The organism is Streptomyces sp. NPDC059989, assembly GCF_042736975.1.
GTDB lineage: Bacteria > Actinomycetota > Actinomycetes > Streptomycetales > Streptomycetaceae > Streptomyces.
The window spans coordinates 1-44,663 of the sequence record NZ_JBHWUO010000054.1 but is presented as its reverse complement, the minus strand read 5'-3'; the positions used below and the strand labels follow the sequence as shown (position 1 = coordinate 44,663).

The following is a 44,663-nucleotide window of genomic DNA, read 5'->3' as shown; positions in this document are numbered from 1 at the left end:
GGCGGGGCTATCCATAGCCCCGCCGGCGTTTGAGGCGCGGGGTCTGGGGCGGAGCCCCAGGGCCGCCCGGTAGGGCGGTTCAGCCCGCCGCGCGCGGGAGGCGGCGTTCCCACGTGCGGTGGAAGACCACCTCGCGCCCCTCCCGGCAGATCACCTCGTTCGACGTCACGAAGCCGCCCTCGTCGCACGAGATCTCGGAGCGGGTTTCGACGCGCGCGTCCCAGCCCAGTTCGGGCCGGTGGAGCCGGATCCGCCACTCCGAGCGGGTCCGGGCCGACAGCGGGTCCGCGTCCTGGATCTCGTACGACTCGGTGGCGTCCTCGCCGTACTCCAGGCCGTCCGGGTACACCCGCGTGCCCCCGTACCGCGGGTCCACCTCCAGCCGCCACGTCCCGCGCGCGACGTCCCGTACGACCACCCGCTCCGGACGCGGCTCGTCCAGCGTCTCCGGGAAGACCACCCCCAGCGGCTCCGACTGCTCCGGCGCCTCGAAGACGATCCCCTCGTCCGCGCGGGACGACGCCCGCACCGGCAGGGTCAGTTCGCTGCCCGCCGGGTCCAGGGTCCAGCCCGCCTCCGAGCCGGCCCGCGGCCAGATCCACGGCCAGTACGCGGAGGACAGGGCCAGCCGGATGCGGTGGCCCGGCGCGAAGGCGTGGCCGATGCCGTTCAGCTCGAAGGTGACGTCCTCGTACGCGCCCATTGGCCACGGCACCGCCCGGTCCCGCCCCTGCCGGGCGGAGAGGTTCAGTGCGCCCCGCGTCACCAGCGTCGACGACCCGTCCGGGGCGACATCGCACAGCCGGGCCACGACCTGCCCGTACGGCACGTCCATGCGCAGACGCACGGTCACCGAGGGGCGGCCCAGGATCTCCACCGGCTCCCCCTCCGCCACCGGGAATTCGAAGCAGGCCGACTTCGCGTCCTCCTCCCGCTGGTCCGGCGGCAGGTCGGCGTCGTTGCCGAAGGGGAAGAACCGGCCCGCGTCGAGCCCGGTGTGCTGCGGGGAGGCGACGGCCACCGGCGCGCCCTGGAGCCCGTACACGACCGGGATGACCGCCGGCGAGGGCCAGGCCTTGTCCCCGACCCACCGGCCCGGCAGTTCCTCGTACACCGTCGCCGGCGGGTGCGAGTCGCTGATCCAGGAGCGCAGCAGCGGCTCGTCCATCACGCCGTTGTCCACGCCCTTGAGCCAGTGGTCCCACCAGCGCAGGGTCTCCTGGAGGAAGCCGATCGCCGGCCCCGGCGGCAGTCCGCGGTCCGGGTACTGGTGGGACCACGGTCCGATCAGCCCCCGGACGCGGGAGGGCGCCAGGTGTTCCACCAGGCGGAGCACGGTGTCCCGGTAGGGGTCGTGCCAGCCGCCCACCGCGAGCACCGCCGCGCCGATCGCCGAGTAGTCCTCGCAGACGCTGCCGTGGCGCCAGTAGCCGTCGCGGGTCTGGTGCGAGAGCCAGGTGTGGATCAGGGGCTCCACGGCCTCCAGCCGGTCCAGCCACTGCCGGCGCCAGCCCTCGCCCGCGTACAGCGGGTCCGGCGGGCGCGAGGCGAAGGCCAGCATGGTCGCCGCCCACGCGTGCATGTCGACGGCCAGCACCGAGCCGCCCATGTAGTGCACGTCGTTGTCGTACCGGTCGTCGGTCGAGCAGACGGTGACGACCGCCTTCAGCGGCTCGGGGGTCAGCGCGGCGATCTGGAGGCTGTTGAAGCCGCCCCAGGAGATCCCGAACATGCCGACCGACCCCGTGCACCAGGGCTGGGCCGCCAGCCACTCCACCACCGCGACCCCGTCGGCGAGCTCGCGGGCGTCGTACTCGTCGCCGGGACGGCCCCCGCTGCACCCGTGGCCGCGCACGTCCACCCGTACGGAGGCGTAGCCGTGCCCCGCGTACCAGGGATGGCGCTGCCAGTCGCGGGGCGCGGTCCAGTCGGTGAGCCGGTACGGGAGGTACTCCAGCAGCGCCGGCACGGGCTCGTCGGTCACCGGGCGCCAGACGCGGGCGTACAGCTCCACCCCTCCCCCAGACTCCGTCCGGGAGGTACCCCCAGGCAGCGGGATCCGGACATCCTCGCGGGTGGTCTCGTACGGGAAATCGGTGCGGATGATCATTCGGCAACCACCTCAGGGAACCTCAGTGGACGGGGTGCATCGTGCGCCGCAGCCACGGCGCGAGGGCGATCACGGCCAGGCCCACCGCCACCGCGATGCCGCCGTTGACGCCGAAGTACACGGGGTTGGACACCTCTCCGTAGAGCTTCACCACTTGCGCCTGGATGCCGTTGGCCAGCGCCAGGGAGAGGAACCACAGGGCCATGGTCTGGCTGCTGAAGGCCTTGGGGGCGAGCTTGGTGGTGGCCGACATGCCGGAGGTCTCCAGGAGGATGTCGCCGAGGCCGAGCAGCAGGTAGGAGCCGACGATCCACCAGGCGGCCATGCGGTAGGCGTCCCCGCCGTGCCCCGAGGTCGGGATGATCATCAGCAGGAAGGACAGGCCGCCCAGGATCACGCCGATGGCGATCTTGTTCGAGGCGTGCGGCTGGCGGCGGCCCATGCGGACCCACAGCGCGGCGACGACCGGGGCCAGCGCCACCTCGAAGGCGCCGAGCGCGGAGGCGTACCAGCTCGCCGGGAAGTGGAAGCCGAGGATCTCGGTCCGGGCGTTGGTCGACGCGAGCAGCATCATCGTCGAGTAGGCCTGGAAGAGGATGAAGTTGAAGGCGACCGAGGCCAGGAACAGGACGACGTACGGGCGCAGCCGCCCGCGCTCCTCGGACGTCACCCGGGGGCTGCGGAACATGATCGCGAAGTAGACGACCGGGGCGATCACCGAGACGAGGGTGAGGAGGTCGACGAAGCGGGCCATGGTCAGCCAGCCGGCGGCCGCCAGGGCGGTGGCGAGCACCCCGAAGGCGAGGCAGCCGATGATGATCTTCGTCACGGCCGAGCGCATCGCGTCGGGGGCAAGGGCGAATTCGGCGGAATGCTTGCGTCCGGCCAGATGGCGGCGGCCCAGGACGTACTGGATCAGGCCGGCCGTCATGCCGATGGCGGCGGCCGAGAACCCCCAGTGCCAGCCCTGGTGCTCGCCGAGCCAGCCGGTGATCAGCGGTCCGGCGAAGGCGCCGATGTTGATGCCCATGTAGTAGAGGGCGAAGCCGGCGTCGCGGCGGTCGTCGTCCGTCCGGTAGAGCTTGCCGACCATGCTGGCCACGTTCGGCTTGAGCAGGCCGGTGCCCGCGCTGATCAGGCCGAGGCCGACCCACGTCATGGCGGCGGTCGGCACGGCCATGGCGTAGTGACCGCAGGCGATGAGGATGCCGCCCCAGAGCACGGCGCGGTACGAACCGAGGATGCGGTCGGCGAGCCATCCGCCGGCGACGGAGACGAGGTAGACCATGGTCCCGTAGGCCGCCGAGACGGAGGCCGCGGTGCCCGGGTTCATCCCGAGGCCGCCGTTGGCCACCGCGTCCGCGAAGTAGAGGACGAGGATGGCCTGCATGCCCAGGAACGAGAAGCGCTCCCAGACCTCCAGTCCCGACAGGGTGGCGAGGCCCCGGGGGTGGCCGAGGAAGGCGTGGTCGTCGCGGGGTGGCGGCTGGTCCGCCTCGGGATCCGCGGGTTCCTCTATATCGGTCGCAGTTCTGGACAAAACGTATTCTCCGGTTGTTTCGGCTCCTCAAGAACATACCGGTGCGCTTCGGACGCTGCGCGGGTGGCGACCGGACAGGCGCTCTCGGTGATCGAAAACAGACCCGATACGCTGGCTTGAGTGATGGCAGCGACACATCGACAATCCAGGTGATCGTCAGCGTGATCGTCAGCAGACAGGAGTACCCCTCGTGACCGTCGTCGGGCCGTTCGGACTGAGCGTGCGGGACCAGGCTCTTGAGACCGATGTCCAGGCCGGACTGGCCGCCGTCGAGGCGGGTCTGCTGGAGGCCACCAAGAGCGAAGTCCCCTTCATCACCGAGGCCGCACAGCATCTGGTGCGTGCCGGAGGCAAGCGTTTCCGCCCGCTGCTGGTGATGCTGGCGTCCCGGTTCGGCGATCCCTACGCGCCCGGAATCGTGCCGTCGGCGGTGGTCGTGGAGCTCACGCACCTGGCGACCCTCTACCACGACGACGTCATGGACGAGGCGGACGTACGCCGTGGGGTGGAGAGCGCCAACGCCCGCTGGGGCAACTCGGTGGCCGTCCTGACGGGTGACTTCCTGTTCGCCCGCGCCTCGCACATCCTGGCCGACCTCGGGCCGGAAGCCGTCCGCATCCAGGCCGAGGCCTTCGAGCGGCTGGTGACGGGTCAGATCCTGGAGACGGCCGGCCCGCGCGACGGCCGCGACCCGGTCGAGCACTACCTCGACGTCATCGCCGGCAAGACCGGCTCGCTGATCGCCGTCTCCGGCCGCTTCGGCGCGCTGATGTCCGGCGCCGACGAGTCGGTCGTCGACATCCTGACCCAGTACGGCGAGCGGCTCGGCACCGCCTTCCAGCTCGCCGACGACGTCCTGGACATCGCCTCCGACGCGCACGAGTCCGGCAAGACCCCGGGCACCGACCTGCGCGAGGGCATCCCGACCCTGCCCGTGCTGCGGCTGCGCGAGATGGCCGCCCGCGACGGCCGGGCGGAGGACCTGGAGCTCGTGGAGCTCTTGGACGGCGACCTGACGGACGACGCCCGCCACGCCGAGGTGCTGACCCGGCTGCGGGCGCACCCCGCCCTGGAGCAGGCCCGCCGCGACACCATCCGCTACGCCGAGGAGGCGCGGGCCACGCTCGCGCCGCTGCCGGAGTGCTTCGCGAAGTCGGCTCTGGAGGAGCTGTGCGACGCGGTGGTGCACCGGGCCGGCTGACGCCGCGTCCGGCACGGCCGCCCGCGACGACCTGCGCGGCGGCCTCTGCCACATGAGAGAGGAACGGGCCCTTCCGCCCCGCGACCCCTACGGGTCGGGGGAGGAGGGCCCGTTCCGTGTCATCCCACGGTCGTACGCGCAGTTGCTTCCGGGGGCTGACGCCCCGGCGCCGCCGATTTGGTCAGATGGAGTCATCAACCCCACCAGATCGGGTGAGCGCGGCGACACGGGGGTCGCCGCCGTCGACACAGAGGGCAGGGCACTGACATGGCAGCGAACACGAAGACTTCTCGCAAGGTCGCCCGGTACGCCGTACCGGTTGCGGTGGCAGGTGTGGCCGCGGCGACCGTCGCGATGGTCCCGGCCTTCGCCAACGCCGGCGGACCCGACCTGCCGAAGGTGACGGCGCAGCAGCTGATCGCGAAGATCGCGGCCTCGGACGTACAGGAGCTGTCCGGCACGGCCAGGATCAGCACCGACCTGGGCCTGCCGAAGATCGCGAGCGGCCTGCTGGGCGGCGGTGGCGTCGCGACCGGCTCCGCCAACCCGGAGGAGAAGGTGGCGCAGCTGGCGAACGGTACGCACACCGTCCGCGTCGCCGCCGACGGCCCGGACCGGCAGAAGCTCACCTTCCTGGACGGCAAGGACGAGTACAGCCTCATCCACAACGGCGACGACGTGTGGGGCTACGCCTCCAAGTCGAACGAGGTCTTCCACGAGAAGAACGCGGGACAGGGCGGGCACAAGGCGGACGAGCGGCTCGCCGCCTCGCCCCAGCAGCTGGCCCAGGACGTCCTGAAGGCCGCCGGCACGACCACGGACGTCAGCGTCGGCGACACCGCGCAGGTGGCCGGGCGGGACGCCTACCAGCTGGTGCTCAAGCCCAAGCAGAGCGGTTCCACGGTCGGTTCGGTCCAGATCGCGGTGGACGCCAAGAACGGCGTGCCGCTGCGCGTGCAGCTGCTGTCCTCCCAGGGCGGCAAGCCGATCGTGGACGCGGGCTTCACCAAGGTCGACTTCGCCAAGCCGTCCGCCGACACCTTCGCCTTCACCCCGCCCAAGGGCGCGAAGGTGAGCGAGGGCACGGACGGCCCCGGCGAGAAGGGCAAGGAGCACGGCAAGGCCAAGGAGGACGAGCACCTGAAGGCGCTGGAGTCCTTCCCGGGCCTCGGCGGCCTGACCGGCGGAGCCGACGGCAAGGGCGATGTGAAGGTGCTCGGCGAGGGCTGGGCGACGGTCGCGCAGATCGAGACCGGCGCGGGCAAGAGCCTCAAGGACCTGGAGAACGACAAGAACGCCCCGAAGCCCGCCAAGGACTTCCTGAACTCCCTCGGGGACAAGGTCACCGGTAAGTTCGGCGAGGGCCGGGTCCTGTCGACCCGCCTGGTCAACGCCCTGATCACGGACGACGGCAAGGTCTACGTCGGCGCGGTCACCAAGGACCAGCTGGTGAAGACGGCGGACGCCGCGAAGTAGCCGCGAAGTAGCCGCGAGGCGGCCGCAATCGGCGGAAGGGTGGCCCGGGACCTGTGTCCCGGGCCACCCTTCCGCCGTTCCGCTCCTGCGTACAGCACCGCCGCTGTACGGTGGATGCCATGTCGAGACACGTCACCATCCGCCTGGACGAAGAGTTCCACGAACGCCTGAAGGCGCGCGCGGCGGCGTTGGGGACGACGGTCACCGCGCTGATCACCGAGGTCACGGAACGCGAACTGGACGACGACCGGAAGAACTTCCTGTCCGGCATCGAGGAGTTCGCCGACCACTGGAGCTACTTCCAGGAGCGGTTCGGCAATTGAAGATCACCATGGAGTGGGCCTGGACCGCTCTGGCCCACCATCTCCCGTCCGATCCCGCCGTATGGGACCCCTCCGGGGTGGCCGCCGCGGTCGCCCGGCACCAGAACGACCTCGTCCTGGTGCCCGAACAGCCCGCCCCGGACACCGCGTGGCGGGCCGCCGCGTTTCTGCACACCCTCGCGGTGTGCCCGGCGCTGGAATCGCCGATGAACGAGTTCTACGCGGCCGCCGCGACCCGCTCGTACCTGCGCGTGGCCGGGGCCAAGCAGCTGCCCTCGCCGGAGGTGCTCGGCGATCTGGTCGAGGCGGCGAAGCTGGGCCGCGCGGACGTCGCGGCGGTGGCCGAGGAGCTGCGGGCCCGTATCCAGGACCCGCAGCCCGACGCGTCACTCAGAAAGTGATCTTCCAGCTGTTGATGTAGCCGACGTCCTGCGCCGCCGTGTCCTTGACCTGGAGCTTCCAGACGCCGTTCGCGACCTCGCTGGAGGCGTTGACGGTGTACGACTGCACGAGGTTGTCGGCGCTGCCGCCGGTCTTGTTGTGCAGGTTGTAGACCGTGCCGTCCGGGGCGACCAGGTCGACCACCAGGTCACCGCGGTAGGTGTGGACGATGTTCACGTCGACCTTGGTGGTGGCGGGCGCGTTGCCCGTGACCCCGGAGACCGTGATCGGCGAGTTCACCGCGGCGGCCGGGGAGTCCGGGATGTTCACGTCCGAGGTGTTCTCGAAGGACGGGCCGGGCGGGACCGGGGTGGCCGCGCCGAGGTTCCAGATCGCGTAGGCGATGGCGTCGGCGTTGCGGTCCAGGGCGGTGTCGTTGATGTTCGACAGGTTGTCGCAGGAGGAGTGGTAGCAGCGGTCGAAGGCCTGACCGGAGGTGCCGCCCCACTTCTGCGCCTGGGCCGCCGTCTTGGTGTAGTCGGCGCCCGAGAACAGGCCGCCGACCGGTATGCCGGCGTTCTTGAAGGGGGCGTGGTCGGAGCGGCCGTCGCCTTCCGTCTCGATCTCGGTCGGGATGCCGAGGCCCGCGTAGTAGTTCTTGAAGGTCTGCTCGATCGTCGGGTCGTCGTCGTAGACGAAGTAGCCCGGGTTCGGCGAGCCGATCATGTCGAAGTTCAGGTAGCCGGAGATCTTCGCCTTCTCGGCGGCCGGCAGGTTGTTGACGTAGTACTTCGAGCCGATCAGGCCCAGCTCCTCCGCGCCCCACCAGCCGAAGCGCAGGTGCTTCGTCGGCTGGAGGCCCGCCCGGGACACGGCGAGCGCGGCCTCCAGGACCGCGGCGCTGCCGGAGCCGTTGTCGTTGATGCCGGCGCCCGCGGACACCGAGTCCAGGTGCGAGCCGGACATCAGGACCGAGTTGGGGTCTCCGCCGGGCCAGTCGGCGATCAGGTTGTAGCCGGTGGCGCCGCTGGAGGTGAAGGTCTGGAGGGTGGTGGTGAAGCCCGCCGCGTCCAGCTTGGCCTTCACGTAGTCGATCGAGGCCTTGTAGCCGGCCTTGCCGTGGGCTCGGTTGCCGCCGTTGTTGGCGGCGATCGTCGAGAGCTGCGACAGGTGGGCCTTGACGTTGGCCAGCGGAATGTCGGGCGGCGTGGGCGCCGCGTTGGCCGCCGTGGGGGCGGCGAGCGCGGCGGGAGTGGTGGCGGCGAACAGGCCCGCGACCGCGAGGGCGGTCACGGCAGCGAGGCGCCGGGAGACGGACAGGCTCATGTGGGGGCTCCGGGATTCCGCGGGGATTTGACGGAACGAGTGGGGATAGAGCAGGTGAGCGATCGTGCGTCTGTGCGAGCCTGATGTTCAGCGAGAGTATGACTGTCCGTCAAGACCAGAATTCGGTCAGGGCAGTTCGAAAAACGGACGATCCCCGCCACGGGAGTTCCGTGGCGGGGATCGTGTGGGTCGAGTGGGCGCTGAGGCGCCGTCCTTTACGCGGGCTCGCGGGCCGGGGCCCCGACCGCCGGGGCCGGCACGTCGAGCCGGGCCCGGGACTGCCGCGCCGTACGCAGCGCGTCCCAGGTCAGGAGGGCGAGCGCGGCCCACACCAGGGAGAAGCCGGCCCAGCGCTCGGGCGGCATGGCCTCGTGGAAGTAGAGGACTCCGAGCCCGAACTGGAAGACCGGGGCCATGTACTGGAGCAGCCCGAGGGTGGACAGCGGGACCCGGATCGCCGCCGCCCCGAAGAACACCAGCGGGATCGCGGTGACCAGCCCGGTCGCGGCCAGCAGCAGGGAGTGGCCGACGCCGTGAGCGGCGAAGCTGGACTCGCCCTGCGCGCCCAGCCAGAGCAGGTAGCCGAGGGCGGGCAGGAAGAGCACGGCGGTCTCGGCGGTCAGCGACTCCAGGCCGCCCATGTTCAGCTTCTTCTTGATCAGCCCGTACGTGGCGAAGGAGCAGGCCAGGATCAGCGAGATCCACGGCGGCCGCCCGTAGCCGATGGCGAGCACGAGCACGGCGATGAAGCTGATGCCGACCGCCGCCCACTGCACGCGGCGCAGCCGCTCACCCAGCACCAGCACGCCGATCGCGATGCTGACCAGCGGGTTGATGAAGTAGCCCAGGCTCGCCTCGACGACGTGGCCGTTGTTGACGGACCAGATGTACAGGCCCCAGTTCACGCTGATCACCGAGGCGGCCAGCGTGGTCAGCCCGAGCTTGCGGGGCTGGCGCACCAGCTCCCGTATCCAGCCCCAGCGGCGCAGCGCGAGCAGCGCCAGCCCGACCACGGCCAGGGACCACACCATGCGGTGGGCGAGGATCTCGACGGCCCCGGACGGCCTCAGCAGCGGCCAGAAGAGCGGAACGAGCCCCCACAGTCCGTATGCGCCGAATCCGTAGAGCAAACCCGTGCGCTGCTCGTTCTCCGCCTTCACGGGGCCTCCTGTACGACATCCAGCCAACTTCATGACGGTAGCGCCGCACGGGCCGGATGTCATGCCCGTCAGGTGGAGATACTCATGACATCTTCAGGGGCTTGCGTGGCGGGGCTCAGGCGAGGGCGGCGGTGATCGCCTCGGACACCGGGGTCGTGGGCCGGCCGATGAGGCGGGCCAGGTCCCCGCTGGTCCCCGCCAGCCGGCCGCGCGCGATCGCCGCGTCCACGTCGACGAGGATCGCCGCGAAGCCCTCGGGGACCCCGGCGCCGGTCAGGATCGCCCGGTGCTCGTCCGCCGGCACCTCGGCGTGCGCGATCTCCTTGCCGCTCTGCGCCGACAGCTCCGCCGCGTACTCCTTCAGGCTCCAGGCGGTGTCGCCGGAGAGCTCGTAGACCCGGTTCAGGTGGCCCTCGCCGGTGAGCACCACGGCCGCGGCGGCCGCGTAGTCGGCCCGCGCGGCGCTCGCGACCCGGCCCTCGCCCGAGCTGGCCACGATCGCGCCGTGCTCCAGGTGGGTGGCCAGGTCGCGGGTGTAGTTCTCGTGGTACCAGCCGTTGCGCAGGAAGGTGTACGGGATTCCGGAGTCGAGGACGGCCTGCTCGGTGGCCGTGTGCTCGGCGGCCAGGTCGAAGTCCGCCTCGGGGCCGCCGAGGATGCCGGTGTAGGCGAGCTGCGCCACGCCCGCGGCCTGTGCGGCCTCCAGTACGGCGGTGTGCTGGGCGACGCGGCGCCCGATCTCGTTGCCGGAGATCAGCAGGACCCGGTCCCCGGCCCGGAAGGCGGCGGCCAGGGCCGCCGGGTCGCCGTAGTCGGCGACGCGGACCTCGACGCCGCGCTCGGCCAGGTCGGCGGCCTTGTCCTTGTCGCGGACGACGACGGCGAGGCGGTCGGCGGGGACCCGGTCCAGCAGCTCGTCGACGACGAGACGGCCGAGGGCTCCGGTGGCTGCGGTGACGACGATGCTCATGATTGCTCTCCTCGTGCGGCGGCGCTGTGCGGTAACACCACCCTACGGTAAGCGCTAACTTTTAGAAAGTGCTTCGAGGTGTTCGAGGGGTGTGCATGAGAGACGCGCCGAAGCCCGGATCCGCTGGGGATCCGGGCTTCGGGGGAGGGACGTCGGGGCGATCGGTCAGCCGACGACGGTCCAGGTGTCGTTGCCGCTCAGCAGGGCGCCGAGGTCGCCCTTGCCCTTCTGGTCGATGGCGGCGTCGAGCTGGTCGGCCATGAGCGTGTCGTACACCGGCCGCTCCACGCTGCGGAAGACCCCGATGGGGGTCTGGTGCAGGGTGTCGGGGTCGGCCAGGCGGGACAGCGCGAAGGCCGTGGTGGGGCCGGCGCTGTGCGCGTCGTGGACCAGGATCCGCGACTCGTTCTCCGGCGTGACCTCGACGACCTCCAGGTCACCGGTGGCGGGGTCGCGGACGACGCCCTTGTGGAGACCGGCCCCGAAGCGGATCGGCTGCCCGTGCTCCAGCCGGATCACGGCCTCCTGGGCCTGGTCGTTGTCCTTGAGGACCTCGAAGGCGCCGTCGTTGAAGATGTTGCAGTTCTGGTAGATCTCCACCAGCGCCGTGCCCTGGTGGTCGGCGGCCTGGCGCAGCACCTCGGTGAGGTGCTTGCGGTCCGAGTCGACGGTGCGGGCCACGAACGAGGCCTCGGCCCCGATCGCGAGCGAGACCGGGTTGAAGGGCGCGTCCAGCGAGCCCATCGGGGTCGACTTGGTGATCTTGCCGAGCTCGGAGGTGGGGGAGTACTGGCCCTTGGTCAGCCCGTAGATCCGGTTGTTGAACAGCAGGATCTTGAGGTTGACGTTGCGCCGCAGGGCGTGGATGAGGTGGTTGCCGCCGATGGACAGCGCGTCGCCGTCACCCGTCACGACCCAGACCGACAGATCGCGGCGCGAAGTGGCCAGCCCGGTCGCGATGGCCGGGGCGCGGCCGTGGATGGAGTGCATCCCGTAGGTGTTCATGTAGTACGGGAAGCGGCTGGAGCAGCCGATTCCGGAGACGAAGACGATGTTCTCCTTCGCCAGCCCCAGCTCGGGCATGAAGCCCTGCACGGCCGCCAGCACGGCGTAGTCGCCACAGCCGGGGCACCATCGGACCTCCTGGTCCGACTTGAAGTCCTTCATCGACTGCTTGGCCTCGGCCTTGGGCACCAGGGACAGCAGGTGCGGGGAGTCGGTCACCTCAGTCATTGATGGCCTCCTTGAGGACCTTCGCGAGCTGCTCCGCCTTGAAGGGCATTCCGTTGACCTGGTTGTACGACTGGGCGTCGACCAAGTACCTCGCCCGGATCAGGGTGGCCAGCTGCCCGAGGTTCATCTCCGGCACCACTACCTTGTCGTAACGCTTCAGGACCTCTCCGAGATTCCTCGGGAAGGGGTTCAGGTGGCGCAGGTGGGCCTGCGCGATGGGGCTGCCGACGAGGCGCAGCCGGCGCACGGCGGCGGTGATCGGGCCGTACGTGGAGCCCCAGCCCAGGACGAGCGTGCGGGCCCCGTCCGGGTCGTCGACCTCCAGGTCCGGCACCACGATGCCGTCGATCTTGGCCTGCCGGGTGCGGACCATCAGGTCGTGGTTGGCCGGGTCGTACGAGATGTTGCCGGTGCCGTCCTGCTTCTCGATGCCGCCGATGCGGTGTTCGAGGCCGGGGGTGCCGGGGACGGCCCACGGGCGGGCCAGGGTCTCCGGGTCCCGCTTGTAGGGCCAGAACACCTCGGTGCCGTCGGCGAGGGCGTGGTTCGGGCCGGTGGCGAACTGCGTCTTCAGGTCGGGCAGGTCCGCCACCTCGGGGATCTTCCAGGGCTCCGATCCGTTGGCGAGGTAGCCGTCGGAGAGCAGGAAGACCGGCGTCCGGTAGGTCAGCGCGATCCGGGCCGCGTCGAGGGCCGCCTCGAAGCAGTCCGCCGGGGTGCGGGGCGCGACGATCGGGACGGGGGCCTCGCCGTTGCGGCCGAACATGGCCTGCAGCAGGTCGGCCTGCTCGGTCTTGGTCGGCAGGCCGGTGGAGGGGCCGCCGCGCTGGATGTCCACGATCAGCAGCGGCAGCTCCAGCGAGACCGCCAGGCCGATCGTCTCGGACTTCAGCGCCACGCCGGGCCCGGAGGTGGTGGTGACGCCGAGCGCGCCGCCGAAGGCCGCCCCCAGCGCCGCGCCGATGCCGGCGATCTCGTCCTCGGCCTGGAAGGTCCGTACGCCGAAGTTCTTGTGCTTGGACAGCTCGTGCAGGATGTCCGAGGCCGGGGTGATCGGGTAGGAGCCCAGGTAGAGCGGCAGATCCGCCTGCTGGGCGGCCGCGACCAGCCCGTAGGCGAGGGCCAGGTTCCCGGAGATGTTGCGGTAGGTGCCGGTGGGGAAGGCCTTGCTGGCCGGGGCGACCTCGTAGGAGACCGCGAAGTCCTCGGTGGTCTCGCCGAAGTTCCAGCCGGCCCGGAAGGCGACGATGTTCGCCTCGGCGATGTCCGGCTTCTTCGCGAACTTCTGCCGCAGGAACGCCTCCGTGCCCTCCGTGGGCCGGTGGTACATCCAGCTCAGCAGGCCCAGCGCGAACATGTTCTTGCTGCGCTCGGCCTCCTTGCGGGTCAGCCCGAAGTCCTTCAGCGCCTCGACCGTCAGCGTCGTGAGCGGCACCGGATGCAGGTTGTAGGCGTCCAGCGAGCCGTCTTCGAGCGGCGAGGTCTCGTAGCCGACCTTGGCCATGGGGCGCTTGGTGAACTCATCGGTATTGATGATGATCTCCGCGCCGCGCGGCACGTCGGCGATGTTCGCCTTCAGGGCGGCCGGATTCATCGCGACCAGCACGTTCGGCGCGTCGCCGGGGGTCAGGATGTCGTGGTCGGCGAAGTGGAGCTGGAAGGAAGACACGCCGGGGAGGGTTCCGGCGGGTGCCCGGATCTCGGCGGGGAAGTTCGGCAGCGTCGAGAGGTCGTTGCCGAAGGATGCCGTTTCCGAGGTGAACCGGTCACCGGTGAGTTGCATACCGTCACCCGAGTCACCCGCGAATCGGATGATCACACGATCGAGGCGACGTACTTCCTTGCCGCCCGGGCTCGCCGGAGTGCGCTGTCCACCGACAACCGCACCCCCAGCCCCGTCGGCCTGCTCGGCTGGGCTACTGACCTGGCTGGTCACTGAACTGGACCTCCTTCGAGGCGTGGGCACCCCCACAGGACCCACCCTACGTCCGCAGGGTGCTCGTCCCAGGGGGCGACCACATTCTGGACCGTCGGACCGCCCCTTGAGACGGCCGACCGGTTTGCCGTAACTGCCGTATCTGACAGAGTGTCAGTCGATCAAGATTTCAGGTAGGTGAGAACGGCCAGAACACGCCGGTGATCCCCATCACTCGGCGACAGCCCCAGTTTCATGAAGATGTTGCTGACGTGCTTCTCCACCGCGCCGTCGCTGACGACCAGCTGCTTGGCCACGGCCGAATTCGTGCGGCCCTCGGCCATCAGCCCGAGCACCTCGCGCTCCCGAGGCGTCAGCCCCGCCAGCACGTCCTGCTTCCGGCTCCGGCCGAGGAGCTGGGCGACGACCTCCGGGTCCAGGGCGGTACCGCCCCTGGCCACCCGTACCACCGCGTCCAGGAATTCCCGTACCTCGGCCACCCGGTCCTTGAGCAGGTACCCCACCCCGGTGCTGGAACCGGCCAGGAGTTCGGTGGCGTACTGCTCCTCGACGTACTGCGACAGCACGAGCACCCCGATCCCGGGGTAGTCGCGCCGCAGCCGTACGGCGGCCCGCACGCCCTCGTCGGTGTGCGTCGGCGGCATCCGCACATCGGCCACCACCACGTCCGGCAGCGCGTCCTCCGCCGCCAGCTCCGCCACCGTCTTGATCAGGGCTTCCGCGTCCCCGACGCCCGCAACGACGTCATGCCCCCGGTCGGTCAGCAGCCGGGTCAGGCCCTCACGCAGCAGCACTGAATCCTCGGCGATGACCACCCGCACCCTGTCTTCCACGTCTCTGCAGCTCCCGCGTCCACTCGTTCCCGCACTCCCTGACTCAGCCAAGCATCCCAGCCTCAAAGCACGATCAAGGCAGAGCCGGGGCAACGAGTGGGCGCACGGCGGGAGTTTTCCCTCGCGGGGGTCGTGCGGGTGGTCCAGTGGAAGGCTTTGTGCGTGTATCCGGGTGGGGGCCTACGCCCGCCACGGGAGCTCGGCGGTGACGGTGGTTCCGCCGCCCGCGGGGGAGTCGACGACCAGCACCCCGTCCACCGAGTCCAGCCGCTCCGCCAGCCCCGCCAGCCCCGAACCGGACCGGGTGCTCGCCCCGCCCCGCCCGTCGTCGGCGACCTGGATCAGCAGCCGCTCCCCGGACTTCCACACGTCCACCGAGGCCGAGCGGGCCATGGCGTGCTTGCTGATGTTCTGGAGCAGCTCCGAGACCGTGAAGTACGCGATCCCCTCGATCGCCGCCGCCGGCCGCCCCGGGAGATCCACGGCCACCCGTACCGGCACGGCGCAGCGCGAGGACACCGCGGACAGCGCCGCGTCCAGACCCCGGTCGGTCAGGACCGCCGGGTGGATCCCGCGCGCGAGGTCCCGCAGCTCCTGGAGGGCGATCTTCACCTCTCCGTGGGCCTCGTCCACCATGCGGGCCGCGGCCTGCGGGTCCTCCGCCAGCTTCTCCTTGGCCAGCCCCAGGTCCATGGCGAGCGCGACCAGGCGGGCCTGCGCCCCGTCGTGCAGATCCCGTTCGATGCGCCGCAGGTCGGCCGCCGCGGTGTCGACCACCACGCCCCGGTCGGACTCCAGCTCGGTGACGCGGGTCGCCAGGCGGGACGGCCCGAGCAGCCCGCCGACCATGACCCGGTCGACGGTGGTCAGGGCCCGGAACACCCAGGGAGCGGCGAGGGTGAGCGCGAGACCGACGAGGGACGTGAGCAGGATTTCCACGGGGGAGTCGAGGGTGAGGGCGTAGTCGCCGTTGTTGAAGACCATGAGCCCGGACTGGTCGGTGTAGGCCGGGAAGACCCAGAACCAGAGCGGGTACAGCAGGAAGCCCCACCCGTACGCCCAGAACGTCAGTGCCACGCAGAAGCCGAACACCGCCCACGGGAAGTGGATCACGGAGTACAGCACGTGCCGCCAGGCGCTCCCGCTCTTGAGCAGCGCCCCCATGGCGGAGAGGGCCCCGCTCTTCTTGGCGCGGACGGGCGCGGGGTCGGGGATGTCGGTCCCGAGGAGGGTACGGACCCGGGCCCGCTCCAGGTGGCCGAACCCGCGGCACATGGCGAGCATGCCGGCGAGGACCGGAACGCCGAGGAAGGTGACGAGCAGCCCGGCGCCGAGGCTCAGGCCGGTGATCGCGAGCGAGAAGTACAGGGTGCTCAGCGGCAGCCCGATCAGCAGGTACCCGAACTCGCGCCAGGTCCGCCCCTCGACGGGCGCCCGCAACACCGCGCCGATCCCCCCGCCGGTGCCCGTGCCGGTGCCCGCGCCCATGCCGTTGTCCATGATCCCGACCCGCCCTTCCGTCTACCCGTACCCCTCAACCCTGCCGCCCCCACCCACCCCGAACCATGCGGCGAGTCGGCCTGTCCACCGGGGGGTTAACCCCACCCCGGGGCGCGTTCAGCCTCGCCGGCGTTTGAGGCGCGGGGTCTGGGGCGGAGCCCTGGGATGTGGCCGGCAGGGCACGGATCACCCGCGCCAATTCCAGCCTCGCCGGCGTTTGAGGCGCGGGGTCCGGGGCGGAGCCCCGGGAGGCGGCCCGCAGGGCACCGACCACCCGCACCCCCACCCCACGCCAAGGGACCCCCGCCCAACCCCGGACGGGAGTCCCGATCAGCAAATACAGGGGGCCCGGGGCTTAGCCCCGCCCAACCCCCGCCCCCGCGCGGTCGCGCCACGGCAGCTCCGCCGTCACCACCGTCCCCTCCCCCTCCGGAGAGACCACCACGAGCACCCCGTCCACGGCACCCAGCCGCTCGGCCAGCCCCGCCAGCCCGCTGCCCCCGGCGGCAGAGGCCCCGCCCCGACCGTCGTCCGACACCCGGATCAGCAGCCGCGCCCCCGCCCGCCACACCTCCACGCTCGCGCCCCGCGCCTCCGCGTGCTTGCTCACGTTCTGCAGCAGCTCCGACACCACGAAGTACGCGATCCCCTCGATCGCCTCCGCCGGCCGCGCCGGCAGGTCCACCGCCACCTTCACCGGCACCACGCACCGCGAAGCCACCGACGACAGCGCCGCGTCCAGGCCCCGGTCGGTCAGCACCGCCGGATGGATTCCGCGCGCGAGGTCCCGCAGCTCCTGCAGCGCCAGCTTCACCTCCCCGTGGGCCTCGTCGACCATCGCCGCCGCGCCCTCCGGGTCCTCCAGCAGCTTCTCCTTCGCCAGGCCCAGCCCCATGGCCAGCGCCACCAGCCGCGCCTGCGCCCCGTCGTGCAGATCCCGTTCGATGCGCCGCAGGTCGGCCGCCGCGGTGTCGACCACCACGCCCCGGTCGGACTCCAGCTCGGCGATCCGCCGCTCCAGCTCGTCGACGGGCGACAGCAGCCCCCGTACCATCGCGCGGTCCGCGTTCGCCAGCATCCGCACCACGTACGGCAGCACCGGCCACAGCACGAACAGGCCGGTCAGGACTACCGTGAAGGTGAAGACTCCCCACGGCAGCCGGACCAGCTCGTACAGCACCGTCCGCCAGCCGACCGGATCCTTGATGCTCGTCCACAGCCAGGGGAAGAACCCGCCGGCCCGCTTCGGGCCGGGAATCGGACTGGGCTCCTCCACCCGCACGCCCAGCAGCACCCGGGCGCGTGCCCGCTCCAGCCGTCCCAACTGCCGAGACAAATAGAGACCACATGCGAGCAAGGGAAGTCCCACCGCGGTCACGGACAGACCGCCCGCGACCGAAACCATGACAACCGTGTAAACGAATCCGACGATCGCCACGGGCATGTTGCTCACCAGATGGGCGATCTCCTTCCACGTCAGGGCGCTGAAGACGGCTCGGACGGGGGGCGGACGGTCGCTGTCGGGGATGCCCTGGCTCATGGTCATGCGGCACAGCCTGCCAAGCCCGGGCCGCCGATGCCATGGGGTGGCCGGGGTGCTGTGAACGGGGGATAACCCCACCCCGTGTGAGCAGGCCCTAGACTCCCGCGTGAACAGATCGTCGACACTGACCGAGGAGCGAGGAACGGACGTGCCCGAACCAACGGTATCGACCGTAACCGTGCTCGCGGCGGACTACTTCCGGAGTTATTCGGTCGTGGGCCTGCTGGCCGCGATCGGCGTGCTCTTCGTGGCCGTGGCCTTCGGCGCCGGCCGCCTGCTGCGGCCCGTGGTCCCGACCCACGAGAAGCTCCTGACGTACGAATGCGGCGTCGACCCCGTGGGCGAGGGCTGGGCGCACACCCAGGTCCGCTACTACGTCTACGCGTTCCTCTACGTCATCTTCGCCGTCGACTCGATCTTCCTCTTCCCGTGGGCGACGGTGTTCGCCGCCGCCGGTTACGGCGCCACGACCCTGGTGGAGATGTTCATCTTCCTGGGCTTCCTGGCCGTCGGCCTGCTCTATGCGTACAAGAAGGGCGTCCTCGAATGGACGTGACACCTCAGCCGGAGCTGCTCCCGGAGCCCAAGCGCCTGGGAGTCCTCTCCCGCCTGGCCCCGGAACCGATGAAGGTGGTCCTGAACTGGGGCCGCCGGTACAGCCTGTGGGTCTTCAACTTCGGACTCGCCTGCTGCGCGATCGAGTTCATCGCCGCGTCGATGGCCCGGCACGACTTCATCCGCCTCGGCGTCATCCCCTTCGCGCCGGGGCCGCGCCAGGCCGACCTGATGATCGTCTCGGGTACGGTCACGGACAAGATGGCCCCCGCCGTGAAGCGGCTCTACGAGCAGATGCCGGAGCCGAAGTACGTCATCTCCTTCGGCGCCTGCTCCAACTGCGGCGGCCCGTACTGGGACTCGTACTCGGTGACCAAGGGCGTCGACCAGATCATCCCCGTCGACGTCTACGTGCCCGGCTGCCCGCCGCGTCCGGAGGCGCTGCTCCAGGGCATCCTCAAGCTCCAGGAGAAGATCGCCCGCGAGTCGCTGGCGGACCGCTACGCGTCGGGTCCGTCCGTGGCCCAGCTGACGAGCGGCCTGGTCACACCCCCAGGGGCCGGCGCATGAACCTCTACGACTCCCTCCCCGACGCGGCGGCGACGGTCTTCGGCGAAGAGGCCCTGGCCGAGGTCTCGTACGACCTGCTGACGGTGGACGTGCCCGTCGGCTCGTGGATCTCCTCCCTGGAGATCGCCCGCGACAAGCTGGGCTGCACGTACTTCGACTGGCTGAGCGCCGTCGACGAGCCGGGCACCGGCTTCCGGATCTGCGCGCACGTGGTCTCGCTGGAGAACCACCGCGTACGCCGCCTCCTGCTGCGCACGACCGTCCCGCACTCCGCTCCCTCGCTGCCCTCGGCGGTCGCCGTGTACGCGGGTGCGGAGTGGCACGAGCGCGAGACGTTCGAGATGTTCGGGGTGGTCTTCACGGACCACCCGAACCTCGTCCACCTCCTCCTCCCGGAGAACTTCGAGGGCAACCCGCTGCGCAAGGACTTCGTCCTGGCCGCGCGCGTCGCCAAGGCCTGGCCCGGCGCCAAGGAGCCGGGCGAGGCCCACGACCCGGACGCGCCGAAGCGCCGCCAGATGCTTCCGCCGGGCGTCCCGGACCCCAACGACTGGGGCCCGATGAAGGGCCAGCTCCCGCCGGCCCCCGCCCGCCCGGCCCGCACCCCGCGCGCCGCAGGCGCGGCGGGCGCCGCCGCCCGCACCCCGCGCGAGGGCGCCCCGGTCCGCCGCACCCGCTCGGTCGCGGAGGGCTCGGCCACCCAGCCGGCCCCGGACGCCGAGTCCCCGACCCGCCCGCCGCGCCGCACCCGCTCGGTGGCCGACGGCTCGGCGAGCCAGGCGGCCGTCCCGGACACGGAGGGCTCGGCGACCCCGCCGACCCCGGATGCCGAGTCCCCGGCCCGCCCGCCGCGCCGCACCCGCTCGGTGGCGGACGGCTCGGCAAGCCAGGCGGCCGTCCCGGACGCCGCGCCGGCAGCCGACGAGGCGGCCCCGCCGCGCCGCCCCGCCCCCCGCAGCACGGACGCGCCCTGGCACGACCCGAAGCCGGCCTTCGACGCCGCCACGCCTCCGGCTCCGGCCCCGGCTCCGGCCCCGGCTCCGGCCCCGGATCCGGCCCCCGCGCCGGAGGCGGAGCGGCAGCCGGACCCCGAGGCAGAACCCAAGACAGACCACCCCACCCCTGACAACGGAGGCGACGCGTGAACGACGTCCTCGACGTCGCCCTGCGGCTGATCGTCGTCTTCGCCGTCTTCCTCGTGCTCCCGCTCGTCGTCGGGCAGACCGAGCACAAGGTGATGGCCCACATGCAGGGCCGCCTCGGCCCCATGTACGCCGGCGGCTTCCACGGCTGGGCCCAGCTCGTCGCCGACGGCGTGAAGTTCGCGCAGAAGGAAGACATCGTCCCGGCCAACGCCGATCGCCGGATCTTCCAGCTCGCCCCCGCCGTCGCCCTGCTCCCGTACCTCCTCGTCCTCCTCGCCATCCCGATCGGCCCGGGCGAGGGCGCGGTCGGCCAGGTCATCGACGCCGGGCTGTTCTTCGTGCTCGCCGTCATGGGCGTCGGAGTCCTCGGCTCCCTCATGGCCGGCTGGGCCTCCGCGAACAAGTTCTCCCTGCTCGGCGGCCTCCGTACGGCCGCCCAGCTGCTCGCCTACGAGCTCCCCATGCTGCTCGCCGCCGCCTCCGTGGCCATGGCGGCGGGGACGGTCTCCCTCCCCGGCATCGTCGAGTCCTTCCAGTGGTGGTGGCTGCCCTGGCAGATCGTCGGCGCCCTGGTCTTCTTCACCGCGGGCCTCGCCGAACTCCAGCGGCCCCCCTTCGACATGCCCGTCGCCGACTCCGAGATCATCTTCGGCGCGTACACCGAGTACACAGGACTCCGCTTCGCGCTGTTCCTGCTCGCCGAGTACGCCGGCATCGTCGTCCTCTGCGCCCTCACCACCGTCCTCTTCCTCGGCGGCTGGCAGGGCCCCTTCGGCGGCGACGGCCTCGGCTGGGTCTGGACCCTGCTCAAGACCGCGATCCTCGCCTTCGTCGTGATCTGGCTCCGCGTGAGCTACCCGCGGCTGCGCGAGGACCAGCTCCAGAAGCTCGCCTGGACCACACTCATCCCGCTCGCGCTCGCCCAGATCGCGCTCACCGGCATCGTGAAGGTGGCGATCAACTGATGCCCATCCCCGGATCCGGCCTCGCCAAGGGCCTGGCCGTGACGCTGCGCACGATGACGAAGCGCTCGCACACCGCCCAGTACCCCGAGGTCCAGCCCTCCCTCCCGCCGCGCTCCCGCGGGGTCATCGGCCTGTTCGAGGAGAACTGCACGGTCTGCATGCTGTGCGCCCGTGAGTGCCCCGACTGGTGCATCTACATCGACTCCCACAAGGAGACGGTCCCGGCCTCCACCCCCGGTGGCCGCGAGCGCAGCCGCAACGTCCTCGACCGCTTCGCCATCGACTTCTCCCTCTGCATGTACTGCGGTATCTGCATCGAGGTGTGCCCCTTCGACGCCCTCTTCTGGTCGCCGGAGTTCGAGTACGCGGAGACCGACATCCACGAGCTGACCCACGAGCGGGACAAGCTCCGCGAGTGGATGTGGACCGTCCCGGCCCCGCCCGCCCTGGACCCGGCCGCCGAGGAGCCCAAGGAAGTCGCCGCCGCCCGCAAGGCGGTCGAAAAGGCCGAAGCCGCCGCGGCCGCCGCCGCAGCCGAGACCGAGGCCGAGGCCGAGTCGGCAGAGCCCACCAAGCCCGCCACCCCGGGCACCGCCACCCCGGGCACCGCCACCCCGGGCACCGCCACCCCCGGCCAGGGCACCGGCACGGGCTCCGAGCCCGGCACCGGCATCGCCCCCGGCACGGGATCCGGCACGCCCGCCGACCCCGGTCCCGGCCAAGCCCCCGGCACGGGATCCGGCACCGACCCGGCGGGAGGCGCCGCCTGATGCTCACCGCCCACCTTGCCGCCGCCGCCCAAGGCGCCGGCTTCCTGTCGCCGACCGGCGTCGAGATCGCCTTCGTCCTCGTCGGCCTCGCCACCCTCGGCGCGGCCCTCGTCACGGTCCGCACCAAGCAGCTCGTGCACGCCGCCCTCTGGCTGGTCGTCACGCTCGGCGGCATCGCCGTCGAGTACCTGCTGCTCACCGCGGAGTTCATCGCCTGGGTCCAGGTCCTGATCTACCTCGGTTCCGTGGTCGTCCTCCTCCTCTTCGGGCTGATGCTCACCAAGGCGCCCATCGGCCGCTCCCCGGACGCCGACTCCGGCAACCGCTGGGTCGCGGCCGGGGTCGCCGGCGTCGCGGCCGTCGCGCTCGTCTGGGTCGTCGTCGATGCCTTCCGCGCCACCTGGATCGACCTCGACGGCCCGGTCCAGGGCTCCACGAAGGTCTCCGGCGAGATCCTCTTCCAGCACTGGGTGCTGCCCTTCGAGGCGCTCTCCGTCCTCCTCCTCGCGGCCCTGATCGGCGCCATCGTCTTGTCCCGCAGGAACACCCCCGCCGAAGACGAAGCCGCCGGCGAGAAGAAGGGCCAGCGCTGATGCACCTCGCCTACCCCGCCGTGCTGGCGGCGCTCCTCTTCTGCACGGGCCTGTACGGAGTACTCGCCCGCCGCAACGCCATCCTGGTCCTGATGTCCGTCGAGCTGATGCTCAACGCCGTCAACCTCAACCTGGTGGCCTTCGACGTCTGGCTGCGCGACACCCTGCACGCCGGCCAGGCCCTCACCCTCTTCACCATCGCCATCGCCGCCGCCGAGATCGGCATCGGCCTCGCGATCGTGCTGATGGTGTACCGGAACCGCGGCACCTCGGACGTCGACCGCCTGCGCGACACCGCCGAGGGCCACGAGCCCGACCGGAACCCCACCGCCAACGACAGCAACAGCACCGCCCGGCCGGAGGTCGCCGCGTGAGCACCACGACCCTCGCCGTCCTCGTCCCCCTCCTCCCCTTCCTGGGCGCGGTCGCGGGACTTCTCTTCGGCCGCAGCGCCCCCGGATTCGTCCGGCCGCTCGCCATCCTGCCGACGCTGGCCGCCGCCGTACTGGCCGTGCTCGTCGCCGTCCGCCATGGCGGCGGCAAGGCGATCGACACCGCGACCGAACTGACCCCGACCGGCTCCGTCCCGATCGAGCTCTCGCTCCACCTGGACGGCTTCGCCGTGCTGGTCGCCGTCCTGGTCGGGGTCGTCGCCACCTGCGTACAGCTCTACTCGACGGCGTACCTCCGCGAAGACCCGCGCTACCCGTCGTATGCCGCTCTGGTCTCACTGTTCACCTCCGCCATGCTGCTCGTCGTCTACTCCGGCGACCTGATGGTGCTGCTGGTCGGCTGGGAGATCATGGGCATCTGCTCGTACTTCCTGGTGGGCCACTACTGGGAGACCGAGGCGGCCCGCTCCGCCTCCCTGAAGGCCTTCCTCGTCACCAAGCTCGGTGACGTCCCCTTCCTGATCGGGCTGTTCGCACTCGCCGCCGACGCCGGCTCCTTCCGGATCACCAAGATCCTGGGCACCGTCGCCGCGGGCGGGCTCGACCACCCGACGCTGATCGCGCTCCTCCTGCTCGCCGGAGTCGCGGGCAAGTCAGCGCAGTTCCCGCTGCACACCTGGCTCCCGGACGCCATGGCGGGCCCGACCCCGGTCTCCGCGCTGATCCACGCCGCGACGATGGTCGCCGCCGGTGTCTACTTCATCGCCCGTCTCCTCCCCGTCTTCGCGGCCTCCCGCGCCGTGCTGGTGGTCATGGCCGTCATGGCGGCGATCACGATGGTCGGCTCCGCCCTCGCCGCCCTGGCCCAGGACGACATCAAGCGCGTGCTCGCCTACTCCACGGTCGGCCAGCTCGGCTACATGACCGGGGCCCTGGCCGTCGGCGACCGTGGCGCCGCCGTCTTCCACCTCCTGTCCCACGGCGCCTTCAAGGCGCTGCTGTTCCTCGGCGCGGGCGTCATCATCCACGCCGCCGGGACGAACTCCCTGGCCGCCATGTCCCGTATGGACGGCCTGGCCAAGCGCATCCCCGACGCCTTCTGGACGATGACGATCGCGCTCCTCGCGCTCGCCGCGATCCCGCCCTTCGCCGGCTTCTTCTCCAAGGAAGCCGTCCTCGTCGCCGCCGAGCACACCGCCACCGGCCACTCGGAGTTCGCTCCCAGCGCCGCCGGCTGGCTGGTCCTGGTCGCCGGCCTGCTGACCGCCCTGCTCACCGCCGCCTACGCCACCCGGCTGTGGCTGATGGCCTTCCGCGGTACGGGCGCCCCCGCGCCCGACCACGGCAAGGAACCCGCCGCCATGACCGGCGTGCTGTGGCTGCTGGCGGTCCCGTCCATCGGCTTCGGCCTCGCGGCCGGCCCCCTCGCCGACTGGTTCGACGGCGGGCAGCTCACCCCGACCCTGACCACCTCGCTCCTCGGCATCGGCGCCGCGCTCATCGGCGCCCTGCTGACCTACGGCCTCTGGCAGCGCGCCACGGTCCGCGCCGCCGCCGTCGCAGCCGCCACCGCGCCCGGCAACGGCCTCGCGGCGGACGCCGCCGTCGCCGCCACGGTCGCCGAGTCCGAGGCCGAGACCCCCGAGGTCGCCGAGGTCACCCACGACCACCCCGCCGCCCCGGTCGGCCCCACCGCCGACCCCGGCAAGGCGTTCCTCGGCCCCCTGCACCGCCACGCGGCCGACGGCTTCCACCTCGACGCCGTCTACGACCGGCTCTTCGTGCGCCCCGTCCGGGCGGCCGCGAGCCTGGTCCGCTTCCTCGACCGCGAGGTCGTGGACACGTACGTCCGCGGCGCGGGCGCCGGCCCGCGGCTGCTCGGCAGCCTCGTACGCCGGGCCCAGACCGGCAACGTGCAGAGCTACCTGAGCGCCCTGCTCGCCGGCGCCGTGGTCCTGGCGATCGCCACCGCCGTCCTCGCCAACGTCAACGCCGGATCGTGAGCCGTGAGTCAGCCGTGATTGATATCAGCCCGTCCGTGATGCAGTTCCTTCTGGCGTTCATCGTGGTCGCCCCGCTCCTCGGCGCGGCCGCGGCCCTCCTGCCGCCCCCGCCCGGGCTCAAGGGCCGCGGCCCCGAACAGGCCGTGCTCCGCCACGGCGTGACCGTCACGGGTGTCATCCTCGCCGCGGCGATCGCCCTCACCCTGGGCTTCGACCACGACGCCCCGTCCCGGTTCCAGGCGACGACGGACATCAGCTGGATCCAGGCGCTGAACGTCCGGATCCACCTCGGCATCGACGGCATCTCGCTCCCCCTCCTCCTGATGACCGCGCTGCTGTTCTTCCTCTGCGCGCTCTACAGCTACTTCAAGCTCCCCGCAGGCCCCTCCCCGAAGGCCTTCGTCGCGCTGCTCCTGGTCCTGGAGTCCGGCACCCTCGCGACCTTCGCCGTCCTCGACCTGCTGCTCTTCTTCCTCGCCTTCGAGATGGTCCTCATCCCGATGTACTTCCTCATCGCCCGCTGGGGCGGTGCTCAGCGGCAGGCCGCCGCCTGGAAGTTCATCCTCTACACGCTCCTCGGCTCCGTCGTCATGCTGCTCGGTCTGCTGCTCATCGGACTGAACAGCGGCACTTTCGACATGGTGGCACTCGCCTCTGACAACGGCCGCGGACTGACCCACACCACCCAGCTCCTGGCCGTCCTCGCCATCGGCATCGGCCTCGCCGTGAAGACCCCGATGTGGCCGCTGCACAGCTGGCTGCCGGACGCCCACACCGCCGCGCCCACCGTCGGATCCGTCCTGCTGGCCGGCGTCCTGCTCAAGATGGGCACGTACGGATTCGTCCGCATCCTGCTCCCCGTCACCCCCGACGGCATGGCCACCTTCGCCCCCTACCTGGGCGCCCTCGCCGCCATCGGCATCATCTACGGATCCCTCGCCTGCCTCGCCCTGGCCCGCAAGGGGAACAAGGGCGACCTCAAGCGCCTCATCGCGTACTCCTCCGTCGGCCACATGGGCTTCGTGCTCCTCGGCATCGCGTCCATGACCCCCACCGGAGTCAACGGCGCGCTCTTCGCCAACATCGCCCACGGCCTGATCACCGGTCTCCTCTTCTTCCTGGTCGGCGCCCTCAAGGACCGCTACGGCACCGCCGACCTCGACACCCTCGCCGGAGCCACCGGCGCCGCCCTCTACGGCCGCGCCCCCCGTCTCGGCGCCTTCCTCGCCTTCGCCGCCGTCGCCTCCCTCGGCCTCCCCGGCCTGGCCGGCTTCTGGGGCGAGATGCTGGCCCTCTTCGGCGCCTTCGACCCCGCCGAAGGCCTCTCGCGGCCCGCCTTCCTCACCTTCATGGCCATGGGCGCCTTCGGCACCCTGCTCACCGCCGCGTACCTCCTGGTCGTCGTACGGCGCGTCTGCATGGGCGACCCGAAGGCCGGTCCCGAGCTCGTCCTCGCGGACATCCAGCGCTACGAGTTCGCCGCCTGGACCCCGCTCGTCGCCCTCACCGTCCTCGCCGGCCTGTGGCCCGCGGTCCTCCTCGGCCTCACCGATCCGGCCGTCCAGAAGCTCCTCGCAGGAGGCAACGCATGACGGCCCTCACGGCCCTCGCCGCCGCCGAGACCCCCAGCCTGGTCCAGTCCGTCGACTGGCTCGCCATCGCACCCGTGGTGATCACCGCAGCGGTCGGCCTGGTCGTCCTGATCGCCGACCTCTTCGTACCCGAGCGCTCCAAGCCCGCCCTCGGCTGGATCTCCGTGGCCGGCCTGGCCGCCGCGACCGCCACCCTGCTGCCGCTGCGCGCCGGCGACCGCACCACCTTCTGCCTCACCGGCGACCCGGCCGCCTGCAGCTACACAGCCGACCACTTCGCGCTCGTCATCCAGTTCCTCGTCCTGGGCGGCGCGCTGGTCACGGCCCTGCTGTCGGTCACCGCCGTCCGCGACGCGCGCATGCCCGCCGGCGAGTACTGGTTCCTGCTGCTGTCCTCCGCCGCCGGCGCGGCCCTGCTGCCCGCCGCGCGCGACCTCGCCACCCTGATCGTCGCCCTCGAAGTCGCCTCGCTGCCCGCCTTCGCCCTCGTCGGCATGCGCCGCGGCGACCGGCTCTCCTCCGAGGCCGCCCTCAAGTTCTTCCTCTCCTCCGTCACCGCCACCGCCGTGTCGCTGATGGGCATCAGCTTCGTCTACGCCGCCACCGGCTCCCTGCACCTCACCCAGGTCGCCGATGGCCTCCAGGACGTCCCCGGGCAGCTCGACACCCTCGCCATGGCGGGCGTCGCGCTCACCCTCGTCGGCTTCGCCTTCAAGACCGCGGCCGTCCCCTTCCACTTCTGGGTCCCCGACACCTACGTCGGCGCCCCCCTGCCCATCGCCGGCTACCTCTCGGTGATCGGCAAGGCCGTCGGCTTCACCGGCCTCATCCTCGTCACGGTGATCGCCTTCCCGGCGTACTCCGAGATCTGGGGCCCGGCCCTCGCCGTCCTGGCCGCGCTCACCATGACCCTGGGCAACGCCGCCGCGCTGCGCCAGTCCGCCGACCGCCCGAACAGCGCCGTACGGCTGCTCGCCTGGTCCTCGGTCGGCCAGGCCGGCTACCTGCTGGTCCCGATCGCCGCGGCCGCGTACGCCGCGCGCGACCAGATCGGCTCGACCGTCGCCTACGCCCTCATGTACGCCGTCGTGAACCTCGGCGCCTTCGCCGTCGCCGCGCTGGTCGCCCGTACGAAGCCGCTGCACCGGATCAGCGACTACCGGGGCCTGTACGCCGAGCGCCCGCTGGCCGCCCTCTCCCTGGCCTTCTTCCTGCTCTGCCTGGCCGGCCTGCCCCCGGGCATCGTCGGCCTCTTCGCCAAGGTCACCGTCTTCCGCTCCGCGGTCGACGCGGGCCTGGGCTGGCTCGCCGTGGTCATGGCGGTCAACGTCGTCATCGCCCTCTACTACTACCTGCGCTGGACGGCACTGCTCTTCCGCGCGCCGGACGGTGCGGCGGAGGGCACGGCGGAGGCCGCTGCCGGGACCCCTGCGAAGGCCAAGGCCCCCTGGCCGGTCACGGTGGCGATCGTCCTCACCGCGGCCACGGCGCTCGTCCTCTCGGGCGCCCCGCAGCTGGTCCTGCGCTTCGCGGCGGGCAGCCTGTTCCCGCAGTAGCCCGTACGCCGGTAGCCCGTACGCCGTTAACCCGTACGCCGGTAACCCGTACGGAGCAACGCCCACGGCGGTCCCGCCGCCCCCGCCGCCCCGGCCACCGGGGCGGCGGCCCCCGCGCGCCCTGGGAACCTGACGCCCCCACCTCGCGTTGACCAGGAAGGGAGGGTCCACTGGACCGTAGACCCTCACATCCATGACGGGCTCCCCTGCCGCACCACCTGGAGGGCGTACCGTGCACCGCCGGCACAACGGGCTCAAGACCGCCGTACTCCTCGGCGGGCTGTCCGCACTCATCATCGTCATCGGAAGCTTCTTCGGCCGGGGCGGCCTGATCGTGGCCGTCCTCGTTGCCCTGGGGACGAACGCGTACGCGTACTGGAACAGCGACAAGCTGGCTCTACGCGCGATGCGCGCCCGCCCCGTCAGCGAGTTCGAGGCCCCCGCGCTCTACCGCATGGTGCGCGAGCTCTCCACGTCCGCGCGCCAGCCCATGCCACGGCTCTACATCTCGCCCACCGAGGCGCCCAACGCCTTCGCCACCGGCCGCAACCCGCGCAACGCCGCGGTCTGCTGCACCGAGGGCATCCTGCGCATCCTCGACGAGCGCGAACTGCGCGGGGTCATCGGCCACGAGCTCAGCCACGTCTACAACCGCGACATCCTCATCTCGTCGGTCGCGGGCGCCCTCGCCTCGGTGATCATGTTCCTGGTGAACTTCGCCTGGCTCATTCCGGTCGGCCGCTCGAACGACGACGAGGGCCCCGGCCTCTTCGGCATGCTGCTGATCATGATCCTCGGCCCGCTGGCCGCCTCCGTGATCCAGCTGGCCGTCAGCCGCTCGCGCGAGTACGAGGCCGACGCCTCGGGCGCCCAGCTGACGGGAGACCCGCTCGCCCTGGCCAGCGCCCTGCGCAAGCTCGACGCGGGCACCAAGCAGCTCCCGCTGCCCCCGGAGCCCCGGTTGGAGACGGCGAGCCACATGATGATCGCCAACCCCTTCCGCCCCGGCGCGGGATTGTCCAAGATGTTCTCGACACACCCCCCCATGGCCGAGCGCATCGCCCGGCTCGAACAGATGGCAGGCCGCAGGCAGTGAAGACCATCCTCAACCTCATCTGGCTCGTACTCAGCGGCATCTGGCTGTTCCTCGGCTACTGCCTCGCGGGTCTGATCCTCTGCATCACCATCATCGGCATCCCCTTCGGCGTCGCCGCCTTCCGCATCGCGGTCTACGCCCTCTGGCCCTTCGGCTACACCACGGTCGAGCGCCGCGACGCGGGCGCGGGATCCGCCATCGGCAACGTCCTGTGGCTGATCCTGGCGGGCTGGTGGCTCGCCCTGGGCCACATCTTCACCGGCATCGCGCTCTGCATCACGATCATCGGCATCCCGTTCGGCATCGCCAACTTCAAGATGGTCCCGCTCTCCCTGCTCCCGCTGGGCCGCGAGATCGTCCCGACGGACGCCCCGTTCGCCTCTCGGTGAGTCAGTCGTCCACTGAGTTGTCCACAGGCAGGGCGGACTGTCAGTGGGGTGCGTCACCATGAACGCATGAACGAGACCGAGCAGTTGCTGGAGCAAGTCGCAGACCGCGTGCGCAACTCCGCGCGCGGGCACGGAACGCCCCTGCCCACACCGCTGGGCACCGGAGAGATCACCGCCGCCGAGGGCATACTCGGCTTCGCCCTGTCGCCTCTGCTCGCACAGCTCTACGCGCGCATCGGCGACGGCGGATTCGGCCCCGAGAGCGGGCTGCTGCCGCTGCGTCACGCCGTACAGACGTACGAGGCGCACCGTGCGTCCGGATGGCGCTGGCCGGAGGGCGTGCTGCCGATAGCCGACTTCGGCTGCACCATGTTCGCCTGCGTCGACTGCCGCTCCGAAACCGCCCAAGTGCTGCTGTTCGACCCGAGTCTCGGGGAGCCGGACCTCGCGTGGTCCATCGACACCCCGAGCCTGGCCGGCTGGCTCCGCGGCTGGCTCGACGGCACCGCCTGGTTCTGCGACGAGTCCGGCCTGGGGGAGGAGCTCGACCTGGAGCTCGTTCCCTGGCCGGAGTTCAGATCCCGGATCTGAGCCGCCCGCGCACCCCGTAGGCCAGCGCGCCCAGCGCCAGCACCACGGCCCCCGCGACCGCCGACGCGAGGGGCAGCGCGCAGGCCAGCACCACGCAGCCGGACAGCCCGACCGCTGCCACGGCCCGGCCCTTGACACCTGAATCGAGCGTCCACGCAGAAGCGTTCGCGATCGCGTAGTAGGCCAGCACTCCGAAGGAGGAGAATCCGATCGCGCCCCGCAGATCGGCGGTGGCCGCGAGCACCGCCACGACCGCGCCCACTGCCAGCTCGGCATGGTGCGGCACCTGATGCCGGGGATGTACGGCGGCCAGCACGCGGGGGAGATGGCCGTGCCGGGCCATCGCCAAGGCGGTCCGCGAGACACCGAGCACGAGGGCCAGCAGCGAGCCCAGCGCGGCGAGGGCCGCTCCCACCCGGACGACGGGGGCCAGTCCGGGCCATCCGGCCGCCCGCACCGCATCGGCCAGCGGAGCCGCCGATGCGGCCAGTCCGTCGGCGCCGAGCACCGACAGGGCCGCCACCGTCACGGCGGCGTACACCAGCAGTGCGATCCCCAGCGCGAGCGGCACCGCCCTCGGGATGGTCCGCTCCGGGTCGCGCACCTCCTCGCCCAGGGTGGTGATCCGGGCATAGCCGGCGAAGGCGAAGAACAGCAGGCCCGCGCCCTGCAACAGCCCGACGGCGCCCCAGTCCGAGCCGCTGAGCCGCCCCGCCTCGGCCGCGTCGGACGACAGGGAGACGACCACGACCACGGCCAGTACCGCCAGCACCGCCGCCACGATCAGCCGGGCGATCCGGGCGGACTTCTGCACGCCGCCGTAACTCGCGGCGGTCAGCGCCACCACCGCCGCGACGGCCACGGCGTGCTGCTGCCCGGGCCACACGTACGCGCCGACGGTCAGGGCCATCGCCGCGCAGGAGGCCGTCTTGCCGATCACGAAGCCCCAGCCGGCCAGATAGCCCCAGAAGGGCCCGAGCCGCTCGCGCCCGTAGACGTACGTGCCGCCGGAGGCCGGGTACCGGGCGGCGAGCCGCGCCGACGAGTGCGCGTTGCAGTAGGCGACGAGAGCCGCCAGCGCCAGGGCCGCGAGGAGCGCGCCGCCCGCCGCGCGCGCCGCCGGGGCGAGGGCGGCGAAGATGCCGGCGCCGACCATCGCGCCCAGTCCGACGACGACGGCGTCGGAGACGCCAAGGGTCCGCTTCAGTTCGGGTTCCACCCGCGGAGGCTAACCGGACTAGCTGACGCCTTCCTTGCCGGGGAGTGGCATCCGCGTGCGCTCCCACCCCTCCAGGGCCGTCAGACAGGCGTGGTCCAGATGCCGCAGCCCGCTCAGATCGAGCCGGATCACCCGCCCCCGCGGCACCGCGTCCAACGCGTCCAGGGCATCGAGCAGTTTGGGCAGCCGCAGGAAGCTGGCGTTCCCCACGACCCGGACGCACAGCTCCTCGCCCTCCCACACCTCCTCGATGTGCACGTGGGAGGTCTCCCAGGCCGCCTTCGCGACGGCGAGGCCCAGCCCGACCAGCACGCCCTCGAAGAGGTTGGTGACCACGATCGCGCCGGCCGTGGCCAGCAGCACCACGGCCTCGCCCCGGTGCGTTCGCCACAGCGCGGCCACCGCCCGGGCGGGCAGCAGCTTCCAGCCCGCGTGCAGCAGTACCCCGGCCAGCGCGGCGAGCGGCACGATCTCCAGCACCTGCGGGAACGCCACGGCGAAGAGCAGCAGCCAGCCGCCGTGCAGCACCCGGGCCGCCCGGGTGCGCGCCCCGGCCTCCACATTGGCGGCGCTGCGCACGATCACGGCGGTCATCGGCAGCGCCCCGAGCAGCCCGCACACACTGTTGCCCACCCCCTGGGCGATGAGCTCGCGGTCGTACTCCGTCCTCGGCCCGTCGTGCATGCGGTCCACTGCGGCCGCGCTGAACAGCGTCTCGGCGGAGGCGATCAGCGCCAGCGCGATCACGGTCCCGATCGCCCCGACGGAGGCCAGCACCCCGAAGTCGGCCCAGCCGGGCGGGGACACGGCATCCAGCACCCCCGTCACGCGCACCTTCTCGACGGGCAGCCGCAGCAGGGCGGCGACAACGGTGGCGGCGGCCACCCCGGCGAGTGCTCCGGGTACGAGGCGCAGCCGCTCCGGCATCCGGCGCCAGGCCGCCATGACGGCGATGGTCCCGGCTCCCAGCGCCACGGCGGCCCAGTCGGCCTGTGCTCCGAGCTCGTGCACCCCGCCCAGCTTGGCCAGGGTCTGCCCGGGAGCCTCCACGCCGCCCAGTGCGTACAGCTGCCCGGAGATCAGAACCAGTCCGATCCCGGCCAGCATCCCGTGCACGACGGCGACGGAGATCGCCCGGAACCACCGCCCGAGCCGCAGCACCCCCATGCCCAGCTGGACCACCCCGGCGGCCAGCACCAGTACGCCGAGCGCGGGCAGACCGTACGACTGCACCGCCTCGTAGACCAGCACGGTGAGTCCGGCCGCGGGGCCGCTCACCTGGAGCGAGCTGCCCCGGAACCACCCGGCGACCAGCCCGCCGATCACCCCGGTGACGATCCCCAACTCGGCCGGCACCCCGGAGGCGACGGCCACCCCCACGCAGAGGGGCAAGGCGACCAGCGCGACGACGACCGACGCCCCGAAGTCTGCGCGAAACGTGCCGGCCCCAGGCATGCGAGAACCCCCCTGACAAGCGGTGATGGATGTCACCAGCGTGGTGGGCGCACTCGTCCCTGCCCAGTGCACACAGAAGCCCGCGGTGGCGCACGCGCCGCTCACGCCCCGCACACACTCCCGCGAACGCCGCGGCCCGGCGGTCGGTGAAGACCGCCGGGCCGGCGTGCGGGCAGGTCGCGGACCTGGGTCAGCGGTAGTTCACGAACTGGATCGCGAAGTCCAGGTCCTTGCCCTTGAGCAGCGCCTGGACCTCCTGGAGGTCGTCACGGCTCTTGGAGCTGACGCGCAGCTCCTCGCCCTGGACCTGGGCCTTGACGCCCTTGGGACCCTCGTCCCGGATGATCTTCGCGACCTTCTTGGCGTTCTCCTGGGAGATGCCCTCCTCGATCGTGGCGAAGATCTTGTACTCCTTGCCGGACAGCTGAGGCTCGCCGGCGTCCAGCGCCTTCAGCGAGATCCCGCGCTTGACCAGCTTGGTCTCGAACACGTCGAGGACGGCCTTGACGCGCTCCTCGGAGTTCGCCTCCATCAGGACCTTGTCGCCGGACCAGGCGATCGTGGCGCCGGTGCCCTTGAAGTCGTAGCGCTGCGAGAGTTCCTTGGCGGCCTGGTTGAGGGCGTTGTCGACCTCCTGCCGCTCGACCTTCGAGACGATGTCGAAACTGGAGTCGGCCATGTGCTGTGGCTCCTTGAAGTCGGGTGTGATCGCCCCGGAGGGCGCGGCCGGACGTCCCCGGCCCGCTCCGCAAAGCCTAGCCACCGCACCCACCCGCGGCGCTGATCAATCCGGTGGTGAACCACCCCCGGTCATCAGGTATCGTTTACGTCGTTGCCAGGGAGCGCCGCCGCGAGGCGGAAAAAAATGGCAGCACCTCTTGGCGGTGTGCCCGAGTGGCCAAAGGGAGCAGACTGTAAATCTGCCGGCTCAGCCTACCCAGGTTCGAACCCTGGCGCCGCCACGCGAGTGGGACCCCCGTTCATCTGCGGAAGCGCAGTGGACGGGGGTTTCTTCGTATGCGAACGCGGGCAGTCGACCGTTCCGCTTCGGCTTCAAGGCGTAGCGGAACGAATGGAGTTCACGGTCCCCGTGTCCCCGGAGCCGTGCGGGCCGGAAAATCGCTGGGTGTGAGCGGGGCGTGCGTGCATGCTGGGGGCATGATCAGCATCAGAAAGGCCCATGCCGCGTAAGCCCCCTTCGCAGGTCCGTGCGGATCTGCCCCGCGAGGCCCGCTCCTGGGAGAGCCGGGCCGTCATACCGGGCCTCTCCGGCAAGACCCTCGCGGAAATCGCCCGTATCGAGCGGCGCAGCGGCGGGCTCTGGGTCGGCGGGACCCGCCTGGCCTTCACCCACTGGCGGTGGACGGCCCACCGGCCCGGACCCCGCGTGATCTACCCGGTCGATGAGCAGTGCTGCGACCCGATGACCGGCTGCCGGGGCGCCCTGGAGCAGGTCAGGCTCACCCTCCCCAGAGCCGCCGGGCGCGAGCTGCTGGCCGTACTCGCCCCGCTCGACGAGCGGTTCCTCGCGCGCACCCTCAACGATCCGTTCGCCCCGCCGGGAGATCCGTGGTGGTGCCGGCGGCTGGAGAATCCGTGAGCGCCGCCTGCCAGGACCAGGACGTGCGCCGGGGGCGGTCCGGGAGGGCCAGGCGGCCCGCCGACCAGAGGAGGGCCTCCGTGGGCGGGCCCTGCGGGTTATCCGGGAAGAGGCGGGCCAGGACCGGCGCGCACAGGGCGGGCGGGGGACGCCAGGGGAGACCCAGGCCCTGGGCGATGTCGTACGTGTGGAGCAGCAGCTCCGCCACCCCCATCGCCGCGAAGCCGCCCGGATCGCAGGGACCCCAGTGCCAGGCCCGGTCCCCGGGATCCGCGGCCGTGATCGCCGCGCCCAGCAGGCGGGCGCTCGCCGACACCACCGTCAGGACCTCGGCCGGGGGAGTGCCGGGGCGCACGCGCAGGTCCAGGGGCAGGTACGCCGACGGGGCCCGGGAGGCCAGCTGGGCGGCGTACGCCGTGAGGTCGTGCGCGATGTGCGCCGCCGTCGTCCAGCAGGACCAGTCGAGGGAACCTGCCCGCACCTGCCAGTCCAGCCCGCTGTGCGGGGCAAGGGCCGATACCGCTTCGGCCGCCGCCCGTTCGACGTCCGTGCCCGTCATCGACCGCATCGTCGGCGTCTCCTGTTCGTTCTCCGGGGGTGAAATGGACAACTGACACGCGGGGGAAAGTAGGCGGCGGGGTGCTCATCGCCCTGCTCGGCGCCGGGATTCCGGCTCTGGTGGGGGCCGCGCTCCACCCGAGCGTAGGGGAGCCGTACCAGGAGACCCGGCTCTACTTCGGCACCGAACGCACCGACGGCCGGGGCCCGGTCGAGGAGCAGGAGTTCATGCGGTTCCTGAACCGCGAGATCACCCCGGCCTTCCCGGAGGGGCTGACGCTGCAGGACGGGTACGGCCAATGGCGGGGCCAGGACGGCAAGGTCGTCCACGAGACCTCGTACGAGGTGGTGCTGCTGTACCCCGAGAAGGAGGCCGACGCGCGCAACACGCGCATCGAGCGGATCCGGCAGGCCTACGAGGACCAGTACCGGCAGGACTCGGTCGGACGGTCCGACGACAAGGTCAGCGCCGGGTTCTGATCGCGGTTCTCGGCCGGTCTCCGAGCCGGCCGCGGCGGCGACGGCGGCCGAACACCCTGCCGGTGTCCCGGCCGCCGCTCCGGCACGACGCCCCGTCAGTTGCCCGCCACGTCCTTGACGGCCACCGTCACCGGCGTCGAACCGGAGGTCAGCTCCAGCGTCAGGCCCGCCGTCGCCGGGGTCTCGACCAGCTCGGCCAGCACCGCCGCCACGTCGTCGCGCGGGACGGACCCGCGGCCCGTCCGCGCCTCCAGGCGGACCAGGCCCGTACCCGCGTCGTCGATCAGCGAGCCCGGGCGCAGGACCGTCCACTCCAGGCCCAGTCGGGTGCGGACGTGGTCGTCGGCCTCGCCCTTGGCCCGCAGGTAGGCGTCGAAGACCTCGTCGCCCCCGTGGTGCGCGTCCGCGCCCATGGAAGAGACCATCAGGAAGCGCCGTACGCGCGCCCGTTCGGCCGCGTCGGCGAACAGCACCGCCGCGCCCCGGTCCACCGTGTCCTTGCGCCCGATGCCGCTCCCGGGACCCGCGCCCGCCGCGAACACCGCCACGTCCGCGCCCTGCAGGATCCCCGCCACGTGCTCCACCGAGGCCGACTCCAGATCGCACAGCACCGGTTCGGCGCCCGCCTCCCTGAGGTCGTCGCCCTGTGCCGGGTCGCGGATGATCCCCGCGACCTCGTACCCGCGCGCGGAGAGCAGGCGCTCCAGCCGCAGCGCGATCTGACCGTGTCCACCAGCGATGACGATGCGCATGACCCGACCGTACGACGAGCCGGGCGCCCCCGCCCGCGAACGCACCGGGGGACCTTCAGGGTCCGGGCTCCGTGCGCCCCTGCCGGGGCAGGTCCAGGGCCACGGCGACGGCGGAGTCGCAGTACTCCCGTACGGCACTCGTACGGGCTACCACCCGCCCGCGGTGGATCACGATGCGGCTGTACGCGAGGGACAGCACGCCCGCGATCCGGTCCCCGCGCACGGCGAGCAGCTCGGCGGGGAAACCGGCCTCCACCCGGACCTCCGGCAGGCCCATGGCCTCGCGGGCGGCGCTGCTGATCGACTCGTAGGCCTCGCCCGCCCGGAGCCCGCCCTGGGAGGCCAGCAGGTACGCGGCTTCCAGCGGGTCGCCGCGGCCGACCGGGTTCCCGGCGTCCCGCAGCGCCCCGCTGCCCGCCGACACCCGGACCCCGGCGGCGCGCAGCAGGCGTACGGGAGCGGTGCGCAGGCCGCGGCGTTCAAGGGCCGCGCAGTCGCCCTGGGGCAGGCAGGTCACCCGTACGCCGGCCGCGGCCAGCTGGTCGGCGGCGCGGGTCGCCGCGTCCAGCGGGAGCCGGGACAGTCCGCCGCAGGGGCCGATGGTCACCCCCGGGCGGAGCCCGCCGGCCATCGCCGCGAGCCGGGCCAGGCGGGCCGGATCGTCACCGTCCGTGTGCAGGTCCACCGGGCAGCCGTGCTCGTCGGCGAGTTCCAGGACGGCTTCGAGGAAGCCCGTCGGGTCGGGGTCCAGGTCGGGGCAGCCGCCGATGACGGAGGCGCCCATCTTGACCGCGTCCCGCAGCATGGCGAGCCCGTCGGCGCCGGCCACCCCGGTCAGCAGCCGGGGGACGGCGACGGTGGTGAGGTCGGTGAGCCCGCGCAGGGAGCGGCGGGCCTGGAGGACGGCTTCCATGGGGCCGAGGCCGTGCACGTCGCCGATGCGGACGTGCGAGCGGACGGCGGTGGCGCCGTGGCCGAGCTGGAGCAGGGCGGCTTCGGTGGCCCGGCGCTGGACCTCGTCGGGGGTGTACGAGACGGGCCCCTCGCCGTCGGCGGTCAGGGCGGTGTCTCCGTGGGCGTGGGGCTCGGCGGGGGCGGGCAGCAGCAGGTAGCCGCCGAGGTCCACCCGGGACAGGGCGGGGGCGGGGAGGCTGCCGGCGGTGCCCACGGCCTGGATCCGGCCGCCGCTGAGGCGGACGTCGACGGTACGGCCGTCGGTGAGGCGGGCCCCGGCGAGCAGCAGGGTGGTGGCCTCGGCGGCGGCCGCGTTCCCGGATGCGGCGCCGGCCCCGCGGAGGTGGGAGGGGCCGTGGGACGGGCTCTGGGAGGGGCCGTGGGCGGGGCCGTGTGCGGGTCCGTGCCCGCCGCCCTCGCCGCGGCCGCTGCGCGGGGAGTGGAACGGCTGCTGCGGCTGGCTGTCGGACATCGCGCTCCTGCGGTGGCTCGGGCGGTTCCTGGGCCCTTGGCCGCGGCCCGCGGCCCAAGATCACGCAGCGTGCTCAGAGCCTAGGGCGCGGGGGAGCCCGCTTCACGGAAGAGCGCAATAGTCGTACCGGTGTGGTGCCCACGCGCCTCGGCGCCCGCGCGTGCGCCGCACGGCCCCCGGCAGCCCCGGCGCGGTGTGAGCCCGCACACATTCCGGGCCGAAAGTGGGTGCGGAGCCCTTGTCGCGCTGATCAAGAAAGGCTTCCGAACCCCTCGGAGCCCTGTCCCCGCAAAGGATTTGGGCGATCGGCGGGCAACCGTGTAATGTCTTCATCGCTCGCCCCAATAGCTCAGTCGGTAGAGCGTCTCCATGGTAAGGAGAAGGTCTGCGGTTCGATTCCGCATTGGGGCTCTGGTGAGAGAGGTTCCCCACCCTCGGGTGGGGAGTCGATCCCATCAAAGCGGCGTAGCTCAGTCGGTAGAGCAAGCGGCTCATAATCGCTGTGTCACCGGTTCAAGTCCGGTCGCCGCTACACACAGTAGCCGATTGCGGGGTCGGTCTCCCGGTCGGCTACTCTTGTATGCGTTCATCCGTCCCATTTTCCGTCAAGGAGCACTCACGTGGCTGCCACCGACGTCCGCCCGAAGATCACGCTGGCCTGCGTGGAGTGCAAGGAGCGGAACTACATCACCAAGAAGAACCGGCGTAACGACCCGGACCGTCTTGAGATGAAGAAGCACTGCCCGCGTTGCAACTCGCACACCGCGCACCGCGAGACCCGCTGACCCCAGCGAAGTCTCGTATACAGGCACCGTCATGAGGTCGTCCCCTTCATTGGGGGGCGGCCTTGTGTCGTTTCCGCGCCCGGTGGGTGGGGGTGAGATGTTGCAGTCGTCGCGCCCGCCGTTGCACCGGTCTTTGTGTTATTCGTGTTCCTTCAGCAGGAGGTAGTGAGTCATGGCTCTCGACCAGTCCTTCGTGGGGCGGAGCTACCCGCCCACCGATCCGTACGAGGTCGGCCGGGAGAAGATCCGCGAATTCGCGGTAGCGGTGGGTGACGCCAATCCCGTCTACACCGACCCCGAAGCCGCCAAGTCGTTCGGTCACCCCGATGTGATCACCCCGCCGACTTTTGTGTTTGCGATCACTTTCGCGGCGGCCGGGCAGGTCGTCGAGGACCCGCAGCTGGGGCTGGACTACAGCCGTGTCGTGCACGGCGACCAGAAGTTCGCGTACTCCCGGCCGGTGCGTGCGGGTGACCGGCTCTCGGTGACCTCCACCATCGAGGCCGTGAAGTCGATGGCGGGCAACGACATCATCGACATCCGCGGCGAGGTCCACGACGAGACCGGCGAGCACGTGGTGACGGCGTGGACGAAGCTCGTCTCCCGCGCCCCCGAGGAGGCCTGACATGGCAGCGCAGATCAAGTACGCCGACGTCGAGGTCGGCACGGAGCTGCCGGCGGCGTCCTTCCCCGTGACGCGCGCCACGCTCGTCCGCTACGCCGGTGCCTCGGGTGACTTCAACCCGATCCACTGGAACGAGAAGTTCGCCAAGGAGGTCGGACTGCCGGACGTGATCGCGCACGGCATGTTCACCATGGCCGAGGCGATCCGCGTGGTCACCGACTGGGTCGGCGACCCGGGCGCGGTGGTCGAGTACGGCGTGCGCTTCACCAAGCCGGTCGTGGTCCCCAACGACGACCGGGGCGGTCTGATCGAGGTCACGGCCAAGGTCGCCGCCAAGCTGGACGACAACCGCGTACGGGTCGACCTGACGGCCATGAGCGCCGGCCAGAAGGTGCTGGGCATGTCGCGCGCGGTCGTCGAGCTGGCCTGAGGGGTGGGGCGGGGGGCTTCGGGGCGCGCTCCGCGCCCCCAGCCCTCTCCGGTTCCGCCCGCCCCCGCCACCCTCGACCTCCTTCCACTCCCACCCTTGACCAAGTTAGTGATTGAGCACTAACTTGTAGACATGGTCAGGATGAGTGCAGAAGAGAGGCGTGAGAGCGTCATTCGTGCGGCGATGCACGAGTTCGCCCGCGGCGGCTACTACGGGACCTCCACCGAGGCGATCGCCAAGCGGGTGGGTGTGTCGCAGCCGTACCTCTTCCGGCTCTTCCCGAACAAGCCCGCCATCTTCCTCGCCGCCGTCGAGCGCTGCCTGCGGGAGACCCGTGAGGTCTTCGCCGTCGCCGCCGAAGGGCTGCAGGGCGAGGAGGCCACGGATGCCATGGCGAACGCCTACACCCGGCTCATCGCCGAGGATCCGGACAAGCTCCAGATGCAGCTCCAGATGTACGTCACCGTCGCCGCCGCCGAGGCGGCCGGGGACCACGAGTTCGGCGAGCTCGTCCGGAAGGGCTGGATGGAGCTCTGGGAAACGGTCCGCGTGCCCTTCGGCGGGGACGTGAACGAGACCACGACCTTCATGGCGTACGGGATGCTGATCAACACCCTCGCCGCCATGGGCTTCCCGGCCGATCACCGGGTCTGGGAGGGGCTGTACCCCTCGGCCCGCGTCAAGGGGCGCCTGGAGAAGTGACGGGCGTGGGATGTGACGGCACGAGTGGGATGTGACGGCACGAGTGGGATGTGACGGCACTAGTGGGATGTGACGGCACGAGATGAGGGGCGCGCCGCCTGTCCGGCGGGTCACTCATGCGCACGAAAGTTAGTCAGCAATAACTAACAACCTTCAGGGGGAAGCGTGAACACCCAAGCCTCGGACACCAAGCTCCGAGGGCCCGCCGTTTGGGCCCTCGTCCTCACCGGCGTCGCCAGCTTCATGGCCGCCCTGGACAACCTCGTCGTCACCACCGCCCTGCCCGCCATCCGCGCGGACCTCGGCGGCAAGCTCGAGGACCTGGAGTGGACGGTGAACGCCTACACGCTCACCTTCGCCGTCCTCCTCATGTTCGGCGCGGCCCTCGGGGACCGGTTCGGGCGCCGGCGGCTGTTCATCGCCGGTCTCGCCGTCTTCACGGGCGCCTCAGCCGCCGCTGCCCTCTCGCCCGGGATCGACGCGCTCATCGCCGCCCGCGCCGTCCAGGGCGTCGGCGCCGCGATCATGATGCCGCTCACCCTGACCCTGCTCACCGCCGCGGTCCCGGCCGCGCGGCGCGGCATGGCCCTCGGCATCTACGGCGCCGTCACCGGCCTCGCCGTCGCCAGCGGCCCCCTGATCGGCGGCAGCCTCACCGAGCACATCTCCTGGCAGTGGATCTTCTGGCTCAACGTTCCGATCGGGCTGGCGCTGATACCGCTCGCCCGCCTGCGGCTCGCCGAGTCGACCGCGCCCGGCTCCCGGCTCGACATCCCGGGCACCCTGCTCATCAGCGGTGGCCTCTTCGGCATCGTCTACGCCCTCGTCAACGCCAACTCCGAGGGCTGGACCAGCGCCCCGGTCCTGACCGGCCTGATCGTCGGAGCCGCGCTCGTCGGCGGCTTCATCCACCACGGCTTCAACAACGCCAACCCCATGCTTCCCATGCGGCTCTTCCAGAACCGCGGCTTCCTCGGGATCAACATCGCCAGCCTGCTGATGTTCCTCGGCATGTTCGGCTCGATCTTCCTGCTCAGCCAGTTCCTGCAGGGCGTCGTCGGGTACTCGCCCACCGAGGCCGGACTGCGCATGCTCCCCTGGACCGGCATGCCGATGATCGTCGCCCCGATCGCCGGGATCCTCTCCGACCGCATCGGCGGCCGCCCCGTCGTCGCCGCCGGGCTCGCGTTCCAGGCCCTCGGCCTCGGCTGGTTCGCCGCGATCCTGAGCACGGACGTCTCCTACGCCGCCCAGCTGCCGCCGCTGATCCTCAGCGGGATCGGCATGGCCCTCTACTTCGCCCCCGCCGCCAACGTCCTGATGTCCACCGTGGCCCCCGCCGACCAGGGCAAGGCCTCCGGCGCCAACAACGCCCTGCGCGAGGTCGGCGGAGCCCTCGGCGTCGCCGTCCTGGCCTCGGTCTTCTCCGCCCAGGGCGGCTACGAATCCCCGCAGGCCTTCACCGACGGCACCGTCCCGGCCCTGTGGATCGGCGCGGGCGCCGTCGCCCTGGCCGCCGCCTTCGCCCTGCTCCTGCCCCGCCGGGCGAAGCCCTCCCCGGTCCCCGTCGCCGTCGAGGCGGTCGCGACGGCGGAGAAGGTGCCCGCCGCGCGCTGACCCGGCCGCCCGACCCCGCTCGCCGGGCCGCGCCGGGCCGGGAGCCGGGTGTGAGAACCGCAGCACCGCCCGCGCACGAAGATCCGTACGACTCATCGTGAAGGAGCGCCCGCCATGCCCGACATCCCCTGGTCCACCCCCACCCAGGCCTCTCCCGACGCCGAGGTCTACGTCATGGCCTCGCGCTTCGAGACCGCCACCCTCGCCGGAGCCGTCCGGTTCTTCCTCAAGGCCCCCGGGATCGTCCTCCAGATCCGCAAGGCCCCCGGTGCCCACGGCGTCGCCCTGCGGGCCCGGGTCCTGGGCCGCACGTTCCTGACCCTCTCCGCCTGGGAGGACCGGGACGCGCTCTACCGGTTCGCCCGCAGCGAGCCGCACGTCTCCAGTTCCCGGGCGGCCGCCGGCTTCATGAAGGAGTCGGCCTTCACCTTCTGGACCGTACGGGCCTCCGAGCTGCCCCTCACCTGGGCCGAGGCGGAGCGCCGGCTGGCCGAGCAGAAGTCGAACCACTGAGCCGCGGTCCGTGGCCCCGCCGGGAGGCGAGGGGCACGGACCGTACTCTTGTCCACGTGCAGGAACTCCACGATGCCCCCCTCGCCCCGCTGACCACCTTCCGCCTCGGTGGCCCCGCCGCCCGCCTGGTCACCGCGACCACCGACGCCGAGGTGGTCGCCACCGTCCGCGCCGCGGACGAGAGCGGCACCCCGCTCCTGGTCATCGGCGGCGGCAGCAACCTGGTCATCGGCGACCGGGGCTTCGACGGCACCGCCCTGCGCATCGCGACCACCGGTTTCGACCTGGACGGGACGCGGCTGGAGCTCGCCGCGGGCGAGAACTGGAGCGACGCCGTCGCCCGGACCGTCGAGGCGGGCCTCGCCGGGATCGAGTGCCTCGCCGGAATCCCCGGCTCCGCAGGCGCCACCCCGATCCAGAACGTCGGTGCGTACGGCCAGGAGGTCTGCGACACCATCACCGAGGTCGTCGCCTACGACCGCACCCGCCGCGAGACGGTCACGCTGACCGCCGCCGAGTGCGCGTTCTCGTACCGGAACAGCCTCTTCAAGCACGATCCCGAGCGGTACGTGGTGCTCCGCGTGCGCTTCGCCCTGGAGGACGCCGGCGGGCTGTCCGCGCCGATCAAGTACCCCGAGACCGCCCGCGCCCTCGGCGTCGAGGCCGGCGACCGGGTCCCCGCCGCCACCGCCCGCGAGACCGTGCTGCGGCTGCGCGCCGGCAAGGGCATGGTGCTGGACCCCGCCGACCACGACACCTGGTCGGCCGGCTCCTTCTTCCACAACCCGATCCTGACCGACGAGGCCTACGCCGCCTTCCTCGCCCGCGTCCAGGACCGCCTCGGCCCCGACACCGCCCCGCCGGCCTATCCCGCGGGCGACGGCCGTACGAAGACCAGCGCGGCCTGGCTGATCGACAAGGCCGGCTTCACCAAGGGCTACGGCACCGGCCCCGCGCGCATCTCCACCAAGCACACCCTCGCCCTCACCAACCGCGGCGAGGCCACCACCGAGGACCTCCTCGCCCTGGCCCGCGAGGTCGTCGCGGGCGTCCACGCGGCCTTCGGCGTCACCCTGGTCAACGAACCGGTGACGGTCGGCGTCAGCATCTGAGGAGCCCCGGCCGCCCATGCTCTGTCCCCTGCACGGGGCCGGTACGGACCCGACCCGCCTCGTGGGGCGCACGCTCAGCAGAGTCGTCGCGTCCTGGCACATCAGCGACGGCGAGCGCTCCGAGGCTCCCCTCGACGTCTGGCTGATCGACAGCCTCGGCGACTGCATCCGCATCACCACCGGGTCCGACCAGTGCCTCATCGTCGAGTCCGCCGCGCCGCACGAGCCGTACGACATGGGGGAGTGGGGCCGCATCGAGGTGGGCGAGGACCTCGGCGACCACCCCTTCCTGCGGCACCTCGGCGAGACCGTCGCCTCGGTCGCCGAGTTCGCGCTGCCCGAGCAGGGCCGCACCCACCTGGAGATCGGCTTCCCCGACGGGGGCCGGGTGCGCGCCGACTGCTACGAGGGGGACCTGCGGCTCACCCGCTGAGCCAGTGGTCGATCCCGGCCAGCAGCTTGGCCTGCACGTCCTCCGGCGCGGCCGAGCCGCGCACCGACTGGCGGGCCAGCTCGGCGAGCTCCGCGTCCGTGAAGGCGTGGTGGCGGCGGGCGATCTCGTACTGGGCCGCGAGCCGGGAGCCGAAGAGCAGCGGGTCGTCCGCGCCCAGCGCCATGGGCACCCCGGCCTCGAAGAGGGTCCGCAGCGGGACGTCCTCGGGGCGCTCGTAGACCCCGAGGGCGACGTTGGACGCCGGGCAGACCTCGCAGGTGATCTGGCGGTCCGCGAGGCGCTTGAGGAGGCGCGGGTCCTCGGCGGCCCGTACGCCGTGCCCGATGCGGGAGGCGTGCAGATCGTCGAGGCAGTCGCGGACGGAGGACGGGCCGGTCAGCTCGCCGCCGTGCGGGGCGGCGAGGAGGCCGCCCTCGCGGGCGATGGCGAAGGCCCGGTCGAAGTCGCGGGCCATGCCTCGGCGCTCGTCGTTGGAGAGCCCGAAGCCGACGATGCCGCGGTCGGCGTAGCGGACGGCGAGGCGGGCCAGGGTGCGGGCGTCGAGGGGGTGCTTCATGCGGTTGGCGGCGATGAGGACGCGCATGCCGAGGCCGGTTTCGCGGGACGCGGAGTCGACGGCGTCGAGGATGATCTCGACGGCCGGGATCATCCCGCCGAGGAGGGGCGCGTAGGAGGTCGGATCCACCTGGATCTCCAGCCAGCCGCTGCCGTCCCGTACGTCCTCCTCCGCGGCCTCGCGCACGAGGCGACGGATGTCGTCGGGCTCGCGGAGGCAGGAGCGGGCGGCGTCGTAGAGCCGCTGGAAGCGGAACCAGCCGCGCTCGTCGGTGGCCCGGAGCTTCGGTGGCTCGCCGGCGGTGAGGGCGTCCGGGAGGCGGACGCCGTACTTGTCGGCCAGCTCCAGGAGGGTCGATGGGCGCATCGAGCCGGTGAAGTGCAGGTGCAGGTGTGCTTTTGGCAGAAGCGTGAGATCGCGTAGGTGCTCCATTCAGCGATCCTGCCGCACCTCTCCCCCGATCGGCAGCCGGATTCCCTGAACGGGGCCTTGCCCGAACGGAAATGCTGGCCCGGGGGCGGTGCCGGGGTGCCGCTGCGCGGAGCCGGTCCCCTCCCCGCCCTTCCACCGTTCCCTGGGGCTCCGCCCCAGACCCCGCGCAGCGGCCGCCCTCCGCATCCCGAACATGCC

Annotated in this window: 44 protein-coding genes and 3 tRNA genes; 30 read left to right on the top strand and 17 right to left on the bottom strand. The window is 71.8% G+C overall.

The window, feature by feature from the left end; all coding sequences use genetic code 11:
* Positions 1–79: 79 nt before the first annotated feature.
* A complete protein-coding gene (locus tag ACFWBN_RS33040; RefSeq protein ID WP_385183168.1) occupies positions 80–2,110 on the bottom strand; it encodes a CocE/NonD family hydrolase in 2,031 nt (676 codons plus the stop codon).
* Between the two features lie 22 nt (positions 2,111–2,132).
* On the bottom strand, positions 2,133–3,650 hold the full coding sequence (locus ACFWBN_RS33035; protein WP_385183165.1) for a peptide MFS transporter: 1,518 nt from the start codon (positions 3,648–3,650) through the stop codon (positions 2,133–2,135).
* A gap of 190 nt (positions 3,651–3,840) precedes the next feature.
* On the opposite strand from ACFWBN_RS33035, the gene ACFWBN_RS33030 reads away from it, so the two are divergent.
* The 4 genes from ACFWBN_RS33030 to ACFWBN_RS33015 all read left to right on the top strand — a co-directional run bounded on the left by ACFWBN_RS33030 (position 3,841) and on the right by ACFWBN_RS33015 (position 7,051).
* On the top strand, positions 3,841–4,851 hold the full coding sequence (locus tag ACFWBN_RS33030; protein ID WP_385183162.1) for a polyprenyl synthetase family protein: 1,011 nt from the start codon (positions 3,841–3,843) through the stop codon (positions 4,849–4,851).
* Positions 4,852–5,118: 267 nt separating this feature from the next.
* The gene (locus ACFWBN_RS33025) at positions 5,119–6,327 is read left to right on the top strand and encodes an outer membrane lipoprotein carrier protein LolA (RefSeq protein ID WP_385183159.1); all 1,209 of its coding nucleotides are present in this window, start codon (positions 5,119–5,121) and stop codon (positions 6,325–6,327) included.
* Positions 6,328–6,446: 119 nt separating this feature from the next.
* The gene (locus tag ACFWBN_RS33020) at positions 6,447–6,650 is read left to right on the top strand and encodes a hypothetical protein (protein WP_385183156.1); all 204 of its coding nucleotides are present in this window, start codon (positions 6,447–6,449) and stop codon (positions 6,648–6,650) included.
* On the top strand, positions 6,647–7,051 hold the full coding sequence (locus ACFWBN_RS33015; RefSeq protein ID WP_385183154.1) for a hypothetical protein: 405 nt from the start codon (positions 6,647–6,649) through the stop codon (positions 7,049–7,051). The genes ACFWBN_RS33020 and ACFWBN_RS33015 overlap by 4 nt, the downstream gene beginning before the upstream one ends.
* Here ACFWBN_RS33015 and ACFWBN_RS33010 read toward each other — a convergent pair.
* From ACFWBN_RS33010 to ACFWBN_RS32975, 8 genes are all read right to left on the bottom strand, one after another.
* Positions 7,041–8,357, bottom strand: a complete 1,317-nt coding sequence (locus ACFWBN_RS33010; RefSeq protein WP_385183151.1) for a M28 family metallopeptidase — start codon at positions 8,355–8,357, stop codon at positions 7,041–7,043. The genes ACFWBN_RS33015 and ACFWBN_RS33010 overlap by 11 nt on opposite strands.
* Before the next feature lie 215 nt (positions 8,358–8,572).
* On the bottom strand, positions 8,573–9,517 hold the full coding sequence (gene rarD, locus ACFWBN_RS33005; RefSeq protein WP_385183149.1) for an EamA family transporter RarD: 945 nt from the start codon (positions 9,515–9,517) through the stop codon (positions 8,573–8,575).
* A 115-nt stretch (positions 9,518–9,632) separates the two neighbouring features.
* Entirely contained in the window at positions 9,633–10,487 is an 855-nt protein-coding gene (locus ACFWBN_RS33000; protein WP_385183146.1) for an SDR family oxidoreductase, read from the bottom strand.
* 165 nt (positions 10,488–10,652) lie between these two features.
* A complete protein-coding gene (locus tag ACFWBN_RS32995) occupies positions 10,653–11,720 on the bottom strand; it encodes a 2-oxoacid:ferredoxin oxidoreductase subunit beta (protein WP_385183143.1) in 1,068 nt (355 codons plus the stop codon).
* Entirely contained in the window at positions 11,713–13,656 is a 1,944-nt protein-coding gene (locus ACFWBN_RS32990; RefSeq protein WP_385183140.1) for a 2-oxoacid:acceptor oxidoreductase subunit alpha, read from the bottom strand. The genes ACFWBN_RS32995 and ACFWBN_RS32990 overlap by 8 nt, the downstream gene beginning before the upstream one ends.
* Positions 13,657–13,817: 161 nt before the next feature.
* Positions 13,818–14,477: a response regulator transcription factor gene (locus ACFWBN_RS32985; RefSeq protein ID WP_326593630.1), complete on the bottom strand. Its 660-nt coding sequence runs from the start codon at positions 14,475–14,477 to the stop codon at positions 13,818–13,820.
* Between the two features lie 192 nt (positions 14,478–14,669).
* A complete protein-coding gene (locus tag ACFWBN_RS32980) occupies positions 14,670–15,989 on the bottom strand; it encodes a sensor histidine kinase (protein WP_385183136.1) in 1,320 nt (439 codons plus the stop codon).
* 355 nt (positions 15,990–16,344) lie between these two features.
* Positions 16,345–17,535, bottom strand: coding sequence for a sensor histidine kinase (locus ACFWBN_RS32975; RefSeq protein WP_385183133.1), 1,191 nt, complete (start codon positions 17,533–17,535; stop codon positions 16,345–16,347).
* Between the two features lie 145 nt (positions 17,536–17,680).
* Between ACFWBN_RS32975 and ACFWBN_RS32970 the strand changes: the two genes are divergently transcribed.
* The 13 genes from ACFWBN_RS32970 (at position 17,681) to ACFWBN_RS32910 (ending at position 29,749) form a co-directional block, all read left to right on the top strand.
* Positions 17,681–18,088, top strand: a complete 408-nt coding sequence (locus ACFWBN_RS32970; protein WP_385183130.1) for an NADH-quinone oxidoreductase subunit A — start codon at positions 17,681–17,683, stop codon at positions 18,086–18,088.
* Positions 18,079–18,657, top strand: a complete 579-nt coding sequence (locus tag ACFWBN_RS32965) for an NADH-quinone oxidoreductase subunit B (RefSeq protein WP_215011235.1) — start codon at positions 18,079–18,081, stop codon at positions 18,655–18,657. The genes ACFWBN_RS32970 and ACFWBN_RS32965 overlap by 10 nt, the downstream gene beginning before the upstream one ends.
* Entirely contained in the window at positions 18,654–19,802 is a 1,149-nt protein-coding gene (locus ACFWBN_RS32960) for an NADH-quinone oxidoreductase subunit C (protein WP_385183126.1), read from the top strand. Before ACFWBN_RS32965 ends, ACFWBN_RS32960 begins: the two co-directional genes overlap by 4 nt.
* Complete coding sequence (locus ACFWBN_RS32955; RefSeq protein ID WP_385183123.1) at positions 19,799–20,767, top strand: NADH-quinone oxidoreductase subunit H; 969 nt, start codon at positions 19,799–19,801, stop codon at positions 20,765–20,767. The genes ACFWBN_RS32960 and ACFWBN_RS32955 overlap by 4 nt, the downstream gene beginning before the upstream one ends.
* Positions 20,764–21,537 (top strand): NuoI/complex I 23 kDa subunit family protein, encoded by a 774-nt coding sequence (locus ACFWBN_RS32950; protein ID WP_385183179.1) that lies wholly within the window; start codon positions 20,764–20,766, stop codon positions 21,535–21,537. The genes ACFWBN_RS32955 and ACFWBN_RS32950 overlap by 4 nt, the downstream gene beginning before the upstream one ends.
* Positions 21,537–22,130 carry an NADH-quinone oxidoreductase subunit J gene (locus tag ACFWBN_RS32945; RefSeq protein ID WP_385183120.1) on the top strand — a complete coding sequence of 198 codons (594 nt, stop codon included), beginning with the start codon at positions 21,537–21,539 and terminating at the stop codon, positions 22,128–22,130. Before ACFWBN_RS32950 ends, ACFWBN_RS32945 begins: the two co-directional genes overlap by 1 nt.
* Entirely contained in the window at positions 22,130–22,504 is a 375-nt protein-coding gene (gene nuoK, locus ACFWBN_RS32940) for an NADH-quinone oxidoreductase subunit NuoK (RefSeq protein ID WP_385183118.1), read from the top strand. The genes ACFWBN_RS32945 and nuoK overlap by 1 nt, the downstream gene beginning before the upstream one ends.
* The gene (locus tag ACFWBN_RS32935) at positions 22,501–24,525 is read left to right on the top strand and encodes an NADH-quinone oxidoreductase subunit L (RefSeq protein ID WP_385183115.1); all 2,025 of its coding nucleotides are present in this window, start codon (positions 22,501–22,503) and stop codon (positions 24,523–24,525) included. The genes nuoK and ACFWBN_RS32935 overlap by 4 nt, the downstream gene beginning before the upstream one ends.
* Positions 24,526–24,563: 38 nt before the next feature.
* Entirely contained in the window at positions 24,564–26,117 is a 1,554-nt protein-coding gene (locus ACFWBN_RS32930) for a NuoM family protein (RefSeq protein ID WP_385183176.1), read from the top strand.
* Positions 26,114–27,673 carry an NADH-quinone oxidoreductase subunit N gene (locus ACFWBN_RS32925; RefSeq protein ID WP_385183112.1) on the top strand — a complete coding sequence of 520 codons (1,560 nt, stop codon included), beginning with the start codon at positions 26,114–26,116 and terminating at the stop codon, positions 27,671–27,673. Before ACFWBN_RS32930 ends, ACFWBN_RS32925 begins: the two co-directional genes overlap by 4 nt.
* Before the next feature lie 232 nt (positions 27,674–27,905).
* Positions 27,906–28,769 carry a zinc metalloprotease HtpX gene (htpX, locus tag ACFWBN_RS32920; RefSeq protein ID WP_385183174.1) on the top strand — a complete coding sequence of 288 codons (864 nt, stop codon included), beginning with the start codon at positions 27,906–27,908 and terminating at the stop codon, positions 28,767–28,769.
* A complete protein-coding gene (locus tag ACFWBN_RS32915) occupies positions 28,766–29,158 on the top strand; it encodes a YccF domain-containing protein (protein ID WP_382642342.1) in 393 nt (130 codons plus the stop codon). Before htpX ends, ACFWBN_RS32915 begins: the two co-directional genes overlap by 4 nt.
* A 66-nt stretch (positions 29,159–29,224) precedes the next feature.
* Positions 29,225–29,749, top strand: a complete 525-nt coding sequence (locus tag ACFWBN_RS32910; RefSeq protein WP_385183109.1) for an SMI1/KNR4 family protein — start codon at positions 29,225–29,227, stop codon at positions 29,747–29,749.
* On the opposite strand, the gene ACFWBN_RS32905 is transcribed toward ACFWBN_RS32910, so the two are convergent.
* The 3 genes from ACFWBN_RS32905 to ACFWBN_RS32895 all read right to left on the bottom strand — a co-directional run bounded on the left by ACFWBN_RS32905 (position 29,733) and on the right by ACFWBN_RS32895 (position 33,102).
* Positions 29,733–30,968, bottom strand: a complete 1,236-nt coding sequence (locus ACFWBN_RS32905; protein ID WP_385183106.1) for an APC family permease — start codon at positions 30,966–30,968, stop codon at positions 29,733–29,735. The two genes, ACFWBN_RS32910 and ACFWBN_RS32905, sit on opposite strands and share 17 nt — an antisense overlap.
* Positions 30,969–30,986: 18 nt before the next feature.
* Positions 30,987–32,423 (bottom strand): SulP family inorganic anion transporter, encoded by a 1,437-nt coding sequence (locus ACFWBN_RS32900; protein WP_385183103.1) that lies wholly within the window; start codon positions 32,421–32,423, stop codon positions 30,987–30,989.
* Between the two features lie 190 nt (positions 32,424–32,613).
* Positions 32,614–33,102 (bottom strand): YajQ family cyclic di-GMP-binding protein, encoded by a 489-nt coding sequence (locus tag ACFWBN_RS32895; RefSeq protein ID WP_385183100.1) that lies wholly within the window; start codon positions 33,100–33,102, stop codon positions 32,614–32,616.
* Between the two features lie 201 nt (positions 33,103–33,303).
* Here ACFWBN_RS32895 and ACFWBN_RS32890 point away from each other — a divergent pair.
* Positions 33,304–33,385, top strand: a tRNA-Tyr gene (locus tag ACFWBN_RS32890).
* Positions 33,386–33,603: 218 nt separating this feature from the next.
* Positions 33,604–34,023 carry a hypothetical protein gene (locus ACFWBN_RS32885; RefSeq protein ID WP_385183097.1) on the top strand — a complete coding sequence of 140 codons (420 nt, stop codon included), beginning with the start codon at positions 33,604–33,606 and terminating at the stop codon, positions 34,021–34,023.
* Here the strand turns inward: ACFWBN_RS32885 and ACFWBN_RS32880 are convergent.
* Positions 33,962–34,582, bottom strand: coding sequence for a maleylpyruvate isomerase N-terminal domain-containing protein (locus tag ACFWBN_RS32880; protein WP_385183094.1), 621 nt, complete (start codon positions 34,580–34,582; stop codon positions 33,962–33,964). The genes ACFWBN_RS32885 and ACFWBN_RS32880 overlap by 62 nt on opposite strands.
* Before the next feature lie 80 nt (positions 34,583–34,662).
* Here ACFWBN_RS32880 and ACFWBN_RS32875 point away from each other — a divergent pair, with 80 nt between their 5' ends.
* On the top strand, positions 34,663–35,061 hold the full coding sequence (locus ACFWBN_RS32875; protein ID WP_385183091.1) for a DUF3574 domain-containing protein: 399 nt from the start codon (positions 34,663–34,665) through the stop codon (positions 35,059–35,061).
* 95 nt (positions 35,062–35,156) lie between these two features.
* On the opposite strand, the gene ACFWBN_RS32870 is transcribed toward ACFWBN_RS32875, so the two are convergent.
* Both ACFWBN_RS32870 and ACFWBN_RS32865 read right to left on the bottom strand, forming a co-directional pair.
* The gene (locus ACFWBN_RS32870) at positions 35,157–35,813 is read right to left on the bottom strand and encodes an SDR family oxidoreductase (RefSeq protein WP_385183088.1); all 657 of its coding nucleotides are present in this window, start codon (positions 35,811–35,813) and stop codon (positions 35,157–35,159) included.
* A gap of 55 nt (positions 35,814–35,868) precedes the next feature.
* On the bottom strand, positions 35,869–37,239 hold the full coding sequence (locus ACFWBN_RS32865) for an amidohydrolase family protein (protein ID WP_385183085.1): 1,371 nt from the start codon (positions 37,237–37,239) through the stop codon (positions 35,869–35,871).
* Between the two features lie 338 nt (positions 37,240–37,577).
* Here ACFWBN_RS32865 and ACFWBN_RS32860 point away from each other — a divergent pair.
* The 10 genes from ACFWBN_RS32860 (at position 37,578) to ACFWBN_RS32815 (ending at position 43,456) form a co-directional block, all read left to right on the top strand.
* Positions 37,578–37,650: transfer RNA gene (locus tag ACFWBN_RS32860), tRNA-Thr, on the top strand.
* Between the two features lie 48 nt (positions 37,651–37,698).
* A tRNA-Met gene (locus ACFWBN_RS32855) sits at positions 37,699–37,771 on the top strand.
* 88 nt (positions 37,772–37,859) lie between these two features.
* Positions 37,860–38,024, top strand: coding sequence for a 50S ribosomal protein L33 (gene rpmG / locus ACFWBN_RS32850; protein ID WP_006604855.1), 165 nt, complete (start codon positions 37,860–37,862; stop codon positions 38,022–38,024).
* A 172-nt stretch (positions 38,025–38,196) separates the two neighbouring features.
* Positions 38,197–38,649, top strand: a complete 453-nt coding sequence (locus ACFWBN_RS32845; protein ID WP_385183080.1) for a MaoC family dehydratase N-terminal domain-containing protein — start codon at positions 38,197–38,199, stop codon at positions 38,647–38,649.
* A 1-nt stretch (position 38,650) separates the two neighbouring features.
* Positions 38,651–39,079, top strand: coding sequence for a MaoC family dehydratase (locus tag ACFWBN_RS32840; protein ID WP_385183077.1), 429 nt, complete (start codon positions 38,651–38,653; stop codon positions 39,077–39,079).
* Between the two features lie 132 nt (positions 39,080–39,211).
* Positions 39,212–39,781: a TetR/AcrR family transcriptional regulator gene (locus tag ACFWBN_RS32835; protein WP_385183075.1), complete on the top strand. Its 570-nt coding sequence runs from the start codon at positions 39,212–39,214 to the stop codon at positions 39,779–39,781.
* A gap of 165 nt (positions 39,782–39,946) precedes the next feature.
* Positions 39,947–41,398 carry a DHA2 family efflux MFS transporter permease subunit gene (locus ACFWBN_RS32830; protein WP_385183072.1) on the top strand — a complete coding sequence of 484 codons (1,452 nt, stop codon included), beginning with the start codon at positions 39,947–39,949 and terminating at the stop codon, positions 41,396–41,398.
* Positions 41,399–41,512: 114 nt separating this feature from the next.
* Positions 41,513–41,911, top strand: a complete 399-nt coding sequence (locus tag ACFWBN_RS32825; RefSeq protein WP_385183070.1) for a DUF3291 domain-containing protein — start codon at positions 41,513–41,515, stop codon at positions 41,909–41,911.
* Positions 41,908–43,023, top strand: coding sequence for a UDP-N-acetylmuramate dehydrogenase (locus ACFWBN_RS32820; protein ID WP_385183171.1), 1,116 nt, complete (start codon positions 41,908–41,910; stop codon positions 43,021–43,023). The genes ACFWBN_RS32825 and ACFWBN_RS32820 overlap by 4 nt, the downstream gene beginning before the upstream one ends.
* Positions 43,024–43,039: 16 nt before the next feature.
* The gene (locus tag ACFWBN_RS32815) at positions 43,040–43,456 is read left to right on the top strand and encodes a hypothetical protein (RefSeq protein ID WP_385183067.1); all 417 of its coding nucleotides are present in this window, start codon (positions 43,040–43,042) and stop codon (positions 43,454–43,456) included.
* Here ACFWBN_RS32815 and ACFWBN_RS32810 read toward each other — a convergent pair.
* Positions 43,446–44,465: an adenosine deaminase gene (locus ACFWBN_RS32810; protein WP_385183065.1), complete on the bottom strand. Its 1,020-nt coding sequence runs from the start codon at positions 44,463–44,465 to the stop codon at positions 43,446–43,448. The genes ACFWBN_RS32815 and ACFWBN_RS32810 overlap by 11 nt on opposite strands.
* Between the last annotated feature and the right edge of the window lie 198 nt (positions 44,466–44,663).

What these genes read in the sequence shown, in the direction of transcription:
- ACFWBN_RS32835 (WP_385183075.1), top strand. Translation starts at nt 39,212, where the DNA reads ATGGTCAGGATGAGTGCAGAAGAGAGGCGTGAGAGCGTCATTCGTGCG.
- ACFWBN_RS33010 (WP_385183151.1), bottom strand. Translation starts at nt 8,357, where the DNA reads ATGAGCCTGTCCGTCTCCCGGCGCCTCGCTGCCGTGACCGCCCTCGCG.
- ACFWBN_RS32975 (WP_385183133.1), bottom strand. Translation starts at nt 17,535, where the DNA reads ATGACCATGAGCCAGGGCATCCCCGACAGCGACCGTCCGCCCCCCGTC.
- ACFWBN_RS32815 (WP_385183067.1), top strand. Translation starts at nt 43,040, where the DNA reads ATGCTCTGTCCCCTGCACGGGGCCGGTACGGACCCGACCCGCCTCGTG.
- ACFWBN_RS32910 (WP_385183109.1), top strand. Translation starts at nt 29,225, where the DNA reads ATGAACGAGACCGAGCAGTTGCTGGAGCAAGTCGCAGACCGCGTGCGC.
- ACFWBN_RS33020 (WP_385183156.1), top strand. Translation starts at nt 6,447, where the DNA reads ATGTCGAGACACGTCACCATCCGCCTGGACGAAGAGTTCCACGAACGC.
- ACFWBN_RS32845 (WP_385183080.1), top strand. Translation starts at nt 38,197, where the DNA reads ATGGCTCTCGACCAGTCCTTCGTGGGGCGGAGCTACCCGCCCACCGAT.
- ACFWBN_RS32895 (WP_385183100.1), bottom strand. Translation starts at nt 33,102, where the DNA reads ATGGCCGACTCCAGTTTCGACATCGTCTCGAAGGTCGAGCGGCAGGAG.
- ACFWBN_RS32945 (WP_385183120.1), top strand. Translation starts at nt 21,537, where the DNA reads ATGCTCACCGCCCACCTTGCCGCCGCCGCCCAAGGCGCCGGCTTCCTG.
- ACFWBN_RS32965 (WP_215011235.1), top strand. Translation starts at nt 18,079, where the DNA reads ATGGACGTGACACCTCAGCCGGAGCTGCTCCCGGAGCCCAAGCGCCTG.
- ACFWBN_RS32930 (WP_385183176.1), top strand. Translation starts at nt 24,564, where the DNA reads ATGCAGTTCCTTCTGGCGTTCATCGTGGTCGCCCCGCTCCTCGGCGCG.
- ACFWBN_RS32870 (WP_385183088.1), bottom strand. Translation starts at nt 35,813, where the DNA reads ATGCGCATCGTCATCGCTGGTGGACACGGTCAGATCGCGCTGCGGCTG.
- ACFWBN_RS32925 (WP_385183112.1), top strand. Translation starts at nt 26,114, where the DNA reads ATGACGGCCCTCACGGCCCTCGCCGCCGCCGAGACCCCCAGCCTGGTC.
- ACFWBN_RS32995 (WP_385183143.1), bottom strand. Translation starts at nt 11,720, where the DNA reads ATGACTGAGGTGACCGACTCCCCGCACCTGCTGTCCCTGGTGCCCAAG.
- ACFWBN_RS33040 (WP_385183168.1), bottom strand. Translation starts at nt 2,110, where the DNA reads ATGATCATCCGCACCGATTTCCCGTACGAGACCACCCGCGAGGATGTC.
- ACFWBN_RS32810 (WP_385183065.1), bottom strand. Translation starts at nt 44,465, where the DNA reads ATGGAGCACCTACGCGATCTCACGCTTCTGCCAAAAGCACACCTGCAC.
- ACFWBN_RS32885 (WP_385183097.1), top strand. Translation starts at nt 33,604, where the DNA reads ATGCCGCGTAAGCCCCCTTCGCAGGTCCGTGCGGATCTGCCCCGCGAG.
- ACFWBN_RS32960 (WP_385183126.1), top strand. Translation starts at nt 18,654, where the DNA reads ATGAACCTCTACGACTCCCTCCCCGACGCGGCGGCGACGGTCTTCGGC.
- ACFWBN_RS32865 (WP_385183085.1), bottom strand. Translation starts at nt 37,239, where the DNA reads ATGTCCGACAGCCAGCCGCAGCAGCCGTTCCACTCCCCGCGCAGCGGC.
- ACFWBN_RS32880 (WP_385183094.1), bottom strand. Translation starts at nt 34,582, where the DNA reads ATGACGGGCACGGACGTCGAACGGGCGGCGGCCGAAGCGGTATCGGCC.
- ACFWBN_RS32825 (WP_385183070.1), top strand. Translation starts at nt 41,513, where the DNA reads ATGCCCGACATCCCCTGGTCCACCCCCACCCAGGCCTCTCCCGACGCC.
- ACFWBN_RS33025 (WP_385183159.1), top strand. Translation starts at nt 5,119, where the DNA reads ATGGCAGCGAACACGAAGACTTCTCGCAAGGTCGCCCGGTACGCCGTA.
- ACFWBN_RS32900 (WP_385183103.1), bottom strand. Translation starts at nt 32,423, where the DNA reads ATGCCTGGGGCCGGCACGTTTCGCGCAGACTTCGGGGCGTCGGTCGTC.
- ACFWBN_RS33000 (WP_385183146.1), bottom strand. Translation starts at nt 10,487, where the DNA reads ATGAGCATCGTCGTCACCGCAGCCACCGGAGCCCTCGGCCGTCTCGTC.
- ACFWBN_RS32980 (WP_385183136.1), bottom strand. Translation starts at nt 15,989, where the DNA reads ATGGACAACGGCATGGGCGCGGGCACCGGCACGGGCACCGGCGGGGGG.
- ACFWBN_RS32840 (WP_385183077.1), top strand. Translation starts at nt 38,651, where the DNA reads ATGGCAGCGCAGATCAAGTACGCCGACGTCGAGGTCGGCACGGAGCTG.
- nuoK (WP_385183118.1), top strand. Translation starts at nt 22,130, where the DNA reads ATGCACCTCGCCTACCCCGCCGTGCTGGCGGCGCTCCTCTTCTGCACG.